Genomic DNA, 55904 nt, shown 5'->3' on the forward strand with positions numbered 1-55904 from the left:
ATTCACCTTCTTGATCAATTCAGCATCATGGGCACGGTCCTTGTTCAACCAGAACACGGCCGGTGCGCCGGTTGCCCGAGCACGCGTGACCGCCAACTTGACCCAGTCTTGAATCGGGGCATCCTTGACCTGGCAAGCACGCCAGATATCGCCCTCTTCAACCTTATGTTCGTGGAGGATCGAACCCGACGCATCCACGATGCGGATCGTACCGTTGGCCGGTGCCTTGAAGGTCTTATCATGCGACCCATACTCTTCCGCAGCCTGCGCCATCAATCCGACGTTGGGAATCGTCCCCATCGTCTTTGGGTCAAAAGCCCCTTTCTGCTTACAGAATTCCACCATCTCGTGATAGACCGGCGCGTAACTTGCGTCGGGAATCACACACTTCACATCCTGCAGCTGTCCAGCCGGATTCCACATCTTGCCGGAATCACGGATGACCGGCGGCATGGACGCGTCGATGATGATGTCACTCGGCACATGGAGATTCGTGATTCCCTTGTCACTGTTGACCATCGCCATCGGCGGGCGCTTCTGATAGACCGCCTGGATATCGGCCTCGATCGCCTTCCGCTGCTCATCCGGCAAGGCCTTGATCTTGGCATAGACGTCGCCGAGACCATTGTCAGGATCCACGCCCAACTTCTTGAATGTTTCACCATGCTTTTCAAACACATCCTTATAATAGACAATCACGCCATGGCCGAAGATCTTCGGGTCGGAGACCTTCATCATGGTGGCCTTCATATGGAGTGAAAAGAGAACGCCCTTGGCCTTGGCATCTTCGATCTGCTCTTCCAAGAACCTGCGAAGCGCCTTGACACTCATAAAAGTCGCATCCAGCACTTCACCGGCCTGCAATGTGACCTTTTCCTTCAGCACCGTAGTCTTGCCATCCGCCCCAACGAACTCGATTTTCGCCGTCGTCGCAGCGGGAATCGTGCGAGACTTTTCATTGGAGAAGAAGTCGCCCCCCTTCATGTGAGAGACGTGAGTCTTGGAGTCGGGCGACCAGGCCCCCATCTTATGGGGATGCTTCCGCGCATAGGCCTTGACGGACAACGGAGCACGGCGGTCCGAGTTGCCCTCGCGCAACACCGGATTGACCGCGCTACCCTTCACCTTATCGTAGCGGGCCTTGATGTCCTTTTCCTTGTCGTCCTTCGGATTCTCCGGATAGTCCGGCAGCTTGTACCCTTGCTTCTGTAATTCCTTGATCGTCGCAACCAGCTGCGGAATCGAGGCACTGATATTCGGCAGCTTAATGATGTTCGCTTCCGGCGTCTTGGCCATTTCTCCAAGCTCCGCCAACGCATCATGCTGCTTCTGCTCCGGTGTCAGATATTCTGGGAATACCGCGATGACACGGCCTGCGAGAGAAATATCGCGCAGTTCCACGGTGACACCCGCTGCCTTTGTGAAGGCATTGATAATCGGCAAGAAGGAATAGGTCGCCAACATCGGCGCCTCATCCGTCTTTGTATAGATGATTTTGTCTGCTTTGCTTGCCATACCGCTCCCTCTTGGTGTGACTGTTTAGTTCAACGCATTGAGCGCCGAACCCGCCTTGAACCACGCGATCTGCTGCGCCGTGATGCTGTGGTTCGCCTGGATGGTGAGCGCGTTGCCATCCGCTTTATGAATTGTTACCTGCACCGGCTTGCCAGGAGCCAGACTGTTCAGCCCCGTCACACTGATGCGGTCCTGCTGCTCGATCTTCTCGTAGTCCTTCGGATCAGCGAAGGTCAACGCCAAGATCCCCTGTTTTTTCAAATTGGTCTCATGAATGCGCGCGAAGCTCTTCGTGATGACCGCGCGCACGTTCAAGAAGCGAGGCGACATCGCCGCATGCTCCCGGCTGCTGCCCTCGCCGTAGTTTTCGTCGCCGACCACGATTGACCCGATGCCCTGTGCCTTGTAGGCTCGGGCAATCTGCGCGATCGTCAGGTTCGACTCACCGGTCAACACGTTCGTGCCCTTGCCCGGCTCGGACGAAAACGCGCTGTTGGCGCCGAGGAACATGTTGTCACTGATCTTGTCCAGGTGGCCTCGGAATTTGAGCCAGGGACCGGCCGGTGAAATATGATCGGTCGTGGTCTTGCCCTTGGTCTTGATTAAGAGCGGCAGCTTCTCGAAATCTTTGCCGTCCCACTTCGGAAATGGCTGCAAGACTTGTAACCGTTCGCTCGTCGGTGGAAGATCAACGGTGAGTCCTTCGCCGTTGTCAGCCGGTGCCACGTAACCCTCTTCACCCTTCGCAAAACCCTTGGCCGGCAACTCCTCGCCAACTGGGGCTTGGAGCTTGAATTCTTTGCCGTCAGCTCCCTTCACCGCCTGATTGACCGGATCGAAACCAAGATCGCCGGTGATCGCGTAGGCCGTCACCACTTCCGGGCTTGCGAGGAACGAAAGGGTTTCGCTGATCCCATCATTCCGTCCCGGAAAATTCCGGTTGAAAGAGCTGACGATCGAGTCGGCCTTGCCCTTCACCCCGTCCGCACGCTTCCACTGGCCGATGCAGGGGCCGCAGGAATTAGACAGCACGGTTCCGCCGAGCTTCTCGAAGGTCTCCAAGAACCCGTCACGCTTCATGGTGTGATAGATACGCTCTGATCCGGGGGAAATGAGGAACGAGGCCTTCGCCTTCAACCCAGCCTTTAAGGCCTGCTGTGCCACGTGAGCCGAACGGCTGATATCTTCGTACGAGGAATTGGTACAGCTCCCGATCAACGCCGCCTTCAGTTCAACGGGATAACCCTTTTCTTGCGCTTCGGCTTTCAGCTTGGAAATCGGCCTGGCAAGGTCTGGCGTGTGAGGTCCCACCACATGGGGCTCCAACTTGGAGAGATCGATTTCAACGATCTGATCGTAATACTTTTCCGGAGCTTGCATCACCTCTGGATCAGCCGTCAACAAGGCCTTGTTTGCCTGGGCCAACTTTGCCAGATCCGCCCGATCCGTAATGGTCATATAGTCGACCATCTTCTGATCGAATGGGAAGACCGATGTGGTCGCACCCAGTTCCGCACCCATGTTGCAAATCGTACCTTTGCCGGTGGCACTAATCGTTTCAGCGCCAGGTCCAAAGTATTCGACGATCTTGTTCGTCCCGCCCTTCACCGTCAACAAGCCGCACAGGTAGAGGATCACATCCTTTGCAGACGCCCATCCGCTCAACTTGCCTGTCAGCTTCACCCCGATCAATTTCGGATGGAGCACTTCCCACGGCAAACCGGCCATCACTTCGCCGGCATCCGCCCCACCGACGCCGATCGCCAATCCACCCAACCCACCGCCGTTCGGTGTGTGTGAATCGGTCCCGATGATCAAGCAGCCAGGGAACGCATAATTTTCCAGTACGACTTGGTGAATGATGCCAGCACCCGGCTTCCAGAATCCGATGCCGTACTTCTTCGCCGCAGAAGCCAGGAAGTTATAGACCTCCCGGTTCTCGTCCAAGGCGCGCGTCAGGTCCTTCTCGGATCCCATTTCCGCACGAATCAGATGGTCGCAATGGATCGTGCTGGGAACCGCGGCCTTCTTCTTGTTGGCCTGCATGAACTGCAGCACGGCCATCTGGGCCGTGGCATCTTGCATCGCCACGCGATCGGGACGCAGCGCCAGCATGGCCTTCCCCCGCTCCCAATTCTGGGTATCGAAGTTGTCGGCGTGTGAAACGAGAATTTTATCCGCCAGCGTCAGCGGTCGGCCGAATTGCTTTCTGGCCTTCTCGAAGACCGCCGGCATTTTTGCATAGAGATTTTTCGCGAGATCCATGGACATGGGAGTAGCTCCTTACAGTTCTGAGTGCTGGGTGCTGAGTGCCGGACGAAGACCCTACACTCAGAACTCAACACTGGTTACTCAGCACTATTTCAAGGGCGGCACTTCCCGACGCTTGGGCGCCGCATAGTTCACCAGATAGTCGAACAGTCGGATCAGGCGACTGTCCTGCCGCTTCTGATCGACCCAGTGGCCGATCAATCCGATCGTGCGCGACAAGATAAAGAAGCCGTTCAAACTGTCGACAGGGAAGCCCATGTCGACCAGAACCGCTGCCATCGTGCCGTCCACGTTTAAAATCAAGTTATCCTTCTTGACTGCCGTGACCTGCTCCACCGCCAAGGCGAAGTCGAGGCACGGCGTTTTGATATCCAAGCTCTTCACATAACCCACAAGTTCCTTGACCCGCTTGTCAGGATTGCGCAGGCTCTTCACTCGGTGACCGATTCCCGGCACTGGCCCTACGTTCTTCTTCATGTAGGCCAGAAACTCGTCGACATTCATTTTATTGTCAACGGCATACTTGAACCAACGCCCGGCGTCCGTCACTGCGCCGCCGAAGCGCGGACCGATCATGATGAGCCCGGCCGCGACTGCTTGAGACAGGCCGATTCCGGCGCAGGCTGCAAGGATCGTCGCGTACGCTCCGCTGACGCAAGGCCCGTGGTCCGCCGAAAGCATCATGATGCGCTTGATGATTTCCGCTTCCTGCTTCGAAATGAGGCGCTTATCCCAGAGCAAACCGATGACGTGAGGTATCTCGTATCCCTTGTTGATAAGCTCTGAGGCTGGATACCCGACATAGCAAGGCTCATCGCCACGGTCGTCGCTGATCGTGGTCCGGATCAACGGAGCCACCATCACTTCGTCCGCCTTCATCGCCTCTTCAACCGACTTCGGCAACCTCGGCAGCACCGCCGGCTCCACCGGCTCCTTCACCTGACCGGACTTGAGCAGTTCTTGATAGGTTTCCTTGATGGCCGGCCCCAAGGCTCCGAACGTCGGCGGGACGATGGCCCCTGATTTCTTGAGCGCGTCCGACTTGGATCGTGCTGATCCCTCGCCTTTCATCCCTTCCTTGGCACCGGCATGACCGAACTTCATGCCCTTCGGCAAGCTCTCCTGGCAGAACCCCGAAACCACGCCGATCAACTTGACACGACGCTTCTTGGCTCCATACCACTCAGCGGCCCGCTCTTCGAGGTCTCCGCCCATCTCACCGACGATGACGACCGCCTTGGTCTGCGGATCGTTTTCAAACATTTCCAGGTAGCTCACATAGTCGGTGCCGGGATAGGCATCGCCACCGATACCAATGGCCGTCGTGATGCCATCGGCGAATTGTGAGCAGATCCAGATAATTTCGTTCGAGAGGCCGCCTGACTTTGTAATCACGCCGAAAGAGCCTTCACGATACAACTTCGAGAGCACGAGGTTGTCGAACGCGCCACCGATGACGCCCAACCGGCACGCCCCTGCCGAGATGATCCCGATCGAGGATGGCCCGTTGAACACCTTACCGAGCTTGCGCGCATGCGCCCCAAGCAGTTTGGCGTCCTTTTCCGGAACACCCTCGGTGATCATGGAGACGACCTTGATGTTCGGATCATCCAACGCTTCCATCCCACCCTTCATGGCGCGATCGGCACCGATGTAGACAAGGCTGGTATTGATGGCTGGATGATTCTTCGTCGCTTCGGCGATCGTCTTGTAGATGGGGATCGCAATCAACCCGCTGCCGTACGGCACTTCATTGGTCTTGCCGGCATCGGGCGGATAGACGAACGCCTCGACCGTGAGGGGGCGTTTAATTAGATAACAGAACTCCGCCATGCGGCGTGCTGCATTGACACCGGCGGCTCCACCCTGAATCACCACGCGGGTGTCTTTATTGGCCAGAATACTCATCGAAAGTCCTCCAACAGTGAAGCCTCCAGCGGTCAGCATTCAGCCGACAGCTGATGGCTAATAGCTGATAGCTCGTTACTTCTGTAACGCTTTGTCGACGATGTCCGTCAGCGGAGTGTTGCGGTCGAAGACGTTGATGTCGAAGCCCTCGTCCTTCAGTGCGCGCATCGCATCGAGACCTTCCTTCTCACGCGGCCCGCCGCGGCGCACCCAGATCTTCACGCCCTTTAACTTGCCGTCGCCCTTCGCTTTGCGGAATCCGTTGATGATACCGCCGAAGGTCTTCTTGACGTCGGTAAAATTCGCGATCGCACCACCGACGATGATGTTCTTGATACCGGGCAACGAACAAACTTTTTCCGTCAACACTTCCACAGCCCAATCCGGCGGATCACCGGAATACTCGGCATAGTTCGCCAGCTTCCCGCCTCGTGCCACAACCGCATCAGAATAGTAGACACTTGCGCCGCCGCCTGCCGGCAGCATGGCTGTGTCACCACCCGGAATCTCGATGAACTTGACGGACCCCTTGATCTTGCTGTCGACCGCCATGACTTCCATTTCATCTTTACTGTAGGAACGGCCGAACTCAGCGGCGAATTGAAAGTTCCAATCCGGATGGCGGAACTTGGCGTCACCATCCAGCAACGTCACCGCATCGAGCGCGACCAATTCGCCATCACTCTCTCGCGTGACGACTGGATTCACTTCGAGATATTGTGCGTCCTCGCTGTCGAAACAGGTGAACATCTTGCCCGCGAAGTCAGCCATCTTTTTCGCGAGCGGGCCCGTAAAGCCGGCCTCTTTCGAAAGTTTTTCGAGTTGACCCGCCGAGGGAGTCTGCCCGACTTCCAAGCAGAGGCGTTTCACGCGGTCCCAGTTCGACTCGACCTCGATCCCACCGCAATTGGCGACAAGGATCTCGCTGCCTTCGCGGGTCGACTTCACCGCACAATAGTATTCCTCTTTATGTGGGACCATCTCCGACACAATGACCTGCGACACGGTGATGCTGCCGACTTGACGACCGATCATTTCCTTGGTCGCAGCGATTGCGCCGTTCAGATCCAAACCAACCTTGACCAGACCGAGCTTAAAGCGTGAGCCGAGCGCCTCGTGCGCTTTTGCCACTAACTTCGAGGTCTTCATCCAATCATTGGCTTGTCCGAGCTTGGTCAGTTCGTCAACGGACGTGACGACGACATAGTTGGGGACGTGAATCCCCCACTTCTTCATCAGCCCCATGCCGGGGCCTTCCAACACCTTAGCCATGCGAATTCTCCTTCGTAGTAACTCAGGCAAATAGGGGAGCGGGATTTTAGCTGAAACTGACAGGATGACTCAAGACGCCAGAGGAACTAATAGTGAGGGGGATCAAAAGACCTAGCGAAGACATTTCGCAAGATATCATCCTAACCATCGGCAATATAATAAGTTTTGTCGACTAGGGTTGTCGTTTCGACCGCATGGCCTGACAACGGGGACAAAAATATGAGCTCCGTTCGCCCCGAAGGCGTTGAATCACTCCACCACAGTGATTCGGGCAGGGTTGTCCCTCTTTTCCATAAACCAGATGCCGCCGCTTGTATTGCCCCTCGCTCCCGTCAGGAGCAAAAAAGTCTCGCACACTCGATCCCCCATGACTGATGGCCTCATCCAGGACCTCCTGCATGATCGCATAGAGCGCTACGATCTTGCGCACCGGCACCTGATGAACCTGGTGATTCGGGTGGAGGCCGGCCCGAAAGAGAATTTCGTTCGCATAGATGTTCCCGATGCCGGCAATGACTTGTTGATGCATCAAGAGGGTTTTGAGCCGCCCACGGCGCTCCTGTAAGAGTCGCACAAAGTCCTGCTGAGATGCGGCCAATGGATCCATCCCAAACCGGCGAGTGCGATAGCGATCCAGTCCGACTTTATCCAACAGCGAGAGGCGTCCAAATCTGCGGGGGTTCCAATACCGCAGTTCTGGTTCGTCACCTCCTTTGAACGACAGTCTCGCATGAACATGCTGTGGATGTTTGGTCGGTGCCGATTGGAACAGGAGAAGTCCGGTCATCCCCAACTCAGCCACGACATAGCGACACGCTCGACTGTTCACAAACCCCAAGGCGACACTTTTGCCGAACCGCTCAACGGACTGGAGGGCCGCACCGCAATACCACGACGCGGTGTCATACCCCTCTCGAACAATATCCGCTCGTCCGATCCACACATCGGTCAGCTGCGCACCTAGTAGACGTGCGCGGATTTGTCGAGCGACGACTTCAGCTTCGGGAAGTTCAGGCATTCCGTAACCGCGTTCTGAGTAAAAAATGTGCGGCATTAAGCCACGAGAGGGAGGGAAAGGCAAGATTGTGCGATGAAAGCGAGAACCGTGTTACGAACCAGCCTGGCGAGACGGATTGGAACGGCGGAGTTGACGAACCTGCTCGATGGCGACCTGTAGATTCGGCAGCGGCATGGCACCTGGATGCCGTATCATGACGAGTTTCAGCACTTCGTCGTAGGATTTCCCTTCCACACAACAGAGGTACGCCATCACGACGGAAACCGATCGCCCCATGCCGGCCCGGCAACAGACTAGTTTTCGCTCGGTCGGTGCTCGAGACTCAAGCCATTGTACCGCTTCCATCAACTTTGCAGGATCGGCCTTCGCAAACTCTCGAAAGGGAATGTGGCGGTAATCCATCCAGGGGGCAGGAGTGACGGTCAACTCTTCGGCCACCAGCAACAGAGTCCCGACGACCGCCGGCGGTTGCTGCGCATCGTCGATGTTCCCGACCAACAATTGGTCTGTAATCATGTGCATGGCATTGTGAGTATAACGTGCCCCGGAGAAGCGTCAAGCATTCTTACCGGCACTGCGGCACCAGTTGCGATTCCTTTTCCTCGCCCGTTATACTCTCCGCATGGTCACGCTCACTCAGCAGGAAGTGGAACGCCGGCTGAACACAGTTCCCTGCGCCATCTGCAAACAATCGAGTTTTGCCATCGATGAACGGTTCATGGGGGCTGACGGCGACTGGCGGGGCATCTGTAAGAAGTGTTTTTACACCTTCCCCGTCTATACCGACATGGAATTCTATCTCCGCACACAGCCTGACATCCCGTTTCGCTTAAAGGAGATTTCATGCACCGCGTGCAATCATCGGGGTGTGAACCTCGATCTTCGAGCCACCCTGTCCGTACGGGACGCCTACTACTTTGTCACCTGTCAGGGCTGTCAACGACAATTTGTCGAGAAATCCTCGCTAGAGGCATTTGAATAAGCCACCATCTTTTCTCAATATTTGGTATATACTGAAATCATGAGTGACACGCCAAAACAGCCGGACCTCTCGCCGGAAGAAAAGCCCAAGGTGAGAAAAGAAATCCCCGTATTCGCCATTCAGGACGATGATGCCATCATGGCTGAGGAAATGGCGGACCTCTTCGAGGAAGACAAGGTGTCGCACCAGCACGGCAGTTCAGAGCCGGAAGCGGATTAACGAACCCCGCACTCGACATCCAGCCATCCGACTTCTCTCAGCTTTTCAATACAGACTCCAGAAGGGCTCTGTCCGGAGAAGCCCCTCTACTCCCTGAACTTGGGCCATTGATTATAACCCACGGAAGGATTGTTTGATTTTAATGAGATGATGAATTCTACTTCTCTCTGTGCGACCTCACCTTGCGTAGCGGTACAAGACTCCCAAAGGATTTCCCTCGTGACTGTAAACCGGCGTCTCTGTTCTTTATTGAAGTCTTTGGCAATCAGTGCGCTATCAGGGCTGCCGAAATAGTTGATGTCGTCAGTTCTGTCTTGTCCCACGTAGATTTTTCCATTTGGATACGTGATCTTATAAATGATGCTCATAGATTGCCAGGCAACCTAGGGATGCTGTGGTTCATCACGCAAACACTCCATTTACTCTTCTCAGTGCACATCCGTTGAAGATGGTCGTGGACAGTCTATTGAGCACTCAAGACAGTCCCGTTTGACGGCTTTGCCGGGAACTGAGAATTGTGCGTGCGCATTGAATAGTTCCGTCATGCTATGTTCATACGTTCAATGGCACAATGCGATTGCTTTGCTCCTTCTCCTGTCTCGCCGCCGCCCACAGATTACATGTTCGCTAGGCATTCAACCAAAACTCAGGCAGGACCGTTACCAAACAGAAAGCCGCAGCGCTATTTCTGAACTCACAGCGCGCCTTTCCCGTAGCACTTCGTTCACCGTCTGATGCGACACCTCTAGTGCGCTGGCAAATCCTGATACGGTCAGCTTATAGTCCGGCAGGAAACCGTTGCGCAGCAGTTCCCCAGGGTGAGTCGGACTAACTTTCCTTAACCCCTTATTGGAAATACCTATGCTACACCTCGCCGCAATGAAACCTCAAACGAGATGAAGGAGTTGTACCTTCCCATCCCCCTCGATCCGTCCCAACGTCGACACCCTGCCCTTTCGTTCCTTATGTACGATTTTTTCAATCTGCACGATCGCGCCGCGATGCCACTGATCGAACACCTCGTTCTGAGACGTGGCGAGGCGATCTTGCCTGCCAACTTCCTGTCGGCCTTGTTCATTGCAGAGCCAGGCTCGTTTCTCCCCTTTCATGACTCGCAGTTCGCTTACCACTCGAAACACATCAGACTGTCGCTCGACGATGGTCTTGCCGTCTTTCCTTAACAGCAGATAAGAAAACTTCAATGCGTCTTTGATGAACCCAACCTCTTCGTCGATTATTTGGATGGACAGCGGTGGTTCCCATGCTCGCTCTTCGTGGCACCAGTCATCTGGCTTCACTAATGCTGGGCATGCGTTTTCATGGAGGCAGGGGCTGTAAATGGTGCAACGTTTCTCTTGGAGAAGTCGGTCACGCACGTGAAGTAACCCTCGGGACGTTTCTCGTAGGGCCGGCTCAACGACCATGACGGTACCGTGTGGGGTGAGCAATGATAAGCACTCCGTGATCAGGCCGGAACGCATCTCGACTGGGTCTTTTGCCTCTACATATATCTCGTTCAAACAATTCGCGAGAATAATAAGATCAAATGGCGCCCGTCGTTTAACCTGTTCCAACCAGAGTTGCCGCTCAAGATCTCCTTCATAGGTCTGTAAACTCGCTGCCCCAACAGTAGGCGCCTGGCAGTATCGATCCCACAACTGTCTGGCTTGGCTAAGAGCTACTTTCGAACCATCGACAGCAGTGACGGACAGGGCATACGGCAACGCCTGCTGTTGCCACCAGTCGAGGACTGCCAACGGCCCGGTACCAGGACCTGAACCAAGGTCCAACACTGAGAAACGCTCGTCCACTTCAGGCGTGCGCATCTCATTGAGCAACCGCTGTATCTTGGCAAGATTGACCGGCAGGAAATACTGAAGGTATGCCGCACCCAAGTGGCTACGATCCAGATATGAAACACTGAGGCGATCCCGTTCTATGGTGAAGATTCTCGACAGCTCGCTTACGGCCTGAGCCAACTGCTTAGCCGAACCGTTCGTTCCCTCAACGGAGGCGTGGATGGCATCAAGAAGTCTCCGTGAGACCGGAACGTTGAGGCGTTGCATAGCTGTAGTGTATGCTCAAGGCATTACGGAGGACAATCATGACCGATGATATTCTGAAGGCCTATAAAGACGTTGAATCGGCGGTGGAACGCTATATCCGACTCCTGCACGACCATGTCACCATGCTCCAAAACATCGAACCACCCGGTTCCGATAAGGTTGTGCGGTTGACGGCTGGGTCCAAAGCCATGACGGATAGTGCAGGGATCTATCTGTCCTATGCGAAATATGTGGCTTACGGGATGCCGGCCAGTGAGGAGATGGTGGAGGATGAGATTCAGGGGTAACAACGTCGCTCGTATTTCGTGAAGCGTTGTTCGTTGAATGCTTAGAAGATACGTTATCACGATTCACGCAGTGTACCAAAAGCAAAAGAGCCTGTCCGGAATGAAGTCCGGACAGGCTCTTTGTGTTTTAGCTTCTGTACGCAGTTAGATGCTTCGCATAAACTGGGCAACTTCGTCTGGATTGACGGTACCGCCCATGACCTGCGACATCGCAACGTTCGTCGACTTCTTCCCGGTCAGACCGGATTCGACTTCGTCCACGATCAACTCCACCGGCATGGACTGACCACCGTAGACGCGCGGGCCTCCGATGATCTTGGCCTTGGAGTACCCATAGATCGCAGTGGCTACTTCTTTCGCCAACCAGCCGACATAGTTGAATTCCGGGACGACGATCAATTTGGCCTTCCCGCACAATTCGCGCAACTCCTTAGTCGGGAATGGACGGAGCGAACGAACCTTGATGAGGCCGACATTAAGACCCTTGTCCTTACAGAGGCGCACGGCTTCCCGCGACTGAGCTGCAGCGCTTCCAGAAGCGATAATGATCGCATCAGCGCCTTCCACATTTTCCGCTGTCAGCAAACCACCCATGTACTTATTAATGTACTTGCGGGACCGCTCGACAGCCGCCCACACTTCCTGCTGCCAGACCGCATGGATGTTATAAGCCATGAAGTTCGACTTCTGAACCGGGGCGTCACGGGACAGACGAGCCGGAGGATTCTCGGCATCGAGTACCGGCACCGCACCACGCCAGGCTTCACGCGGCGGCAACTTGATCCCACGATCTTGCATCCGCACGTAGCCACGGGCATGCGTCACAAAGAACCCGTCGCAGCAGACCCCAACCGGCAGGGTCACGTCGTTCTTTTCACTGATCGTGAAGCCGGCCATCGTGAAATCGAACATGTCCTGTTGATTTTCGGCATGGAACACAATCATGCCGCAGTTCAGCAGGTACGCGACTTCGATATTGTCCGGCTGAATGGCAAGTGGCGCATTGACGACGCGGCAGGTAAACATCGCAACCACCGGAAGCCGGTGGCCAGGCCAGGACGCAATGCCTTCCAGCCCACGCAACGTACCGGGCCCAGCTGTGGCCGTATAGCATCGAACGCCTGCACGAGATCCACCTGCGATGGCAGCCATCACACCGACTTCTTCTTCACCACGATAGTACTCTTTCACATAGCCTTCACCGTAGAGCACCCCGACGAGCTGCATAGTTTCACTCTGCGGTGTGATCGGATAGGCGATGGCTAAATCCACGTTTGAGCGACGGATCGCTTCCTTGGCCGCTTCGCTGCCCGTGATGAACTCCTTCGTCCGCGGTGCCTCATGAAACATGTATTCAGGAGTCACGACCTTCTGACGTTTTGCTTCGCCATGCGGATCTTGCTTCTTAGCGCTCGCTGGAGCCGCCACACTGGTAATCGGGTCGCCTTGTGGATTCGTTTTCACTTCAGTCTCGCTCATAATCGCACCTCTCTATATGGGCGGTGAGCTATTCGCTCAGCCTACCCTTCTCGCTTCATCTGTTCTGCAGAATGGCCAAACATGGCTGCACTGCCTGCTCCACCAGGAGTCGGGGCAAACGCCATCGGATTGGTATGAGTCTTACCACCATGGACCTTTGACTGGGTACCGGTAAAACGGACGTTTTCTCCATTCTCCGGCAACTTGATCCCCAGTTCTTCCCGGACACGCTTAAAAATCTGCGCGACGCGCTTGATTTTCAGCGTATCGGAGTCCCGGATCGTAAGCATGGCATCTTCGTGGCCTTGCTCCGCACAGATCGCCATCGTACAGCAATTGGTTCCCGCCCGGATCATCTTGAGGGTGAGGTTGGCATAATGGCAATGCACACCGATAAAGATGCAGGCTTCGATCTTGTTGCCCCAGATCGTCAAATTCGGATGATTCGGATTGATCACTTCCTCAGGATCGATCTTCGGATACTTCGGACGATAATCCGGCATGGGAATAATCATTACTTCCGGAATCTGTGCGGCAATTTCCAATGTCGCTTTTGCTTTTTCTACTGCATGGTCGTTCCAGGCCCACAAAAGCAAGGGACCCGGGAAAATCGTCGCATTCGGGCTCGTCAGCATCTTTCGAGCCATCTCTTCAATAACAACTTCCTCATTTGGCTCAAGAAGGCCGTAGTACAATCCCTGCCCAGGATCCGGCAGGTCGACACCTAACTGAGCCGCAGACGGCGGGTGGAACCCCGCCGGACCCGGCACGATGATCCGCTCTCTCGTATCTTGTGTGATGGCCACGCCTGATTCCCTTTCCTTACCCGACGACAGGGCTTGCTAACACCGCCGTGGTGCTCTTCTCTCCGTACGTAATATTGTCCGTCAATGCCGCTTTGGGCAGTTGGTCGATCATGATCATCTTGATGGCATTATTCTTTGCCATGGTGTCGCAGACCCACACACATTGCGCACATCCTTTACATCGGTCAACAGCGACATAGGCGGATCCGTACTTGAACCCTTGATCTTTACCCATCTCGTCGCTGTAGAGGATCGTGTTGGCTTCCGGACAGTACTGCGTGCAAAGCTTACAACTCTTCGCGGCACAAATTTCGACACTGATATCGGCTACGAGGTACATGGAAACTCCTTTATAACCGGTTACGCGGTGGCTGCAGCGACAGGCTCTTCCACCCGCTTGACATCAGCCGCAGCCCAACCATGATCAACAGCGTAGTTCCACCCGGCCCGCATGACGGCAACGTTCTTTTCGATCAGTTCTTGCTTCTTTTTGAACTTCCGCTCCACGACGCTGTCAAGCGCGGCCGTACCACCAGATACCACGAAGCCCTTCCCAAGGAACCGATCCTTCACGGCTTGATCCAGCCCCGCCATGCTCGTCAACCCCGTAATGGCACCGATACAGCCCATCAACGCCATGTTGGTAGCCAGATCCATACCGGCGACTTCAAGAGAGATCTTCGTCGCAGGGAAGTAATACAGCTTCGCACGCCGTTCTTTCAGCTCAGCCGCCTGATCTCGATGGAGATTCATCGGCCCATCGTTGTTGATCAATGCAATCCCATCTTCCTTCAAGCCGAAGTAGAACGGCATCGTGTAAGACTTGCCGTGCGTAATGACTTGAGGATGGAAGATGATAATGATGTGCGGGAAGGTGATTTCGCCGATCTCATAGATCGGTTCATCCGACACGCGAACATAGCTTTCGACCGGCGCCATTCGCTTTTCCGATCCATAGAACGGCACGATCGTGCTTTCACCGCCGGCATTGATGACGGCAGTACTCAGTATGTGCGACCCAGTCACGACGCCTTGTCCGCCCACACCTGCCATTCGAATATTGAAGCGCTTTGCCATCGTGGACTCTCCTTCGTTCGCTTAGGCCTTATTAGGAATCGCAGCAGCCGGCTTGGCAAGAAACTCCTTGTAGCCATAGCGCTCAGTGAGATACTGCTTCGCTTCTTCGCTGACATACTCCGTAAACTGATACCGGTCATTTTCAACCGTCTTCGCGTCTTCCATGACCTTATCGGTCGGAATGGCGTACTCAATGTTGCAGGATGTGTAGGCTTGAATATAGGTGGACCCGACTTCGCGTGCGATCAGCACGGCTTTCTTGATGACGCTTTCCACACGACGCGGATTATTCGGCACCACGGTCGCCACATAGGCACAACCCGCGACCTTCGCCATCTGCAGCATATCCATCTTCTCGAACTTCTTCCCGAGAGGAGCCATCTTCAACACCGCACCACGGTTGGTCATCCCGCTTTCTTGACCGCCGGTATTTCCGTACACTTCGTTGTCCAACATGATGGTCGTAAATCGTTCCTTGCGGAACCATGAATGCAGCACCTGCTGGAAACCGATGTCCGCCGTTCCACCATCCCCGGCCATCACGACCACATCTTTCGGCTTGTCACCGAAACGAAGCCGAAGGCCACGTGAGAGGCCGCTCGCCACTCCATTCTGGTCTCCGTAGTTGCCATAGACAAAGGGAATGGCAGCCTGCGAAATAGCCAGACGACCACAACCGGCCGTCCCGACGGTAATCGTATCTTCTGGATTTGGGAACGCCACCATAGCCAAGCGAATGAAGAGCGTCATCGCACAACCGGCGCACATAGGGTGTTCTTCAAGCACTTCCTTGAAACTTCCAACCTGTGAAACCGAGACTTTCTTGCCAAACGGTCCGTGCTCGACCAAATCTCGATATTCTTTCGGCATAAACTTTTCAAATCCGTTGGAGAACTTGACGTAATCAAGGCTCATTAGGCACCTCCCTTATATCGTTGGCAACGGCATGCCGCTGCTCATATTTTCGTCACTCTGCCGAATCATGACTCACGAAAGAAAACTTGGGGACTTGAGGGTTTGAACGATTCAGTACACTCTAAACCGAACCACCAGACCACAGGCATCCTAGCAAAGCCGAAAAAAGACTGTCAATGTTTGTACGGCCTTTTCTCTGCGCAGATTAGGTTGCCCCACCGACTAACAGGCTGTCGAAATCTCCTGAAGATAGTATAACGTCACGAAAATCAACGCAACTTCAAAGAGGACCCACGGTTTCCAAAAGAAGGCCTAGATTCGACGGTCAGACGTAGGCCATTTGCCCCAAGCCATGGAGCTGGTTGCTGCGGAGACTGCTTGGCTTATGTATGGCAATTCATGTTTAGAGATTGCCGATCCACAACAATCTGTTTACACTGCAATGTATGTCGCTGCGAGTACTGATCCCCGGCGAAGACGAGGCCGGGACCCATGTCGGTGGAGTGCATAAACGCCCCCCGATTCCTGATAACACACTCAAGGCCGAGTGCCCAAAATTCATGGCACATGGCCCCTGTGGAGGAGTCCGGAAAGGTGGACTGTGTGAGGTATACCCGGACATGAAATGTCCATGGGTCTCCCTGTATCTCGAATTAGAGAAGATCGGTCAGACTGATTGGATGAAACAAGTGTAGTGAGGCGTGAAACGTGAAACGTGAAACGGTCGGAAGACAGCCCAAGGTCACAAGGCTAGGCTACAATGAGCGGCATGCCAAGAGTGGGATCAATGCGCCGCTGCCGGAGATCGAAACCTTTCCAAACCAGTATAAGGGCTATGAGATCACGATCGAGATTCCCGAGTACACGGCGATTTGCCCCAAGACGAATTTGCCGGATTTCGGCACCATCACGCTGCACTACATGCCCGACAAAGCCTGTCTCGAACTCAAAGCGCTCAAAATGTATATCCACGCCTACCGGAATCTCGGCATCTTTTACGAGAACTCCGTCAACCGCATCCTTCATGATGTCGTCAAGGCCTGTAGGCCTGTGTGGGCAACGGTGACCGGTACTTTCACCGCACGAGGCGGGCTCTCAAGCAAGATTGAGGCTCGCTACCCTCCACAAAAGCCGTAATCTCCTGGTGTAATATCCCGTAAGTTCCTTAACCTTACCGTTCGCCCTACGCTCTTCGACGGGCTTCAGGGTGAACTGTCAATGTCACCGTATCAATGAAGCACTCGCCGGCCGCACTCGCTGTCTGAAACAAATCAAACTGATCGACGATTCGCCTTCCCCCTACACTCATCCGCACATTCCCCGTGGAGCGAGAGCGAGCCTTGACGAAGCATAGGTGGCGTAATTCACTACTCCCCTAAAGGAGCAATATCTGGAACAACTCGATTTTTCGAGGAAAGTGTGATGAGATTTTCTCAAGAATTCAGACCGCTCACACAAAACATCGATGGGCGGACAGCGCTGTCTCCGGCAACGCAATTGCGCACCACATTTCCATCGAGCGATCGTCGTGCCCACCCACACAATGAAATCGGTCTTCCCTAATCGTTTCTGAAGTGTCTGGCATGAATCAGCCATCGGAACACACCCAGATAAAGCAGGCATTACGGGAAAGTGAAACCAAGTACCGTGAACTGTTCGAATCGTCGCGTGATGCCATCATGCTGCTGTTTCCCCCGGAATGGAAATTCACCACATGCAATCCTGCAACCGTTGCCCTGTTCGGAGCCAAGAGCATCGAGCACTTCACCACACTCGGCCCATGGGATGTATCGCCTCTTCTTCAGCCGGACGGTGAACGCTCAGCCGATAAAGCCCCAAAAGTGATTCGACAAGCCATGGAGGATGGATCGCATTTTTTTGAATGGACCCATCGCCGCATCAACGGACCGAACTTCACTGCAACCGTTTTGTTGACTCGAGTTACGTTGAAGGGACAAACGGGTTTACAGGCCACCGTACGAGACATCAGCGAACAGAAACGCGCGGAACAAGCGCTTCGTGACTTGTCTGAATTTCAGAAGGCGATCCTGGACAATGCCGGGCACGCCATCATCTCGGCGACGCCGGATGGAATCATCCGTGTGTTCAATCCTGCCGCTGAACAGCTCTTAGGTTACTCGGCTGGAGAATTGGTTGGGAAACAGACACCGGCGATTTTCCACGACCCCCAGGAAGTGGTGACACGTGCCCAGGCGTTTTCTGCAGAGCTTGGCATTGACTTAGAACCAGGTTTCAACGTCTTCGTCGAAAAGTCTCGTCGAGGACTTCCCAATGCCCATGAGTGGACCTACATCAGAAAGGATGGGAGTCGACTCACCGTCCTCCTGACTATCACAGCTTTACGCAATCCCGAAGGGGCGATCACGAGTTTTCTTGGTGTCGCATCGGACATTACGACGATCAAGTCTGTTCAACGAGAATTGACCCTCGCGAAAGATGCCGCTGAAGCGGCCAGCGTCGCAAAGTCTCAATTCTTGGCCAACATGAGTCATGAAATCCGCACTCCGATGAACGGAATCCTCGGTATGACTGAACTGCTCCTCGCGACCCCCCTCACCGAGAAACAGCAGCATATGGCCCATACCGTGCAACAATCTGCCGCCTCGTTGCTCACGATCATCAATGGCATTCTGGATTACTCTAAGATTGAGGTCGGGAAGCTCCAACTCGAGCACACCGATATGAACCTCTCCCACCTCCTTGATGATGTCATCACGTTACTTTCCGAAGTTGCTCGTCAAAAGGGGCTCTCCCTGTCCGTGCAGATATCATCGAGTATTCCCTCTACACTTCGGGGAGATCCAACACGATTGCGACAAGTCCTACTGAATCTCATTGGGAACGCCATTAAATTTACCGCCAACGGATCGATCACCGTCAGTGCGGACTGTCTCAAGCGTGACGCTGAGCAGATCCTACTTCGTGTGACAGTTCGTGATACAGGCATCGGCATTCCACCCGAATCGCAGTCCCGCATTTTCGATGCATTTGCCCAAGCCGACGAATCGACGACCCGCAAGTTTGGAGGAACTGGTCTCGGTCTCGCGATCGTCAAACAGCTTGTTCGCTTGATGGGAGGAACCGTTGATCTCGAAAGCACACCGGGTCTCGGCTCAACGTTTGGACTTACCGTTCCACTGGAGGTTCGTCCGGACAAAGAGACGGCATCGGCCATAGCACAGCCGCAACATCATCCAGCGACTCTCCACGGGAAAATCTTGCTCGCCGAAGACAACGTGGTTAATCGTGAAATCGCCGTGGCAATGCTGGAATTATTGGGATGTGCGGTAGACATTGCCGAAGACGGGCAAGAAGCGCTCACCGCAGTCGCCGCTCACTCCTACGACCTGGTCCTCATGGATTGCCAGATGCCGAACCTTGATGGCTTGAAGGCTTCTCAGTTGATTCGTGAACAGGAGAGCCAGCACTCACATCGCCGCCGTCTCCCAATCCTCGCGCTCACTGCCAATGCGATGGAAGGCGATCGAGAACAGTGTCTGGCGGCCGGAATGGACGGGTACCTCACCAAACCCTTCACTGTCGATCAACTGCACCACGCATTGGCACCCTGGTTGAAAAAAGCAGCCTAAAACGAATGGGTGCACATTGAAACACTATAATCTTACGTTGATTCGGCTTCATGGCTGACGCTGACCGGGATTGCGGAGCGAAGTGCTTGCACCATCAAACGCGGCACGGTACCCTCAAGGCTACTCATGGCCACCTACGCGATCGGAGATGTGCAGGGATGTTACGAACCTTTGCAACGTCTCATCCAGCATATTCGATTCGACCCTTCCAGAGATCGCCTCTGGTTCGTCGGCGATCTGGTCAATCGTGGCCCTGACTCGCTGAGCGTCCTTCGCTACATCAAGAAGCTTGGAAATCGGGCCGTCGCCGTCTTGGGCAACCACGATCTCTTCCTCCTTGCCGTGGCGGAACAGATCGCGACTGTTCGTCCGGAAGACACGTTGCAAGCGGTTCTCGCCGCACCGGATCGGGAGGAACTTCTGGCGTGGCTCAGACAGCAACGGCTCTTGTATCGTGAAGGGCCGTTTGCCATGGTCCATGCCGGCTTACTCCCGCAATGGTCCATCGACGAGGCGGAGATGCTGGCCCGTGAGGTCGAGGTGAGTCTGCAAGGTCCTTCTTATCGAGACACCCTTCGCGCGTTGTATCCGAGTAAACATCTCCAATGGTCTTCGAACCTGTCCGGCCCGACCAGGCTCGCCACCATCATCAAAGTATTGACCAGACTCCGCGCCTGTTCATCTGACGGTCGAATGGAATCTTCCTATAATGGTCCCCCTGAGCGAATCCCTTCCGGATACTTCCCCTGGTTTAAAATCACGAACAGGAAGCATCGCGACACAACGATTGTCTGCGGCCACTGGGCGGCGCTAGGGCTTCACTGCAAAGACCAGCTTCTCTCGATCGACAGCGGTTGCGTGTGGGGAAGAGAACTGACGGCCGTATGCCTGGAGGACCGGAAACTTTTTCAGGTTCCATGCAACGGGATGACCGGCCAAGACTGAAACCGCTCAGTGATAGCTTTCTGAATCGCTGGGAAATCTCCCCTGCTCGACTTCTTCTTTGTATCGACTCAGGGCTTGGATGGCATCGGTCTTGAGGTGCGCATAGGTCTTCACGAATTTCGGGACGAAGGTATCGAAGAGACCGAGAAGATCGTAGAGTACGAGGACTTGGCCATCGCAGTGAGGCCCTGCCCCAATCCCAATGGTGGAAATTGACAGCGCCTGAGTCACCCTTCTGGCAAGCTCTGCAGGGATCGCCTCCAACACGAGCGCAAACGCTCCGGCCGCTTCAAGCGATCTCGCATCGTCCAGCAATTTGGAGACTTGATCATCCACCTTCCCCTGGACTTTATACCCACCGAGCGCATGAACGGACTGCGGCGTCATGCCCAGATGGCCCACGACGGGAATCCCCAGACTGGTCATCGCTTTCACCCGATCAGCCATGACGGCACCGCCTTCGAGCTTGACCGCAGCAGCGCCGGCCTGGATTAATCGACCTGCGTTGCGCACCGCATCTTCAGTGCTGACCTGATACGACATAAACGGCATGTCACTGATGACCAGAGCACGTGAGGCCGCACCCGCCACAAGCTTGGTGTGATAGAGCATGTCTTCCATCGTCACAGAGAGGGTATTGGCCTTCCCCTGAACAACCACACCAAGAGAATCTCCGACCAAGATGACCCGGATACCCGCTTGCTCGACAATACCGGCAAACAATGCATCGTAGGCCGTGACGACGACGAGCTTCTTACGTTCCCGTTTATGCTGCTGAACGTCAAGGATCGTCATCAGCCCAATTCTGCCTTGGTGATGATCTCAGCCAATCGATGCGTGGCCTTGATCGCCATGAGATGAACTCCGTCACAATGGGGGCGTACTGCCTTGATTGACCGCACGGCAATGTCAACGCCGACATCCTCAGCCCGATCTCCGGCAGCCTTCAGTTCATCGATCATCTCCTTCGGCACCGCCATCCCGGGGATATTGGCGTTCATGAATTCGGCCATCTTGTGGTTCCGTAACACGAGGATCCCCGCCAATACCTTCACGTTAAACGGTCGCACCTGTTTCATGAAGCTGGCAAAAATCTCGGGATTATAGACCGCTTGGGTCTGGAAGAATTGGGCGCCGGCTTTCACTTTCACCTCAAATTTCGCCAACACCGGCCCGATGAGATCGGCCTCCGGTGTCACGGCCGCCCCGATCGTGAAGGCCGTGGACCCGTCGAGCTTGTTACCCATCATGTCCTTGCCGTTGTTCAAGCCCTGCACCAGCTGCATGACTTGGACCGAGTCCAGATCGTAGACGGGCTTGGCCTCTTTGTGATCCCCGACTGTGGGATAGTCGCCAGTGAGGCATAAAATGTTCCTGATCCCAAGCATATGGGCGCCCATCAAATCCGATTGCATCGCAATCCGATTGCGATCACGACAGGTCAGTTGCATGACAGGATCATGCCCCAGCTCGTAGAGCAGGCGGCAGACCGGAAGCGATCCTGCCCGAACTACTGCGGCGGTGTTGTCGGTGATATTCACGCCATGGACACGCCCCACCAGCTGTTTGGCATTCTCCAGCACCGCGGAGATATTCGTCCCCTTGGGGGGGTTATATTCGACGGTCACGGCGAATGTTCCGCGATTCAGAACATCGATCAAACGCTGCGGCTCTCGGCTCATTCCCGGCCTCTCATTTCATTCCTGCTGCCCGTTTCGCGGACTCGACCGTATTCTCCAGCAACATGGCAATCGTCATGGGACCCACACCGCCTGGCACCGGGCTGATCCAGCCCGCCTTCTGCTTCACCGGCTCAAAATCCACATCGCCGCATAACTTCCCCTCCGGTGTCTTGTTCGTGCCCACATCGATCACGACTGCCCCTTCGCGTACCATATCCGCGGTGACGAACTTGGCTTTCCCGATCGCAACGAGGAGCAGATCGGCCTCACGGCAGACCGCAGGAAGATCCTTGGTTTTTGAATGGCAAATTGTGACGGTCGCGTTCCGCTGCAGCAACATCAGCGCCAGCGGCTTCCCCACAATGTTGCTTCGTCCAACGACGACAGCCCGTTTACCCTCGATAGTTACCCCGGCAGATTCAATCATCTTAATCACGCCCTTGGGTGTACAGGCTTCAAACACGGGGTGCCCCTCCACCAGTCGGCCGAAGTTGTAGGGATGAAACCCGTCTGCATCCTTCAGCGGAGACACCGCTTCGAGAATCACCTTGCTATCGATATGCTTGGGTAAGGGTAGTTGAACCAGGATGCCATGAATCTTGGGATCCGTATTCTTTTTTTCGATAAGCGCTAATAAGTCGGCCTGACTCGTACTGGCTGGGAGCTTGTGGTCGTCAACATAGATGCCGGCCATTTCGCACGCCTTTTGTTTGTTCTTCACGTAGACATGCGAGGCGGGATCATCGCCGACCAGGATGGTCGCCAGGCCAGGGACTATCCCCTTTTTCGCCAATAATTCTGCCGATTCTTGTGCCAGCCGATCACGAACCTGTTGCGCCAATGCTTTGCCATCAATCAATTGTGCGGCCACGATCTTCCTCCCTCTCGCGAGTCAGTCAGTAAATTTTCTGGCAACTTAGCAGGGGAATTTTATGCAAGTCAACGCTGGACGATGATGCGTGAGCAGGCAGGGACAATTTTCAAACGATGATACTCCCGCATCGTCGTTTCTTGACAGTCAAGTTACCCCTTGGATACGATGACTACAAGACTAATTCTGGGATACCCTTCCGTTGCCTCTATCTTCCTATCAGCACCCTTTCCTTTTTGCAGCCCTGATTCTTGGTCTTTCCTTACCCTGCGAGGCAGCGCAAATTACCGGGCTGGAGACGCCCAATAGCTTTATCGGCGATGCCTCAGGAAAAGAATATTTCATCTCCAACGTCAATGGAGAGCCTGAAGCTCGTGATAATAACGGGTTCATCACGAAATTGAATACCGAGGGAAAAATTATCAACCTCAAGTTCATCCAAGGCGGGGTGTCAGAGGTCTCGCTGCACGCGCCCAAGGGAATGGCCTTAGTTGGGGCCATGCTCTACGTCGCCGACCTTGATCAACTGAAGGGCTTCGACAAGACAACCGGAAAATTGCTGATCACGGTCTCCTTCTCTCCGCCGTCACGGTCGCAGGTCTCCTTGACCGATGTTGCAGCCTCGCAAACCGGTCTCCTCTACGTATCTGATCAGAGCGCCAATTCCATCTATCGCGTCAATCCATCGGATCATTATCGGGTTGACCTCTTGATCCACGACGAGCGACTGGCAGGCCCTGCGGGGCTCGCCGTCCACCCCACGACTGACCACCTCATTGCCGTGAGCTGGGACAAAGGGAAAATCCTGGAAGTCACTCCTGACGGACAATTGACCGAACTGGAGGCGAATGGATTTTTCACCAGCCGTTTCCAGAATCTCAGCGGAGTCGATTTCGATCAGTGGGGGAACATGTATGTCTCTGACCTTACAAAAGGGAAGATTTGGCGAATGACCAGAGACCATCGTTTCCAGGTCATCGCCGAGTATCTCCTCGCTCCAGCCGACATCGGTATCGACCGCACGAACAATCTTATTTTAGTTCCCTACTACTATGTCCATGCGGCTGAAATGAACGGCTTGGAAACCCCATCATCGGCCAAATCCAAAGGCGAGAAACGCACACTTGCCGACTACGGGTTCATCCCTCCCCCCCCGAAGCTAACCCCGGAAGGACCAAAGAAATGAATGCCTGTGCGTATTGTCATGACCGCAAAGGGAAACGCCCATGTCCCGCGCTAGGCGGATCCATCTGCAGCCTCTGCTGCGGCGAACATCGAATCACTCGTATCTCCTGCCCAGCGGATTGCCTCTATCTTGACGCCGGAAGCGATTACCAACAAAAACGGCTCAGTGAGCAGTTCTTACCACTTCGCCGAGACTTCTATCGAGAGTTAGACGAGTCTGGGGGACAGAAGGCCGTTGCCCTCTTTAATCTGATTGAAGTCATTACGTTTAGTTATTTTGAAGGTCGCCGGGACGGACAGGATGCCGAGGTAATCACGGCGCTTCAAGCCCTCCGGCGCACACTCAGCCCGCTCCATATACCGGCCGCTCCTATGCCGGTATTTGCTGAACATCTCCGCAAGGAGTATGAGAGCTTCAAAAAGCAGAACCCTGCGCAGATCGCAGATCTAACGGATGCGCCTGCCGTCCTGGACAAAATCGACAAGTTCGTGTCGACGTTTTCAGGAAAGGATTTTCAGTCCAGCCGGTTTCTGGGAGGACTGATCGGCTATGTGAAGACACACCATCCGGAAATCGCCGATCATCTCAAGAGGAAGCACGAACCAGGACACATCTTTCTTCCCGGACAATCCTTACTGCCTTCACCGCCGCCGTCAGAAGGACACACGCACGGTCCTGATTGCCGGCACCATCACTAAGAGGCTGTCGGTAACGTCCGCCAGCGGCGTTCTCCGCCCTGCCGAAGCGGGGTCAAAAGCTCAAGGTTCGCCAGAGAGTACGATTCGCCTCTTCGCTTACGGCGGCCTTGGCACAATGGGGCGAGTGGGTACAAACAACCGCCTTTCGGAACAGCCTCGGGGTACACTCCTGGTATCGTTGTCGGCACGCTGAGAGTCTCGTTCGCGACCGTCTACCTGACTTGGCCTTGGCTCACTCGTGAACGCACCGGACCAACAAACTCCTCCTTCATCACCTTCCCCTCTGAGGAAGACCTCGAAGCATAATGGACACAATCCTATTCCACGATGGTCACGGTCATTTCTATACGATCCCGCGGATTATCACGTTCGTCACGTGGCAAATTCACGATTTTATCAGCTACGCCAATGCCTTTCGTCACTTCTCCAAACACCGAGTACTTGCGATCTAGGAATCGAGAATCCTCTACCACGATGAAAAACTGAGACCCCGCAGAATCCGGATCTGCTGCCCGAGCCATTGAGAGAATGCCGCGCTTGTGTGGGATGTCACTGAACTCGGCCTTCACCGTATGACCAGGACCACCCTGCCCGTAGGTGTCCTTTTTGAGCGAATCCTTCGTATTCGGATCTCCGCCCTGGATCATGAACCCAGGAATCACACGATGGAAAATTGTTCCGTTGTAGAAACCCGCCTTGGCCAACTTGACAAAGTTCTCGACGTGCTTGGGCGCCACATCCGGATAGAATTTGATTTCGATATCACCGAATTTTGTTTTGATGACGGCCCGCGCACTCTTCGGAGCGTCCGTCTTTGAATTGGACGTGTTGTCGGCTGCGGGAAGCAACCCGATTCCTGAGACCAGCAACATCAACCCGATCAGCCCCCCCGCCAGTATCCGCCATCCTGATTGCTTGAACATCACCGACCTCCCCTATTCTTCTGATCATAGTAATCCAATCTGGTAGCACCTCCCCGGCTCCAACGGGATGCTACCTCAATGCCCCATCTGCTCCAACGCTTGCTGTGCTGCCTCCTGTTCTGCTTCTTTCTTGCTGTTTCCCCGGCCAACCCCGACCACTCTCTGATTCACCTTCACTTCCACCTCAAAGAGCTTCTGATGGTCTGGTCCGGTTTCACCCACTACCAGGTACTGCGGCAACATCTCATACCGCTTTTGACACCATTCCTGAAAACGCGTTTTGTAGTCGTCACCTCCGGGTTGTTCATGAGCGGCATCAAGTTGGCGGAGCTCCTCGGCTAGAATATCGACCGTGATATCACGGCTGACATCAAACCCTCCGTCCAGATACACCGCAGCAATGACGGCTTCCAGCGCGTCAGCCAGCAGTGACGCCTTATCCCTTCCTTTGGATCGTTCCTCCCCTCGACCAAGCCTCAGATAGCGCCCAAGATCAAGCCGCCGTGCGGCATTCGCCAACGGCGCCTCGCTCACCAGCTTTGCCTTGAGCTTGGAGAGAGCTCCTTCACTCAGTTCGGGATAGTGCCTGGCCAGATAATCACTGATAATCAGCGATAAAACGGCGTCTCCCAAAAACTCAAGGCGTTCATTGTGTGTCCGCCCAGGCTCCCGACGCTCATTCACGTACGACTTGTGCGTGAGCGCCTCTTCCAAAATATTGTCATCCCTGAATCGATATTTCAAGAAAGCACGTGAGGAGTCAGCAGAAGAGGCAGGCATCATTGGGGCATGCGTGTTACGTGTCCAGTCGCTTGAAAATCAAACAAGCATTCACTCCACCGAATCCGAACGAGTTCGACAAGGCCATCTGAATCGCGACTGGCCGAGCCTTGTTGGGAATATAGTCTAAGTCACAGGCTGGGTCGGGGGCATCCAGATTGATCGTGGGCGGGAGCATCCCATGAAACAATGCCAGGATACTGAAGACCGCTTCGATTCCACCGGCCGCACCGAGTAAATGCCCCGTCATGGACTTGGTTGAGCTGACGGGAATACGATAGGCCTGCTCACCGAATACTTGCTTGATTGCTCTGGTCTCAATTGCATCGGCCATCGTCGATGTCCCATGCGCATTGATATAGCCGATCTGCTCACGGGAGATTCCCGCATCTTTCAGTGCGAGTTCCATACACCGAACAGCTCCTTCGCCTTCTTCCGGTGGAGCCGTAATGTGGTACGCATCGCTATTCATCCCGTACCCGATGATCTCCCCATATATTCTAACCCCACGCCGGATGGCGTGTTCGCGCTCCTCGATCACAATGACCCCTGCCCCTTCGCCCAACACGAATCCATCACGATCCTTGTCGAACGGACGGCTCGCTTTGGTGGGTTCATCATTCCTGAACGACAAGGCCTTCGCGGCTGCGAATCCCGCGACACCCAGCGGAGTGACCGCCGCTTCGGCGCCACCGGCCACCATGACATCGGCCTCACCTCGTTGAATCAGGCGGTACGCATCCCCGATGCAATGATTGCCCGTGGCGCAAGCCGTCACGGCACAGGAATTGGGCCCTTTGGCTCCGATCCGAATCGCCACTTGCCCAGAAGCGAGATTAATAATGGTCATCGGGATAAAAAATGGCGAGACGCGGCCCGGCCCTTTGGCTCTGAGCACATCATGATAATGTTCGATCGACCCGAGACCGCCGATTCCGGAACCGATATACACCCCGACCCGTGTGGCTTCTTCCGGCGCAACCTTTAATCCGGCATCGTCCACGGCCAACTGCGCCGCACCAACGGCGTAGTGGATGAACGTATCCATTTTTTTGATCTCTTTTTTTTCGATGAACCGGGCCGGATCGAAGTCCTTCACTTCGCCTGCAATTTGAGCGTCATAGCCGGACGGATCAAATCTTGTGATCCGCCCGATACCGGACTCACCAGCACAAATGGCATTCCACGTCTTCTCGACTCCGGTACCCAACGGAGTCACCAGCCCAAGACCGGTGACAACAACGCGCCGAGTCGGCCGATCTGATTCGCCTGCGCCCATGTTCAAGACTTTTCTTTAATGTAGTCCAACGCTTTCCCGACTGTCAGAATCTTCTCGGCATCCTCATCAGGGATTTCGATCGAAAATTCTTCTTCGAGTGCCATCACCAGCTCGACCGTATCGAGCGAATCCGCTCCCAGGTCTTCAACGAAAGAGGCCTCCGGTGTGACCTCGTCTTCTTCCACGCCCAGCTGTTCGGCAATAATTTTCTTGACTCGTTCTTCTACAGTGGCCATCGATCTGACTACCTCCTTCCCCGGTATACTCTCACTTGCACCGCCACACGGGGATCCGTGACGGCCATTCACCCAAGAAACTTGCTGTCTTTATACCATCAACATACCACCATTTACGTGCAAAACATGACCCGTGATGTAAGCGGCTTCTTCGGATACCAAGAAACGCACGGCTGCGGCAATATCGGCCGGCGTTCCCAAACGACCCAGCGGAATCTGCTTGAGTAATGTATCCTTGACATCGGCGGAAAGACCATGGGTCATCGCCGTATCGATGAAACCCGGCGCCACCGCATTCACCGTCACATTACGGCTGGCATATTCCCGCCCAACGGTCTTCGTAAACCCGATGACGGCTGCTTTCGAAGCCGAGTAATTCGCCTGCCCTGCGTTCCCAATCACCCCAACAATCGAGGCGATGTTGACGATACGACCATACCGCTGCTTGGTCATCGGCTGCAAGACCGCCTTTGTACAATTAAAGGTGCCGTTCAAATTGATCTGAAGAACCAGGTTCCAATCCTCTTCTTTCATCCGTAACAATAAGCCGTCACGAGTGATCCCGGCATTGTTGACCAGGATGTCCACCTTTCCCCAAGCCTTGAGCACTTGTTCGACCATCGACTTGGTTTCACCGGTATCGGCCACGTTGACTTTGATGTTCAACGCCTTTCTCCCGATGTGTTCCACCGCAGCCACAGTTTCCGCGGAACGGCTGGGATCGAGATCAGCGACGGCGATATCCGCCCCCGCTTGAGCCAACGCTTCGGCAATCGCACGACCAATACCCTGAGCGGCACCGGTTACAATAGCGGTTCTCCCCTGTAGTGACATCGCAGACCTTTCGGATAAGGCGTTAACAGACGACAAAGCGGTTCGTAACTTAGTGTTCCCCCGGGACAATCTCCTGTCAGCTCACCGCCTTGAGTGTCGCATCCAAGGATTTTGGGTCGTTGAGATTCAGTAACGTCGCACCAGGCAAAATTCGTTTGATCAACCCGGTCAACACGGTGCCAGGGCCGACTTCAACAAAGGTAGTCACACCCATGTTCCCCATCGCCTGCACCGTATCTTCCCACAAGACGGAAGACGGCAGCTGGCGAATCAATGATGCCTGGATCTCCCCTGCCCGGCTGATGGCCTTTGCCTCTGCGTTATTCACCAGCGGCGCACTGAGATCCGACCATCGGACAGCACCCAGGTCCTTGGCTAACCGATCAGCGGCTTGCTGCATCAATGGCGTATGAACCGGTACACTGACGGGCAACGGAATAGCTTTTTTACAGCCTTGCTCCTTCGCCAATGTGATCGCTCGCTCCACCGCCGCCTTCTCACCGGCAATCACGACCTGCCCGGGTGAGTTGAAATTCGCGGCCGCTACCACTCCGCCTGATGAGGCAGCGCGACAGACTTCTTTGACTACGTCAGCGGTCAATCCTAAAAGAGCCGCCACAAGGCCGGTTCCAGGGGCAACGGCCTCGGACATATATCGTCCACGTTTCTGAACCAAGCCAACGGCTTCACGAAAGGCAACCCCACCGACCGCAACCAATGCGGAGTATTCGCCCAAACTATGGCCTGCCACTGCGATGGGCTTGATCCCAGCCGGCTCAAGGAGTCTCCAGGCCGCGATGCTGCTGACAAGCAAGGCCGGTTGAGTAAACTCGGTCAGATTAAGCCGTTCAGCCGGTCCGGCGAAGCACAACTCCGCCACGTCATACCCCAGAACAGAGGAAGCCTCATCGTACACAGCTTTCAACGAGGGATGGGCATCATAGAGTGCCTTCCCCATCCCGACCGATTGAGACCCCTGTCCAGGGAATACCACACCAATTTTTTGCATCATGGGGCGTTAGATATCTTAGAAATCCCGTGCAAAGTCAACGGGAAAAGTTTTCACAAACCGCTCGCTTGCATCCAGAAGGAATCAATGCAACGCTCCTCTTGACTCCCGACAGAACCGACCTACCACCGGATCACGGCTGACGCCCACGTGAGGCCTGCACCAAAGGCACCCAGCATCACCAACGAACCAGCCTTCACACGCCCCTCACGAACCGCTTCATCCAGCGCAATGGGGATGGAAGCCGCCGACGTATTTCCATATCGATCCACGTTCAGGAGCACCTTCTCGACCGGAAGGCCCAACCGTTCGATCACCGCCTTGAGAATTCGTATATTGGCTTGATGCGGCACATAGAGATCGACGTCCTCCACTCGAAGATTATTGGCAGACAACGTCGTCCGAGCAATCTCTTCCAGCGTTCGGACCGCAACTTTGAACGTTTCGTTCCCTTTCATCTTGATGTACTGGAGGCGCTCCTCAACCACCTTTTCAGAAAGGGGCATACGTGAACCACCCCCTGGCACCATGATCAGCTCGCACAGTGTGCCGTCAGACCGAAGCTGTGTGGAGAGGATTCCTCGCTCCCCATCACTCGCGCTGACGACAACCGCCCCGGCTCCGTCGCCGAACAGCACACAGGTGTTACGGTCGGTCCAGTCCGTGATCGCGGACATGACTTCAGCCCCGATCACCAGAACGTGCTGCATCCCACTTTTCACATAGGCATCCGCAATAGAGAGCGCATAGACAAACCCGCAGCAGGCAGCCGAAAGATCGCACGCCGCGGCCTTCGTCGCCCCGAGTTGATGCTGGACGAGACATGCCGTGGCCGGAAGCGGGTAATCACCCGTACACGTGGCCACCAAAATCATGTCGAGATCGGTTGCCATCAGTCCTGCCGACGCCAGAGCGCGCTTCCCGGCCTGGACGGCAAGGTCAGAACAGGCCTCTCCCGTCGCTGCAAGACGTCGCTCACGGATGCCGGTCCGCTCACGAATCCATTCGTCGGACGTGGCAACCATCTGCTCAAGATCCGCATTCGTCAAAATCTTGACCGGCGCATACGAGCCAGTTCCAGAAATGCAGGCCTTCATTGCTCTGATTCCATCGCCGAATGGGAATGACTTTCCTCGATATCTCGCTGAATGAGCTCTCTCACACCGCCCTCGGCCATTCCCTTGGCTCGCCGGATCGCATTCTTGATGGCTTTCGCCGACGACCGGCCGTGACAAATCATCGTCACCCCATTGACTCCCAGCAGGGGCGCTCCGCCGAATTCGGCATAGTCGATTTTTCGTTTGAGATTGGCCAGCGGGCCGGCGATCAGGGGATACGCGAGCCGACCAAGGAAGTGTCCTGAGATTTCCTTCAGGAGCAGCCGCTTGATCATCTCGGCGACCCCTTCGGAAATCTTCAACGCAACGTTCCCGATAAACCCATCGCAGACGACAATGTCCGCGATCCCGCTATAGACATCGCGCCCTTCGACATTCCCTACGAAATTCATTGAGCTTGCCTTGAGCAGCTTAAATGCTTCCTTCGTGACCTCATTCCCCTTACTGTCCTCTTCACCGATACTCAAGAGCCCCACACGAGGATTTGGCTTACCGAGCAGATGCTTGCCATATTCGTTCCCCATCAAGGCGAATTGCTCGAGATGGTTGGCGGTACAGTCCACATTGGCTCCGACATCAAGCATAATCGCCTCGCCGGTCAATGTCGGAAGGCTCGTGGCGATCGCCGGTCGTTCAACCCCCTTAATCAGCCCTAACACGAAGAACGAAGCCACCATGCTCGCCCCCGTGTTCCCAGGGCTTACTACTGCCCCGGCTTCACCGCTCTTGACTAGCTCCGTCGCAACCCAAATCGACGAGTCCCGCTTCTTTCGAGCCACGGCAGCAGGCGACTCATGCATCTCAACGACTTGAGACGCGTGCTTGATGGACAGGCGAGGGTCATGACAGGATTGACGTTCACACTCTTGTTTCAGGATGGCTTCGTCGCCGACAAGAATAACCTCGACGTCACACTCCTTCACAGCCTGGAGTGCACCCTCCACACAAGGTGCCGGGCCATGATCCCCCCCCACGGCGTCGAGCGCGATCTTCGTGCGGCTTGCTGTACTCACGGATGGTGTTGGAAAGACAGGCTAACCACGTGTCGCCCCCTGGGATCAGATCTGACGCACTGAACCCTTCTCGCCACAGACCAGCTTAAACATGTGACAGCCCTCCACGTATAACGACGGATACAGTTTGAAACGCTGCACCATCAGATACGAAGAAAGGCCTGAACAGCTGCCGCTGTGGGGCGTCAACCATCGATTGACAGTCGGCTTAGGCTTCTTCGACTTGAATGACAGCTTTGCCCTTATAGGTTCCGCAATTCAAACAGGTGTAATGCGGAAGCTTCAACTCATGGCACTGTGGGCACACAGCCATCCCCGGCGGGGTCATTCGCAGTTTTTGGGTGCGACGCTTATCGCGTCTTGCCCGTGAATGTTTATGTTTCGGATTCGGCATGGTAACTCCTTCTTCCGCCTCGATTCGGACCGCGATTCAGTGCTGTCCGACGTCCTTCAGCTTCTCTTTCATCGTGCGAAGCACATCAAATGGGCCTCCCACAGGTACGTCACCGCAACGACAGGGCCCTGCATTCAAATCGTGTCCACAATGGGCACAGAGACCAAGACAGTCGTCGGCACACAACGGGTGCATCGGGGATACGAGGATCATCTGTTCGCGTAACATCGGCGCGAGCTCCAGGTGATCACCCGTAAAGTAATAGATATCGTCGTTCTGCTCTTCCTCCTCAACTGCCGGAGGCGTCGCCGTTTTTTTCTTTCGTACTCCGTCCCGTTTTCCGGTAGGCCCCGTGGATTTGACTTCCCGCTCATAGACGACGCGCAGGGAAAATGCCACTGGCTCGTCAAAGTCTTTCAGGCAACGGACACATTGCCGACCCGCTGTCCCTTCCACCACACCGGTCACATAGATGGTCCGTTCAATCGTACGAAGCTCCAAGCCGACCGACATTGTTCCGCGAATAGACACATCCGCGTCCGTCAGTCCTAGCTCATCGCCCGTCAGGTCTCCGGACAGCGAAAGGCCCTCGTCCGTGATATCCGCGATTTTCGGCGTTAAGATACCCATAAGTTCCCTCGGCGATATCCCACCACCCCATTTCGAGGCACCAACCGCACCGATCACGTTCGTTATCGCTCCTCAGCGAAGCTGATGATGGCGATATGCCGAGCCCGCTTGACGGCCACCGTCAGTTCACGTTGATGCCGCATGCAGTTGCCGGAAATCCGACGTGGAACGATACGTCCGCGCTCCGTTAAAAAGTTCCGAAGAAGTCCGGCATCCTTAAAGTCAATCGGTGCTTTTTCCAGACAAAACCGGCAGGGACGTCTCCGTTGGAACAGCCGTCCTCCCCCACCACCCCCACGTTCATTTTCGCTTCGATCCATCACTGCCTCCTCATACTCCTGTCATTAACCTTCATCGCCGGTCTCATAGCCTGGGTCATCGTGCATCGGAGGTTCGGCGCCTGCGCCACCATCTTGGCGCTTGGGCATAAACGTCACGGTCTGGGCGACTACTTCGTGCTTGCTGCGCTTTTGCCCATCCTCGGTCTCCCATCGGCGCTGCTGCAACCGACCCTCAACGATCACGCCGTTCCCCTTGCTGAGATATTGCCCGCAATGTTCCGCTTGTTTGCCAAAAACCACAATATCGACAAAACACACTTCTTCTTTCAAATCGTCGCCTTGCTTAAACCGGCGACTGACCGCCAAACCAAAACTGGCCACCGGCGTCCCGCTCGGCGTATACCGGAGCTCGGGATTCCGAGTGAGATTTCCCATTAAGATGACTTTATTAAATCCGGCCACCGTCTGACTCCTGCGACGCAGCTTCCACCGGACGACGCTCCACTAACGGCTTCTCATGATGAACCGTCAGAAACTTGATGATATCGTCTTCCAAGCGATAGGCCCGTTCCAGCTCACCGACGGTGTTGTTCGGCGCCTTGAAGTAAAAATAGCCGTAGGTGCCCTTTCGCTCACGACGCACTTCGTAGGCAAGTTTTTTCTTCCCTAAGTTTTCGGCTTTGATGAATTGTGCACCGGTCTTATCGGCGACTGCTTTCATCTTGTCGATGAGCGTTTTGGTGTCCTCATCAGACAGGGACGGACGAATAATAAACAGAGACTCGTAGAGCTCCATGCAGCAATCCTCCTGGACAAAGGCCCCCGAATCAGTCGGGAGCGAGGTGTAGGGTGCCTATTTGGCACAATGAACGGAGGACGGTACCATAGGCATTCTTACACTGTCAACGAATCGCGGAAGCCTCTTACTCTCTGGCTACATCAGGCTCAGCGCTAGGATGTGGTGTCGAGCCAGTCCACGAGGGCCAGCTGCGCAACCGTCGTGAGCCGGACCAGCGTGCAGCGCGCATGCTGCACGACCTTTCCGACCGTGTTGAATACCCGAAACCGTAACCGCTTCGGACGCGCTTCCGGCAAATCTCCGGGTAAAGCCAGCGTTTCAACGCGCTGAGCAGATTGTAGGTGAGCACGTTGCGCCGGCACCCAGCGGTGTTGGCACCAAATTTCCCACTCGGTAGCCCGCAGCGACCAATTCATTCTTCTGCGCATGATGGACAAGCTTGACGGTGCCCGCCTTCTCCTGATGCACGCAAATGAGCGTCAACCCATTCCCCTCCCGGTTCGTCATGATTGCGGGTACGTCACACTGTCCTCCTCCGCAAACAGTTCACCTTTGGATGACTCATCAAGCAATACGGATAGAAGGCTATAGGGTTGTTCCACTCTTCAGGCGGTCAGACGCCATCGTGGACGCTTCTAAGCCCATGCTTACAAGGTACGTCACACTCCCCCTTGTTCATATCATTCAGTATGATACAACTATCATATCAAGGAGTATGTCTATGACCTATCGAGCCACCTTTACCTTAGAAGCTGATGCGTTTGCCTTTCTGAAACAGATGGGCGGCGAGAATCGCAGCGGTTATATCAACGAGCTGCTGAAACGGGAAAAACGGCGGACGCTCGAACAAGCAATCCTTTCGGCGAACCGTGAGGAGGCAGGCGATCAGAGTTATCACGCTGAACTGGAGACATGGGATGAGACTTTAGCTGATGGACTTGACGAATGAGAGAGGGCTCGTATCGCCAATTAGAAATCAGATGGGTTGATCTCAATCCGACCCGTGGTGCGGAGACACGGAAGAAACGTCCTTGTGTCATCATCCAGTGCGACCTCGTGAACCGGCAGTCTCAGACTGTGATCGTCGCTCCGCTTCTGCCGGGTCATAAAACTTGGCCATTTGCCGTGAATATTCGGCCGAGCACCGGCAATGGCTTGGATAAGGAGCAGCATGTGAATATGAAGCAATTGCGGGCGGTGGACATCTCGCGGATTGAAAAACAGCAAGGTCAATTGGAAAAACCGTATCTTGAACCTATCAAAAAGGCATTGCGACTCATATTTGATCTTGACCAATGACACGAAGATCTCCACGATGACCACCGACAAATCCCTCATTTTCTTCGACAAGCAAACGATGCACAATACAAGATCCGCCCCCTTCTTCATTCCTACGAGACCGAAACGATTACCACAGCAGGTAGAACTATTTGCTTCACGGGAACATCTGCGCCTACCTGACCTGCCGGCTAATGAGCACGCTCGTTCTCGAAACATCAACAACGGTTAGATGTCGCATTGACAGATTACGCCGTTTTCCTTACCGTACGCCCATGGGCAATCCCTCCCACCAAGCCCGGAATAACCGAACACTCTTAATGATGCTCGGCATTGCCAGTATGCTGGCCTGGGTCGCGTTATTCTCTGCTGGCCTGCTAGTTGACTCCAAGCCCTACCGTGATGCACTGGCCAAGCAAGACGTGACGGTTCACAACCTGGTGCTCGCCGCTCTGCTCTACACCCCCACCAGCGTCGCCCTGCTCAGTATGTTGGCAGGCTTAATGGGTGGCTGCTCGAGTTTGATGTATGACCATGAGGATTTGGAGGAGCAGGTGAAGAGTGCAGAAAAAGAGGGGAACCAACAACTGGTCAGGCGATTGACCCTGCGCCTGTCTTATCTTTCTGAGTCGCCGTTTTCGTCGATGCTGCGGGGATTCCTCGTCTATCTCGCTATTATTTCAGGAATTCTGCTCGCCATTTCCAATCCGTTCGAAGTTACAAGCGCCGACCAATTCATCCGTCTTGCCGGACTCTTTTCTGTCATTGCCTTCGTCATGGGATACGACCCCACCCGCTTTGAGGATCTTATCGATACCCTCTCATCCCTCAGCCACAAGGCCGCAGGGAAAAAGTAAACACGGGCGGTGCAATCCCGCCTCCACTCGATGTCAGCTCCCACGCCATCGGCGTACAACCCACAGACTCCGACCTCAATCAACGGACCGAAGCAGGCCCTCGTTTGCAAGATGAAAGCTCGTTGAATACGCGCAGCCGTACCGGTGCCACCATAGACAGTCCATCAAGCAAGCCGTAGCATCTGCACTCCACCGTCCGTTTTTCTCGTTCAGCCACAATAAACCAGTGCTGCACGATACAAGATCCAACCCTACTTGACGGTTTCGATCTAACCCGATGTCTACCCGCATCACCAACGGGGAATAACTCAGACTTTCCTTAGCAGCGAGCCGGGATAGAACTGACCAGGAGCTACGGGTTGGTTAGTAGCGCAGGCAGCCAGAGTGAGAACGGTTACGGCGAGCAAAGCGAGGTTCTTCGGGCGCATACGAATAGATCTTCCGGGTTCGCCGATGTGCCGAGAACATTAGCGGAAATGGCTTAGCGGCTGTCTAGGCGACACCTAACAGACATCGGCTATTGTGTGTAATTCGGTGGCTTAGCCTTGCTCAATTCTTTTCTCCCTGTTTCTTCATCAACTAATTCCAGCCTTGAGGACAGCCCTTCCCCTCCAGGTGGGGTCAGATAGTTATTAGTTGCCCAATCAGGCACAAGGTGCTGAAGAACGTAATACACTTTCCCACTCTCGACGGTGACCGTAACTTGGCCTGGACCTGGAACGCAGGCTATGGCGGCTTGACCAGGATCTCGCTCCCAACTGAGAAAACCACGATGTCCAGCAATGGAGCCAATCTCCATATCACCATCATATATTGATACCAGGGCCATGTGGCTGGCAATGTTCCAAAGCCACGGGTGCCGTATGACATAGATACGACCCTTCTGCGCGTTTTCGATGAGTTTGTCCTGATCAGGGAAATGTACGCGCTGCCGATGCTGCGAAACACATGCTGAGAAGAGTGCCAATATGAGCAGCCCTACAGCGAATTTCAGAAATCTATTCATGTCGGTTGAATTATTTCCTGACCAATGCGGTGGACATGAGTCCATGCCCACCCTATCCAGCGACACGGTTACTTCATGTAGACACCGGACAATCCAGAAACGGCAAAGGAAGCCCTAGGTTCTCCTGTACCGGTGCCTTGTGTAACCGCTCAGCGGCATCCATGACAAACTTCCTAAATAGTAATTCTTTTGCACGATTGTCCCTGTCCGGGTTTTCATATCCTCCGTTTATGCCTACGACCACATCGGGATACACGATCAATGGTGTCTACACAAATAATCTTTGACGATATTAATAGAAGAAGTCCGTCCAGATTGATGGTGCTCACCGGTATGCCTTCGAACTCAATCGTTTCGGTGTTAGCCATGTGCCACCAGCGCATAAGCGCCTATCAGGAAATAGTTGACGTGATGGTGATTGAGAAAACGTAGGAGGGTTTTGAGATCCTCAAGCGTGGCGGGTCGGCTGTACTCCTCCATCACGCTCGCTTGGCGGCTAATCGTCCCATGCCCTTCGCCAAGCAATCTGCTTGCTGTTGATTTGCTTCCAGGTGCGATCGAAAACGATACACCCCTTTCGGGATAAATGTACTTTTGGCCAAATGTCCGATTGTCTCGCTAAAACGAGCCCCTTCCGCCAACAAGGTTCCATCGCCCTGCCTGGCAAGCGGTCGCTCACGTCTGTGTCCAACCGTGATCATACTCTTCACTCTACCTGAGGTGTGAACAGGGGGCAAGCTGTACCAGCCACGCTTACCTCCAGAGGCAAGCAGTCGTTACCAATATCCACATAAACATGGCTGACATGCAGTGACATTTCGTTCTGCCCGGACACTACTCTAGCCCTCCATCTTGCCTCTCTTTATCTCCACCCTTTAGGATGGCATGACACAGATTGGCTACACAGGGAATGATTTCATGGAACCAACTTTTTGGCACAACCGATGGCAAACAAGTCAGACCGGTTGGCACGAACGCGCTGTTAACTCGCTGCTGATCACCCACTTCCCTTCCCTACACGTGCCTCCAGGTGGACGTGTCTTTGTACCGCTCTGTGGGAAGTCACTCGATCTCGGCTGGCTCCTGGCTCAAGGCTATGCAGTGGCTGGGGCGGAACTGAGTGAATTGGCCGTAACGCAGCTCTTTCTCGAGCTGGGAATAGAACCGACCATATCAGAAGTCGGAAGGCACAAACACTTTCACGGAGAGAAGATCGATATTTTCGTAGGTGATCTCTTCGAGCTGTCCCGCGAGGTCCTCGGCCCCGTCGATGCAGTTTATGACCGGGCTGCGTTAGTCGCACTCCCAGAGGCCATGAGGGGCCAATACACCACCCATCTCAAATCCCTTACGGCATTGGCGCCCCAACTGGTTATTGGGTATGAGTACGATCAGACTGTCGTGCCAGGGCCTCCGTTTTCCGTTACCCCCAATGAGCTTTATCGCCATTACAGCAACAGTTACACCCTCACACCGTTGGCCCGTATCGACGTCCCGAATGGGCTCAAGGGAAAGTGCCCCGCAACGGAACATGTTTGGCGGTTGGAGAAACGACCGGTCTAAGAAAAGAAGAGGGCGGGAATATTTTCCATTACACTCCGATAGCCAAACGGACGGGATGGACGGTTTCCTGAATTCCGTACGGCCCGGCTGATTCCACCCGCTCAGGATCTACATACGTATCGAACAGCCGATCCCATACAGTAAACAGCACTCCGAAGTTTGCCCCAGCTTTTCCCATCTCTTTCAGGTGGTGCACCCGATGATAACGAGGCGTGACGAAGAGCCACTCCAGCTTCCTCGATTGCCAGGTCACATTCATATGCATCCAGTTATTGGTCAACACCATCAGGTAGGAGTAGATCGGGAAAAACAATGCGGGCACCGGCTTGAGCAGTGGGAACGCCAGCACATACGGTACATTGGCGAGGACGATTTGTGGAAAGCTCGCCCGAACACCGGCCAACCAGTACAACTCCGTTGGCGCATGGTGCCATCGATGGATCGACCACCCCCAGGACGTATGCCAAAACCGATGCATCCAATAGCCGATTCCGTCGAGAACGAACAGGAACACGATCAGCTTGAAACCGAATGGAAGTGCCTGCCAACGCCAATAGGAGTAGTGCGGAAACGGGATTTGGTTCGTCACCTGTGCGGCGAAGACGAAGAAAATCTGGTACGTGGTGAGGGCTGCCACATCCGGCAGGAATACCTGAAAATATTGGACTGGACGTGTGGCCCAACAATACTCCGCCGCGAAAAAGAGCAGGCCGATTCCCCAATAGATGGCGATCCCTTCCCACGCAAACGTATTAGCAAGCGCGTCGAGCATTATGGTGACGTCGGACATGTGACTACATAAAAGGCAAGGCAGGAGGATCGCTCATCCTGAAGGCGCTGGTCAAGTCCGTAGGGCTACATCAAAGGAGGGGACTGTTCTGGCCGCGAAAAGGATTCTCATCACTCCATGACCATGATAAGGATTGATACACGCTAGGATAGCTTGCTACTTGGAGAGCATTTGGAAGCAGAGCTGTATGGTTAGCTGACACAATTCCCTGTGCTGAGCGAAAGCACCTGGCAAATTGCCTTTACACATTAAACCGGAAATAGACAATATCTGCTTCCTTGATGACGTAATCTTTACCTTCAAGGCGGAAGAGGCCCTTCTCCTTCACCTTGGCTTCAGACCCGCAGGCCAACAAATCGTCGTAGTGGTAGACCTCGGCGCGGATGAAGCCACGCTCCATGTCGGAATGGATCTTACCCGCCGCTTGCGGGGCTTTGGTGTTTCTGGGAATCGGCCAGGCGCGAGACTCAGTGTCGCCGGCGGTGAAAAACGTTACCAAATCCAACAAGCTATAGGCTTCACGCGTCAGCCGGACGAGCCCTGATTCGGTCAATCCCATTTCACTTAGGAAGTCCGTCCGTTCGCTTTCAGGTAATGACGAGAGCTCCGCTTCAAGTTGCCCGCAGATCGTGACAACTCTGGCCCCACGCTTGGCAGCAAAGTCTCTCACCGTTTGGACCATGGCTTCGTCGGCATTTTTTCCTTCCGAAACGTTGGCCACAAACAGCACCGGTTTAGCCGAAAGCAGCTGGCATTCCGTAAGGATCGCCCGTTCCTCTGCCGGGTATTCCCGATTACCCAACCATTCGCCCTTGTCGAGCAGGCCGATGAGCTTGGTAAGAAACTCCACTTCAAAGGCCGCCTTCTTGTCACCGGCCCGGACTTTCTTTTCGGTTTTCTGTTTTCGCCGATCGAGCGTCTCCAGATCGGAGAGCATGAGCTCCGTTTCGATCACCCCAATGTCTCGGAGGGGATCAACGCCACCGCTAACATGGACCACATCGGTCCCCTGAAAACAACGGACCACATGCAATAACGCATCGACTTCGCGGATATGACCAAGAAACTGATTACCGAGTCCTTCACCTTTACTGGCCCCTTCGACCAGTCCAGCGATATCCCGAACTTCCAGGGTGCTGTAGGTGGTCTTCTTCGAAGCGAAGAGTTCAGTTAGTTTGACGAGCCGAGGATCCGGCACCAGTGCCACGCCGGTATTGGGATCCACCGTAGCGAACGGATAGTTCGCCGCAAGTGCCCCACCACCGGTGAGTGCGTTGAAAACCGTTGTTTTACCAACGTTGGGAAGCCCGATCATCCCGCAACAGAGTCCCATATTTCTCCAGTTCTAAGCTTTGAGTTCTGAGTGCTGAGTTTCCCCAACACCAATCATTCACAACTCACCACTTCTGCTTTCTTCACGAATATTGAACTGATTCATCGCGACGTCTGGCCCTCGATGGATCAGACACTCCAGCGCATCAACCGCTCGCTCCAGACATGGTTCAAAGACCGCCAGTTCATCATTTGGGACCGGTTCCAACACATAGTCCGCAGCATCCCGACCCGGTGCAGGCCGACCGACGCCAATCTTAAGTCTGATAAATTGTGGAGTGCCCAGCGCTTCGATGAGGGACTTGATCCCGTTATGCCCCCCATAGCCTCCGGAAAGTTTGATCCGCAGCCGGCCCGGCTCTAAATCGAGATCATCATGGACGACGATAAGCTCGTTGGGCGTGAGGGAATACTCTCTCAGAAGACCCTTCACGGGAGGACCGGAACAGTTCATCCAGTCGAGGAGACCGGCCAGCTCGATTAGTTCTCGTCCAAGTCGCCCGGAACCTCGCTGAGCAGTCCCGCGCGGTGAGAGCCGGATCGACCATCGAGCGGCAGCCCGCTCGATGGCCCACATTCCGACATTGTGACGGGTCTGGGCATAGGCCTTTCCCGGATTGCCCAGTCCAACAAGCAGACGCAACGTTACTTCTTCTTTTCTGCTTCTTTCTTCTCAGCCTTGGGCGCGGCAGCGGCGTCTTTCTTCTCTCCGCCCTTGGCGTCACCGGCAGGCGCTGCGGCACCAGCTTTGGCCGGCTCGCCCCCAGCTCCTTCGGCGCCCGCTTCTTTGCCTTTCGCCACGACTTCCGGCTCGCCCGCAGCACCCGCACCACTGGTCAGCAAGGCCTCCAGTTTTGCATCCGACATCGGAGCCGCGACACTCACCACCATCTGGTCAGGTTCATCTAAGAAACGGACTCCCTCGCGCACGCCAATTTCTTTCACATGGATACCGCTCCCGATGGTCAAGGCCGATGCATCCACCTCGATGTGATCAGGCAATGCCGCGGGCAAACATTCGACATGCATGTCGCGCATGTTGTGGTGCAACACGCCGCCTTCCTTCACGCCAGCGGGAATGCTGCCGATGACCTTAACCGGCACCTTGACTCGAATCGGTTTACTCATGGAAATTTCAAAGAGATCGGCATGCAACAACGCCCCCGTCACCGGATCTACTTGATAGTCTCGCAAGAGTGCGGTACGGCTCGGCTTGGACTTGGCCCCACTGACCGTCAGTGAAATCAACGCGGTACTGCCCGCGTGGGACTTCAGAATCTTGACCAAGTCGTCGGGGTTGGCGATCAGCGAGAGACATTCACCCTGGCCGTACAACACCGCCGGAATTTTTCCTGCCCGTCGCATCGACCGCGCAGCTCCCTTACCCGCTTGTTCTCGCACCGCTACTGTCAAATCGAATTTCATGATTCTCCTCCGTCTCCCCAGCTTTCAGCACAACGCCCGGCCCAGACCGGGCTAGGCAAATAGTGAACTCACCGACTCATCTTCATGAATGCGCCTGATCGCTTCGCCTAAGAGCGGCGCCACCGACAATTGATGCAACTTCGGACAGATCAACTCTTTCCCTCGCAACGGAATGGTGTTGGTGATCACCACTTGGGAAAGACACGACGACTGTAATCGTTCCAGCGCCGGCCCAGACAAGACCGCATGGGTGCAGGCGGTCATTACCTCTCGCGCACCATGATCGAGACAGGCCTGAGCCCCCTGAACGATCGTACCCGCCGTATCGATCATGTCATCAAGGAGGAGGACCCGCTTCCCCTGCACATCCCCGATGATATTCATGATCTGGGCTTGATTGGGACCTTCTCGGCGTTTATCAATGATGGCCAGGTTGGCCTGAATCCGTTTGGCTAAGGCCCTGGCTCGCTCCACCCCCCCGGCATCGGGAGAAACTACAACGAGATCGGTCATTTGTTTTTTGATGATGTAGTCCAGCAAGACCGGAAGTGCGTACAAGTGATCAACCGGCACGTTAAAGAATCCCTGGATTTGTCCGGCATGAAGATCCATCGAGAGTACACGATCGGACCCGGCCGTGGTCATCAAGTCCGCGACCAACTTGGCGGTAATGGGAACGCGGGGTTGATCCTTCCGATCCTGACGGGCATATCCAAAATACGGGATCACCGCCGTGATACGATTGGCGGATGAACGTTTCAACGCATCAATGATGATCAACAACTCCATCAAAGAATCGTTGACCGGCTGACAACAGGACTGCACCACGAAGACGTCGGCGCCCCGAACATTTTCGTCGATCTTGACACGGATCTCACCATCGCTAAATGAAGAGACCGTCGCTTCACCTAACTTTTGCCCAAGGTACGCGCATATCTCATGCGCAAGCGCAAGATTGGCGTTGCCAGAGAAAATTTTTAATTCTCTGTTCATCGAACGTTCCTAACTGATCGTCTCGTCGTTAGTCTAACGTGCTGGATTCTCTAGTGGTTCTTGTGCGGCACGCAATGCTGATCGTGATCAGCATGACAATACACGTCGCAGCACACACGACTGGGGAAACCAATCAAGGGGTGAAACTGTATAAGAAATCTCCGGTCTGTGTCAATAAACGACCCGAAGAATGTTGGAATCGGTCAACTACGAGGGAGACGAAGTCTGTGCGACAAAAACTTTGAACTGTGGCTCATTCATAAATAGAGCCTGTGCCTGACGAGCCTTGGCTTCATCACGAAACACCCCGAAAACGGTTGCCCCGCTCCCCGAGAGGAGCGCCACGTCAGCCTCGAGAGCCAGCAATCGATGCTTGATCTCCTGCAGCAGGGGGTAGGCCTTAAACACCGGTCCTTCGAAGTCATTTTCTGCCGCCTCCAGCACCTGCTCCCATCCCAGCTCAGAGGCTTGTTCCAGCATGGCATGGGATTGGGACAGTGGAACTACACCGGCTCGATTGGCAGTGAGCTGCTGGTACGCCCACTTCGTTTCCACCGGGAAACCCGGATTGACCAAAACAACCCATCGCGTTCCTTTGATCCGAATCGACGCAACCTGCTCACCACGCCCTGCCACAGTCGCGGAGGGCGCAAAGAAAAAGAACGCCACATCGCTCCCGAGCGTTTGGCCAATGTGCGCCATCTGTTCCACCGACCATCCTAGATTGAACAACTGGTTTAGGCCGATAATCGTCGCAGCCGCATCACTACTCCCACCTCCCAAGCCGGCTCCCATTGGAATCCGTTTTGCGAGAGTGATGTCCAATCCTCCTGTTTGCCCACTCTGCTCCATGACCGCCACGGCCGCACGAGAGACCAAATTGGAGCCATCCGTCTTCAACGATGGCTCGTCACAGCGCAATGTGACTCCGGAATGGGCACCAGTCAGTTCAAGAGTGATCTCGTCCTCCACCTGGACCGTCTGCATGAGCGACCAAAGATTGTGATAGCCATCCGTGCGACGATCGAGAATGCGCAACACGAGATTGATCTTGGCAGGGGCGAATACGCGAATGGAGAGAGGACGGGAGGTCGATGCGGGAGAAAGGTTAGTCACGACCTCCTTTTATAGCATACTTCTCTAACCGATACCGAAATGATCTGGTGTTCAACCGCAGCATTCGTGCCGCTTTCTTCTTGACCCACTTGGACCGCTCCAGTGCCTTGAGCAACAGATCCTTTTCGATTCCGTTGATCAGCCCCTCAAGATCCAGGCCTTCATCGGTCAAGTCCAACGGGACCCCCTGTACTGGCGGCAGCGCCGTGGGCCGATGAAGCCAGCCGCGCACATCGGCATCCGTTACCGGCCCGTCCACGGAGAATGCCACGACTCGCTCGATCAGATTTTCCAGTTCACGAACGTTGCCGCGCCATTCATGTTCTAACAGGACGTGCATCGCGTCGGAGCTGAATACCGGCTTTGGCTTCCCACTTTCTTTCGCAAATCGCTCCAGGAAGTGATTGACGAGGAGTGGAATATCACCCGTTCGCATTCGTAACGGTGGAAGCCGGATAGGGATCACGTCCAGGCGATAGTAGAGATCCTCCCGAAAAGAACCGTCCGCCACGGCTTTCTCAAGATCCTTATTGGTGGCGGCCACCACACGCACGTCGACTTTAATGTCTTGACTGCCTCCCACTCGACGAAATTCTCGCTCCTGAATCACTCGGAGCAATTTCACTTGAATGGTCGGCGTCGTGTCCCCGATTTCGTCAAGAAAGATCGTTCCGCCGTTCGCGATCTCGAACAACCCCGCTTTATTCGCGATCGCACCAGTAAATGATCCCTTCATATGGCCGAAGAGCTCGCTCTCCAGCAAGGTTTCCGGCACAGCACTGCAGTTCACCGCCACAAACGGCAAGGCGCTTCTTGCGCTGTTGTAGTGAATCGCGCGAGCGACTAATTCTTTCCCCGTTCCACTTTCTCCACAAATCAACACGTTGCTTTTCGAGTCCGCAACCTTCCGCACAACCTCAAACACTCTTTGAATCGCCTCGCTCTGACCGACCAACTGTGCGAATGACGACTGACTCGCCATTTCTCGCTTGAGTAACATGTTCTCGGTCGTCAGGCGCCGCTTTTCCAACGCATTCCGGATGATCAACTGCACTTCATCCACTTGAAAGGGTTTCGTTAGATAATCATAGGCTCCCTGCTTCATCGCTTCGACGGCGGAGTCCGCACTCGCGAAGGCGGTGATGATCAACACCACCGTTTCCGGAGAAGCCGATTTGACCGCTTTGAGGACTTCCATTCCATCAACCTTCGGCATACGCAGATCGGTGATGACCAGATCGAAGATCTCCTTCTGCAGTAACTCAACGGCATCCTCACCATCCATGGCGATGGTCACGGCATACCCGGCCCGTTTGAGCATGATGCTCAAGACCTCGCGCAAGCTTTGTTCATCATCGACGACTAAGATCTTTTCCACGGCTCTCTTCCCTCATGCCAGAGTCTGACGCCAGAATCTGCGGTACGAGGCAAACAGACCCCGAACCGCGTTCCCAGCCCTTCCTCACTCTCCACTTTGATCCACCCGCCATGAAGATCCACGATGCGATGGACCGCCGCCAATCCCAATCCGGACCCGCTCTTCTTGGTGGTAAAGAACGGCAAGAAAATCTTGTCGAGGTTCTTCTTCGGAATGCCTTCTCCCGTATCATGAAACGACACCTCAATCACATCAGCTTTCCGACCCGCCACATCCACCTTTCGGCATCCGGTTGAGACCGTCAACTGACCGCCCTTGGGCATCGCATCAAAGGCGTTCACGGCAAAATTCCAGAACACTTGTTTCATCTGATCCTGATCCACTTGTGCGGGCAGTGTGTCAGAACACGGAGCAGTCACCACAGTGATATTCGTTCTCGTTCGTGCTTCATGTTGTACCAGATCAAACGTCTCAGCAAGGACTTTGTTCAAATCACACTCGACCAAATTCAGAGCCGGAGGCCTGGCATACTGCAAGAACTCGGTAATGATGGCATTCAGCCGAGTGGCTTCCCGAACGGCAATCTCCACCAACCGTTGGCTCGTTTCGTCGGCCTGCACATCCTTCCGAAGCATCTGCATGGCACCGGCGAGGGCACCGAGCGGATTTCGAATTTCATGCGCCATGCCCGCCGACATTTCTCCAAGGCTGGCAAGCCACTCCTTCCGTCGCATTTCCTCCTCTAAATCGCGGATCTGCGTGAGATCCTTACAGACGCCCACTAGTCCTGTCGTTTCGCCTTGCTCGTGTAGGGGGCCAAGTGTCATTCCGAGAATCAGCCGATTCCCATCGGCCCGTTTACACTCGACCTCGAATCTCAGATTATGTGAAACACGTTCAGCACCCTCGCTCTCCAATCTTTCTGGCTGCCAGTTGAAGACTTCGCGCCAAGGGCGCCCATGGACTTGCTTGCTGCTATAGCCGGTCGCTTCTTCGGCGGCAGGATTGAATGACGTGATCAGGCCATGCGCATCGGTTGTGAACACCCCGCTGCTGATGCTGTTCACGATGTTCTCATGGAACGCTCGCAGACGGTGGAGCCCTTGCTCTTTTTCTCGGAGCGATTGATCCGCCGTCCGCAATTGATCCGCAAGGGCACCACTCAGGAACCCGACGACCAGAAACGCCAGCGCATACACGCCGAACGCCTGAAGCGTTTCCGCGGCGCTCAGTCGGGTATGAGGAAGCCAACCCCAGGTCTCGGTAAGACCATACAACTGTAAGTTAGTGAGAAGTCCAAACAGGATGATGCAGAGGCTTGCCGTCAACAGGCCGACTCGACGCCGTGGCACCAAGCTTGCCACGGTCACGCTGATGACGTAGAGTACGGCAAAGGGACTTTCAATTCCGCCTGTTCGTGCAATCAGCACAGACTCAACGATAAAATCTATGGCGATCTGCCCCCATGCAAACCGCACAAGTACTTCTGGACGAACGAGATGTTGCAGGATGAGGGCGTAGAGGATCGTGGCTCCATAGGTAAAGACGATCAAGGCATAGAACGTTTCGACGCGCTCGCCTTTCGTCACCTGGAATGCAAGAGACAGCCCTAACAGCAACGTAACAAGAACGACCCGCCAGCCCATCAACCAATAAATTCTGGTCTTGATCTCGTCCACGCAGTGATCACCTTCTAGTCAGGCCATTATCCTCCGTCGAGTGCAGGACTCGACGGGGACGGCCATCGCCGCTGAAAGGCCTGTGGGCGGGAAGAATACCGCTAGGATTTACCGCAATAAGGATGGACAAACGTCTGACCAGCTTGACTCACAAGGTGGGCAGAAAGAATCACCCACCTCAGTGCATGCATTACCCGATCGCAGAGGCCATGGTGAAGATCGGCAAATACATCGCCACCACGATGAAGCCGACCGTGACTCCCAGGAACACCATCATCATCGGTTCCAAGAGTGCCGTGAGATTTCCAACAGCCTCGTCGACTTCGTCTTCGTAGAAATCCGCGATCTTCCCAAGCATGGTATCCAGCGCGCCGGTTGACTCTCCGACCGAGATCATATGCGTGACCATCTTCGGGAATGTGCCGCTTTTTGCAAGCGGCTCCGAAATCGTCTTCCCACCGCTGATGCTGACTTTCGCTTCAAGCAGCGCCCCTTCGACTACCTTGTTGCCGGAGGTCTTGGCACAGATCGTCAGCGCCTCGAGCAATGGCACACCGCTTGCCAGCAAGGTCCCCAATGTCCTGGTGAACTTGGCCACCGACGCCTTACGAATCAAGTCCCCAAATACGGGCAGCTTCAGCAGGAACTTGTCGATGGCCAATCTCCCCTGTTTCGTTACATAGTACTTCTTGATCCCCACCACCAACCCGATGATCACACCCAGCATGATATACCAATTCCCTTGCGCAAAATTACTCATATCAATGACGAGCTGGGTCGGGGCCGGAAGTCCCATTTTCCCACCGGACATTTCCTTGAACATTTTCTCGAACACCGGGATGACCCAAATCATTAAGACGGTAATCACGATTGCGGCGATGCCCAAAATGGCGGCGGGATAGACCATCGCGCTCTTAATCTGCCCTTTTAACTTCATGGCCTTTTCGATATGCTTCGATAATCGTCCGAGAATGGTATCCAGTAATCCTCCCACCTCGCCGGCATGGACCATATTGACGTATAGGTCATCGAAGATTTTGGGATGTTTGCTGAGGGCGTCCGAAAACGTTGATCCACCTTCGACCCGTCCCTTGATCTCACCGACCGACTTTCTCAATACGGCATTCTCGGACTGTGTCGAGAGGATTTCGAGACATTGGATCAACGGCAATCCCGCATTGATCATCGTCCCGAATTGTCGGGTGAATACGACCAGGTCCTTTTCCTTCACCCCACTTCCCAGCTGAAAACTGAACCCCTCTTTGGCCGCCTTCTCTTCGAGACTCGTGACGACGAGGTTCTGCTTGCGTAACTGCTCCGCAGCCTCATCTCTCGACTTGGCAACCAGCTCACCCTTCTTCACTACTCCGGACTTACTGCGCCCGATGTACGCAAATGTGGCCATAGGTTCTCGACCTGTTACGGCTCCGATGCCGGTTATCGAACAATTATAGGGACTACAGAAGGAGTCTACTGGCGTCTCGAAACCCTGTCAAAAACAATTACATTATTTACCTGGTCCCCCAGGCGAATCGTGAGGTTGAACAAGGGGATCAGGTCAGTGGAGGGGCTGCATTCGCATCTCGATATCCTCGATACAGATAGTGGAATCCTGAGGCAAGCGTAAACCCAACCATTAAGACAACAAGCGGGGTAATCGTCGAGCGATCAACCCCACGCCATGTCAGCAGAATGGTTAGAAGAACATAGCTCAATTGAAACAGCGTCGTTCCTTTTCCTAGGAACGTCGGAGTGACATTGATCGGCGTACTCGTCACATGGGCAACCACCGTCCCCAGCAAGAGCATCAGATCTCGGCTCACAACCAGAATGACAAGCCACGACGGCACGAGATGGAGCACCGCGAGCGAAATAAAGCTTGATGTCAGCAGCAGCTTGTCCGCGAGCGGATCGAGCAACGTTCCCAATCGCGTTCTCTGATTAAGCTTACGTGCGAGGTAGCCATCAACCGCATCCGTAAGCCCGGCGAGAAGCAGCGTCAACAGGGCCAATCCATAGGAGCCGTAGGTCATGAAGCCGATGAATACGGGAACCAAGAGGATACGAAGAATGGTCAGACTATTGGGAATATTCATGGAGTGGAATTCGGACATGCCCCTGACTTGACGAGGCGAGGCATCATAGTAACCGATGGTGCGCTTGTCAACGAGTTGCAGGGAGGGAGGGACACCTCCTATAATCAACTCGGTGGTGTACTATCTCAACCGATGGCGAAGGGATACGGAAGTATGAGCACATTACCGCTCCTGTTCAAGAAGGAAGGATTGGTCGAAAAACATCAAGTGGAAGGGGTGGATCCGAGTGACCGCTATTTTAACCGGGCCATCCTCGTGAATCGAACCTCGGCTGGCTACTCCACCAAAGTAATGTATGAAGCGTTGATCGTTGAGAGTCGATCGCACTCAACCATTATCGCTGCCGTAAAAGAATTGGTTGAAAAACTCCAAGATTTTGGGTTTACACGTCTGCGAACACGACCTAATTTTAAGGGCACCCGGTATCTCGCCGAGAAGGAAACCTGGATCGATTATCCAGACCGTGCTTGAGGTCAGGCTAGAAATTCCTGACTGACGAGGTCATGGATCACAGGACGGAACTCCCGAATCGCTTCATTACGACTAGAAGGATGAACGCGATTGGAAATCAACACGACCTCCAAACGCTGTACAGGATCAATCCAGATTGATGTTCCGGTATAGCCCAGATGACCGAAGGACTGATCTGAGAAGCGACATCCAGCCGATGACGGCTTTGAGGGAGTATCCCACCCTAGAGCCCAGCTGGACGCCTCCCCTCTCGCTTGCCTCTTGGTAAACTCCCGGACAAGATCCCCATCGAGCATCGCGGGCTGCCCATGGTACGCCTTCAGCCACTCACCTGTGATAGTCATGATCGCGTCAACATTTCCGAATAACCCGGCGTGCCCCGCCACTCCTCCCATTGCACCTGCATTCTGATCATGCACTTCTCCGCATAGTACCCGGCCTCGCCAAGGATCGTATTCAGTCGGAGCGACACCGGTCTTTGTTTTACGCATTCGCTCAAGAAATGTATTTAGCTCCTCGGGTAGGACAAATTGAATGGATGGCTTCCCCAGCCGATGCAGGATACGATCAGAGAAAAACTGATTCAATGATCGCCCGCTGGTCCGTTCAACGATCATCCCCAGCAACATGAACCCCAGATCGCTATAAAGGCTGCGAGCACCGCGCTCATAGACTAAGGGTTCCGATCGGATTAAGTTCAACAGCTTTTGCTTCGCTGAGCTCCTCCCGTCCCTTGATGACGGAACGGTTCCATCTGGGCTGAGCCGCTCATAATAACCTCGCCATCCAGGCAATCCAGATTGATGAGTTAATAAGTCTCGAAGGGTTGTAGACCCGATTGGGTTCTCAGCGCATTCCTCAAGGTACTCAGCGAGATGAGCATCAAGCCGACACTGGCCGTTCTGAATCAACAGAACGAGAGACGTCACGGTTGCCAGAGGTTTTGTTAAGGAAGCCAGATCATAGATGGTGGAGATAAGAACGGAGTCTCCTGGCGGGTCGATCGATAACCGTCCGGCAGAAAATCGTGCGATCGGTCTGTCTCCCTGGCGCACCCCCAATACTGCTCCTGGGAAAACTCCATTCACAACAGCTCGGTCAAGTGCAATCTGAATTGCAGAAGGTTCGGGCATGGGGAGAGACTTGATGTAAACCAATCGAACGCAGCGTTACAACTAAACCATCGGCTAGACGAGGAGATTCAACGAATCATCGCAGCGGGCTGGACTCTCCTTCCATTTTTTCCTCCGGCACAATGTGATGCTCTTGGTAGACCTCACTCGCTTCAACATCCAACATTCGTTCGAACGTACTGAGCGTGGCTCGCATACGCTCCACCATCAGCAGGCGCTGCTTTTTCAGAACGGACAGATCCCGCTGGGTATTTCCAAGCTCGACCCTTGCTTGCCGAAAGAGTTCGCTGGCCTTCAATTCCGCTTCTTTCACAATCAGCTCCGCATCTCGTTGAGCGCTACGTTTGACGTCCTCAGCCAGCGACTGTGCTGAAACCAGGGTATTGGATAAAGTCGTTTCGGTCCGCTTCAGTTCTGTCACCTGTTGTTCGAGCGAATAGATTCGTTCGCGTAATGTCGCATTGTCTCGATTCAGGTACTCAACCGTCTGTGCAATCTCCTCCAGAAAGCGGTTGACCTCTTCACGATCATAGCCACGAAGTTTGACCTGAAATACCATCTGTTGAATGTCGATCGGTGTGATCTTCATGCCATCCCCCATCGGTTGCGTCAGTTCATCCGTACTGCTATGTCCTTTATGGACTGGACGACCGCAATCTGCATAAACCAAATCGCTGCAATGACAATCAACGGGGAAAGGTCTATTCCCATCCCCAAGCCGACCCGTCGCCGAATCGGAGCCAGTATCGGTTCCGTCGCACGCGTGAGAAATTGGACGATTGGATTCCACGGATCCGGATTGACCCACGAAATGAGCGCTCGTGCAATAATTATCCAGCTATAGAACGACAAGGCATAGTCTAGCACCGTTGCCAGTCCTAACAAGGTATTTCCAACCACAAACATTAGTTTCCAAGCTCCTGAGATCGTCTTGTCGCAGCCTCAACTGCGTCCATTAATACAGCCCGCAGCCCCCCTTGCTCCAACCGATGCAATCCGGCGATCGTCGTCCCTCCGGGAGAAGCGACTTGGTCCTTCAGGCGTGCAGGATGCTGACCAGACTCTAGTACCATCCGAGCCGCACCCAACACCGTCTGCGCCGCCAGCATACTTGCCGTCTCTCTAGGCAAACCCATTTTGACTCCCCCATCCGCCATCGCCTCGATAGCGAGGAAAATATAGGCAGGGCCGCTTCCGCTTAAACCAGTCACAGCATCCATAAGACGCTCCTCAAGCACAACCACTTTGCCAACCGCGTCAAAGATCTGCTGCACGCGGGCAACCGCCTCCGGTCCAACTCCTGGACCGACCGCCAATGCTGTCATCCCCGCGCCAACCATCGCCGGAGTGTTCGGCATGGCGCGAATAATTAACGTTTGAGAGCCAAGGAATTCCTGAAGCCGACCGATGGGAACTCCGGCAGCCACCGACACGACGAGCCGATGACCGATACCCGTTCCCATCCCCCTGAGCACGTCGGCAAGGACCTGCGGCTTAACGGCGAGCATGACGATATCACTTGCACGTACCACCTCATCATTCACGAGACCCACCCGAACCCCATAATATCTCTTGAGATGATCCTGCCGTGTGACGTCTGGATCTGCCACACAGATTTGTTCCGGCTCGAACAACCTGGCAGTAAGCACACCGCTGATCAACGCTTCTGCCATACGCCCACCACCGATCAACCCAAGAGTATGCATACCGACTGAGTTAGACATGTCGTGCTCCAAAAATGGCGCTGCCGACACGAACAAGCGTTGCTCCTTCTTCTATGGCGACTTCATAGTCATTCGACATACCGATGGACAACTCGTCCATTTTGACTGACGGGAGATGTTGCGCATCAATCGTCTTCGCTAACTCAGCGAGCTTTCTGAAATACGGTCGGGCCGAATCAGGATTAATAGTCGGAGGCGGTATCGCCATCAATCCCTTGATACGGATATGGGAAAGTTGCGCCAACTCTGACACGGCTTGTCGTACATCGTCCGGACAAAAGCCCGCTTTTGTGGGCTCGTTTCCGATATTGACCTCCAGCAGCACATCCTGCCGACGGCCGGCATCTCCTGCGCGGCGATCGATTTCTTGCGCCAGCTCCAGACTGTCGACTGAGTGAATCAAGTCAAATACACCGATCACGGATCGCACCTTCCTCCGCTGTAATTGCCCGATAAAATGCCACTGGACGGGACCAGGATTGAAGGCAGGAATCTTGGACAGCGCCTCTTGAACGCGATTCTCCCCCAAGATCGCCAAACCCGCCTGCACCCCTTCTGCGATCTTCTCGACAGGAACAGTCTTTGTCGCAGCCACAAGACGAACGCTGCTGGCGGGACGGCCGGCCTTTTCTGCCGCCGATCGAATTTTGGCTAGCACCGACTGAACTCTGCTTTCGATTGTATCTTGGACGGGCGATTCCATCTACCCACTCGCGAATTACAGCGCACCCTTCGGCACGCCGCCCATATTGTATCGGATTAGACTAGGAATTGGCAGAGACTGATTTAGCGTCGCTTGGGTGGCAAGCCAATGGCACTTATCATAGTCCCGTTGACTTTTCCTTCTCGCCGATAGGAAAAAAATAGATCCTCATGACAAATCGTACAAAGATTCACGGTCGTGATTGCTTGTGGCGCGGCGCCATAGGCTACTGCCTGCTCTTTAATAAGGCCCTTCAAATCCAGTTTAGCCTTTCCCTCCCCCTGAAATCGAACGACCTTCTCCCAATTGCCCCCGCCCTGACGAAGACGTTCAAGGACTGGGTCGTCTACCTCGTAACAACAAACACCAGCCGATGGACCGATACTCAGCCGTATCTGCTTAGGATTTGAACCAAAACGTGCCTCCAACAGCGCCAGTGTCTTTGGGACGATCGCCTCTACAGCTCCTCGCCATCCAGCATGGATTGCCGCCACAACTCCATGGGTGGGATCATGCATGAGAATCGGAACACAATCGGCAGTCCTCACTGCCACCATGACCCCTGGCTGATCGGTCACCAAGGCATCCCACCCTCCCTCAAAGCGGTCGGCTGCTGACAGCGCACGATCCACTACCAGAGCCTCGGTCCCATGAACCTGTTTGACAGACAGCATCCAGGCTGAAGGCGCAGCTCCCTGGACGCCCTGTAGGGGGATGCCGATTTTCAGGTCGTGCTCTACGGTGTGTTGCCTAGTTCCAAAAAAGTGGTGCGCCTGATTCACGGTATCTGTAAATGCCGGAACCGTTATCACGGATGCGCTTACCATCTCAATGCTCACCAGGTCTCATGGACCGAGAATATTGCCCAACCCGAGACTAGTCGGCCTGCTTACGAAGAAAGGTTGGGACATCCCATTCGTCCTCAGCCGTCATTGCTGCACGATCCGGTGCGTCTCGCATCTCTGTCATACGCCGTAAAAATGTGGGTCGGTCGAGATCTTTCGTCGGGCGATCCGCCGCAAGGGATGCGACCATCCCCGCCAGAATGGGCTGAATCGGCTTCGCAGGCCGATTCACTCCCCGATCCCCTGCTATGGGAGCCGCAGGCTGATCTTCTTCTCGTTCAAAGCCTGTTGCAATCACCGTAATAATGAGATCTTCACCCATATCAGGATTAATCACCTGCCCGACAATGATGTTGGCCTCCGAGTCCGCCGTCTGCTGGATAATACTAGCCGCCTCCTCAACTTCATGCAGTGATAAACTAGCCCCGCCGGTTATATTGAGGAGAACTCCTCGGGCTCCTTCCACACTACCCTCCTCAAGAAGTGGGCTGCACATAGCCTTCTGAGCGGCTTCGATCGCCCGGTTCGGGCCACGTGAGATGCCCATTCCCATGACGGCACGCCCGGTATGTGACATCACCGTGCGGACATCAGCAAAATCGACATTCACATGTCCGGTCGTCGTAATCACATCGGCAATACCTTGAATGGCCTGCCGCAGGACGTCATCGGCCACCTTGAACGCCTCTAATAGCGGAGTTGATTTATCAACGATTCCCAAGAGCCGTTGATTGGGGATGACCAACAATGTATCGACATGACGTCGCATGTCACGGATCCCCTCCTCGGCATGTTTGTTTCTCCGTTGGCCTTCATACTGAAACGGCTTCGTCACCACCCCTACCGTCAAAATCCCCATTTCTCGAGCGATGCTGGCGACAATGGGGGCGGCTCCAGTCCCGGTTCCTCCCCCCATGCCGGCCGTGACAAAGACCATATCCGCGCCCTCGAGGCATTCACGGATATGCTCCTTACTTTCAAGCGCCGCATCCCGTCCGATTTCCGGTTTCGCGCCAGCGCCTAAGCCACGAGTCCGCTCCGGCCCAAGCTGGATTTTGTACGGGGCCAGGGAGCGATCCAGTGCCTGAAGATCGGTGTTACTGGCGATAAAGTCGACACGAGCGAGTCCCGAGGTGATCATCGTATTGATTGCATTGCATCCGGCTCCGCCAATTCCAATCACCTTAATCCGGACAGGTGACAGCATATCTTCCTGAAATGAAAACATGGGAGCACCTCCTCGCATCACCCGCACACCGAGCGCCTGACGCCCGCAAGGGTTTTATAAGGTTAAAAGACCTCCAACACCCGTTTCGTCCAGCCGAACATTTTTTTTGCCCACGTCCCACCGTTTCGAAGCCCCGCGGTTTCCAATTCATCGACATGTCGTCTGGCATGAAGCAAGAGACCA

General features: G+C 54.6%; 65 protein-coding genes (2 of these 65 cut by a window edge). 15 read left to right on the plus strand and 50 right to left on the minus strand.

Features of this window, described 5'->3' with window-relative positions; genetic code table 11:
* The 6 genes from ACMTNU_RS02690 to ACMTNU_RS02715 form a co-directional block, all read right to left on the minus strand.
* Positions 1-1515 carry the 5' portion of an NADP-dependent isocitrate dehydrogenase gene (locus ACMTNU_RS02690; protein ID WP_413933659.1) on the minus strand. The gene continues 717 nt to the left of window position 1, outside the view, so only the first 1515 of its 2232 coding nucleotides appear in the window; its start codon is at positions 1513-1515; the stop codon falls past the left edge of the window.
* Positions 1516-1539: 24 nt separating this feature from the next.
* Positions 1540-3786 carry an aconitate hydratase gene (locus ACMTNU_RS02695; protein WP_413933660.1) on the minus strand — a complete coding sequence of 749 codons (2247 nt, stop codon included), beginning with the start codon at positions 3784-3786 and terminating at the stop codon, positions 1540-1542.
* A gap of 87 nt (positions 3787-3873) precedes the next feature.
* The gene (locus tag ACMTNU_RS02700) at positions 3874-5694 is read right to left on the minus strand and encodes a citrate/2-methylcitrate synthase (protein ID WP_413933661.1); all 1821 of its coding nucleotides are present in this window, start codon (positions 5692-5694) and stop codon (positions 3874-3876) included.
* A 75-nt stretch (positions 5695-5769) separates the two neighbouring features.
* Positions 5770-6966 carry an ATP citrate lyase citrate-binding domain-containing protein gene (locus tag ACMTNU_RS02705; RefSeq protein ID WP_413933662.1) on the minus strand — a complete coding sequence of 399 codons (1197 nt, stop codon included), beginning with the start codon at positions 6964-6966 and terminating at the stop codon, positions 5770-5772.
* Positions 6967-7138: 172 nt separating this feature from the next.
* Positions 7139-7984, minus strand: a complete 846-nt coding sequence (mutM, locus tag ACMTNU_RS02710; RefSeq protein ID WP_413933663.1) for a bifunctional DNA-formamidopyrimidine glycosylase/DNA-(apurinic or apyrimidinic site) lyase — start codon at positions 7982-7984, stop codon at positions 7139-7141.
* 90 nt (positions 7985-8074) lie between these two features.
* The gene (locus ACMTNU_RS02715; RefSeq protein ID WP_413933664.1) at positions 8075-8500 is read right to left on the minus strand and encodes a dual specificity protein phosphatase family protein; all 426 of its coding nucleotides are present in this window, start codon (positions 8498-8500) and stop codon (positions 8075-8077) included.
* Positions 8501-8606: 106 nt separating this feature from the next.
* Here ACMTNU_RS02715 and ACMTNU_RS02720 point away from each other — a divergent pair, with 106 nt between their 5' ends.
* Together ACMTNU_RS02720 and ACMTNU_RS02725 are read left to right on the plus strand one after the other, a co-directional pair.
* Positions 8607-8966, plus strand: a complete 360-nt coding sequence (locus ACMTNU_RS02720; RefSeq protein ID WP_413933665.1) for a hypothetical protein — start codon at positions 8607-8609, stop codon at positions 8964-8966.
* Positions 8967-9005: 39 nt separating this feature from the next.
* Positions 9006-9185 carry a hypothetical protein gene (locus ACMTNU_RS02725; RefSeq protein ID WP_413933666.1) on the plus strand — a complete coding sequence of 60 codons (180 nt, stop codon included), beginning with the start codon at positions 9006-9008 and terminating at the stop codon, positions 9183-9185.
* A gap of 659 nt (positions 9186-9844) precedes the next feature.
* Here the strand turns inward: ACMTNU_RS02725 and ACMTNU_RS02730 are convergent.
* Positions 9845-10066 carry a HigA family addiction module antitoxin gene (locus tag ACMTNU_RS02730; RefSeq protein ID WP_413933899.1) on the minus strand — a complete coding sequence of 74 codons (222 nt, stop codon included), beginning with the start codon at positions 10064-10066 and terminating at the stop codon, positions 9845-9847.
* 6 nt (positions 10067-10072) lie between these two features.
* Positions 10073-11251, minus strand: a complete 1179-nt coding sequence (locus ACMTNU_RS02735; protein WP_413933667.1) for a small ribosomal subunit Rsm22 family protein — start codon at positions 11249-11251, stop codon at positions 10073-10075.
* 38 nt (positions 11252-11289) lie between these two features.
* Between ACMTNU_RS02735 and ACMTNU_RS02740 the strand changes: the two genes are divergently transcribed.
* Positions 11290-11538 carry a hypothetical protein gene (locus ACMTNU_RS02740; protein ID WP_086425298.1) on the plus strand — a complete coding sequence of 83 codons (249 nt, stop codon included), beginning with the start codon at positions 11290-11292 and terminating at the stop codon, positions 11536-11538.
* A 144-nt stretch (positions 11539-11682) separates the two neighbouring features.
* Here ACMTNU_RS02740 and ACMTNU_RS02745 read toward each other — a convergent pair whose 3' ends face one another.
* The 5 genes from ACMTNU_RS02745 to ACMTNU_RS02765 are packed head-to-tail and all read right to left on the minus strand — an operon-like array spanning position 11683 to position 15815.
* Positions 11683-13017 (minus strand): transketolase C-terminal domain-containing protein, encoded by a 1335-nt coding sequence (locus tag ACMTNU_RS02745; protein ID WP_413933668.1) that lies wholly within the window; start codon positions 13015-13017, stop codon positions 11683-11685.
* Between the two features lie 41 nt (positions 13018-13058).
* Positions 13059-13823: a carbon monoxide dehydrogenase beta subunit family protein gene (locus ACMTNU_RS02750; RefSeq protein ID WP_413933669.1), complete on the minus strand. Its 765-nt coding sequence runs from the start codon at positions 13821-13823 to the stop codon at positions 13059-13061.
* 16 nt (positions 13824-13839) lie between these two features.
* Positions 13840-14163, minus strand: coding sequence for a pyruvate ferredoxin oxidoreductase (locus tag ACMTNU_RS02755; RefSeq protein ID WP_413933670.1), 324 nt, complete (start codon positions 14161-14163; stop codon positions 13840-13842).
* A gap of 20 nt (positions 14164-14183) precedes the next feature.
* Positions 14184-14900 (minus strand): 2-oxoacid:acceptor oxidoreductase family protein, encoded by a 717-nt coding sequence (locus ACMTNU_RS02760; protein ID WP_413933671.1) that lies wholly within the window; start codon positions 14898-14900, stop codon positions 14184-14186.
* Between the two features lie 21 nt (positions 14901-14921).
* Positions 14922-15815: a thiamine pyrophosphate-dependent enzyme gene (locus ACMTNU_RS02765; RefSeq protein WP_086425302.1), complete on the minus strand. Its 894-nt coding sequence runs from the start codon at positions 15813-15815 to the stop codon at positions 14922-14924.
* A 446-nt stretch (positions 15816-16261) separates the two neighbouring features.
* Between ACMTNU_RS02765 and ACMTNU_RS02770 the strand changes: the two genes are divergently transcribed.
* The 5 genes from ACMTNU_RS02770 to ACMTNU_RS02790 all read left to right on the plus strand — a co-directional run bounded on the left by ACMTNU_RS02770 (position 16262) and on the right by ACMTNU_RS02790 (position 20371).
* Positions 16262-16510, plus strand: coding sequence for a methylenetetrahydrofolate reductase C-terminal domain-containing protein (locus ACMTNU_RS02770; protein WP_413933672.1), 249 nt, complete (start codon positions 16262-16264; stop codon positions 16508-16510).
* Positions 16511-16523: 13 nt separating this feature from the next.
* Entirely contained in the window at positions 16524-16952 is a 429-nt protein-coding gene (gene queF / locus ACMTNU_RS02775; protein ID WP_413933673.1) for a preQ(1) synthase, read from the plus strand.
* Between the two features lie 285 nt (positions 16953-17237).
* The gene (locus ACMTNU_RS02780; protein ID WP_413933674.1) at positions 17238-17378 is read left to right on the plus strand and encodes a hypothetical protein; all 141 of its coding nucleotides are present in this window, start codon (positions 17238-17240) and stop codon (positions 17376-17378) included.
* Between the two features lie 20 nt (positions 17379-17398).
* A complete protein-coding gene (locus tag ACMTNU_RS02785; protein WP_413933675.1) occupies positions 17399-19426 on the plus strand; it encodes an ATP-binding protein in 2028 nt (675 codons plus the stop codon).
* A gap of 126 nt (positions 19427-19552) precedes the next feature.
* Complete coding sequence (locus tag ACMTNU_RS02790) at positions 19553-20371, plus strand: symmetrical bis(5'-nucleosyl)-tetraphosphatase (protein WP_413933676.1); 819 nt, start codon at positions 19553-19555, stop codon at positions 20369-20371.
* A 6-nt stretch (positions 20372-20377) separates the two neighbouring features.
* Here the strand turns inward: ACMTNU_RS02790 and panB are convergent, their stop codons facing one another.
* Genes panB through folD form a run of 3 tightly spaced genes read right to left on the minus strand, consistent with a single transcriptional unit; the run spans position 20378 to position 22924 of the window.
* On the minus strand, positions 20378-21166 hold the full coding sequence (panB, locus tag ACMTNU_RS02795) for a 3-methyl-2-oxobutanoate hydroxymethyltransferase (protein WP_413933677.1): 789 nt from the start codon (positions 21164-21166) through the stop codon (positions 20378-20380).
* Positions 21166-22053, minus strand: coding sequence for a methylenetetrahydrofolate reductase (locus tag ACMTNU_RS02800; protein ID WP_413933678.1), 888 nt, complete (start codon positions 22051-22053; stop codon positions 21166-21168). The genes panB and ACMTNU_RS02800 overlap by 1 nt, the downstream gene beginning before the upstream one ends.
* A 10-nt stretch (positions 22054-22063) precedes the next feature.
* Entirely contained in the window at positions 22064-22924 is an 861-nt protein-coding gene (gene folD / locus ACMTNU_RS02805) for a bifunctional methylenetetrahydrofolate dehydrogenase/methenyltetrahydrofolate cyclohydrolase FolD (RefSeq protein WP_413933679.1), read from the minus strand.
* A gap of 202 nt (positions 22925-23126) precedes the next feature.
* Between folD and ACMTNU_RS02810 the strand changes: the two genes are divergently transcribed.
* Positions 23127-24110: a hypothetical protein gene (locus ACMTNU_RS02810; RefSeq protein WP_413933680.1), complete on the plus strand. Its 984-nt coding sequence runs from the start codon at positions 23127-23129 to the stop codon at positions 24108-24110.
* Positions 24107-24808 carry a hypothetical protein gene (locus ACMTNU_RS02815; protein ID WP_413933681.1) on the plus strand — a complete coding sequence of 234 codons (702 nt, stop codon included), beginning with the start codon at positions 24107-24109 and terminating at the stop codon, positions 24806-24808. The genes ACMTNU_RS02810 and ACMTNU_RS02815 overlap by 4 nt, the downstream gene beginning before the upstream one ends.
* A 317-nt stretch (positions 24809-25125) precedes the next feature.
* Here the strand turns inward: ACMTNU_RS02815 and ACMTNU_RS02820 are convergent, their stop codons facing one another.
* The 14 genes from ACMTNU_RS02820 to ACMTNU_RS02885 form a co-directional block, all read right to left on the minus strand.
* Positions 25126-25689, minus strand: coding sequence for a peptidylprolyl isomerase (locus tag ACMTNU_RS02820; RefSeq protein ID WP_413933900.1), 564 nt, complete (start codon positions 25687-25689; stop codon positions 25126-25128).
* Between the two features lie 117 nt (positions 25690-25806).
* A complete protein-coding gene (gene rnc, locus ACMTNU_RS02825) occupies positions 25807-26475 on the minus strand; it encodes a ribonuclease III (RefSeq protein ID WP_413933682.1) in 669 nt (222 codons plus the stop codon).
* 52 nt (positions 26476-26527) lie between these two features.
* Positions 26528-27790 (minus strand): beta-ketoacyl-ACP synthase II, encoded by a 1263-nt coding sequence (gene fabF / locus ACMTNU_RS02830; RefSeq protein ID WP_413933901.1) that lies wholly within the window; start codon positions 27788-27790, stop codon positions 26528-26530.
* A 2-nt stretch (positions 27791-27792) separates the two neighbouring features.
* Positions 27793-28026 (minus strand): acyl carrier protein, encoded by a 234-nt coding sequence (gene acpP, locus ACMTNU_RS02835; protein ID WP_086418091.1) that lies wholly within the window; start codon positions 28024-28026, stop codon positions 27793-27795.
* 90 nt (positions 28027-28116) lie between these two features.
* Positions 28117-28860: a 3-oxoacyl-[acyl-carrier-protein] reductase gene (gene fabG / locus ACMTNU_RS02840; RefSeq protein WP_413933683.1), complete on the minus strand. Its 744-nt coding sequence runs from the start codon at positions 28858-28860 to the stop codon at positions 28117-28119.
* A 76-nt stretch (positions 28861-28936) separates the two neighbouring features.
* A complete protein-coding gene (gene fabD, locus ACMTNU_RS02845; RefSeq protein WP_413933902.1) occupies positions 28937-29869 on the minus strand; it encodes an ACP S-malonyltransferase in 933 nt (310 codons plus the stop codon).
* Between the two features lie 122 nt (positions 29870-29991).
* Complete coding sequence (locus ACMTNU_RS02850; RefSeq protein WP_413933684.1) at positions 29992-30966, minus strand: beta-ketoacyl-ACP synthase III; 975 nt, start codon at positions 30964-30966, stop codon at positions 29992-29994.
* A complete protein-coding gene (gene plsX / locus ACMTNU_RS02855; RefSeq protein ID WP_413933685.1) occupies positions 30963-32000 on the minus strand; it encodes a phosphate acyltransferase PlsX in 1038 nt (345 codons plus the stop codon). Before plsX ends, ACMTNU_RS02850 begins: the two co-directional genes overlap by 4 nt.
* A 208-nt stretch (positions 32001-32208) precedes the next feature.
* On the minus strand, positions 32209-32394 hold the full coding sequence (rpmF, locus tag ACMTNU_RS02860) for a 50S ribosomal protein L32 (protein WP_086418096.1): 186 nt from the start codon (positions 32392-32394) through the stop codon (positions 32209-32211).
* Between the two features lie 36 nt (positions 32395-32430).
* A complete protein-coding gene (locus ACMTNU_RS02865; RefSeq protein WP_413933686.1) occupies positions 32431-33024 on the minus strand; it encodes a YceD family protein in 594 nt (197 codons plus the stop codon).
* 62 nt (positions 33025-33086) lie between these two features.
* On the minus strand, positions 33087-33344 hold the full coding sequence (gene rpsR, locus ACMTNU_RS02870) for a 30S ribosomal protein S18 (RefSeq protein WP_086425318.1): 258 nt from the start codon (positions 33342-33344) through the stop codon (positions 33087-33089).
* A 24-nt stretch (positions 33345-33368) separates the two neighbouring features.
* A complete protein-coding gene (locus ACMTNU_RS02875) occupies positions 33369-33767 on the minus strand; it encodes a single-stranded DNA-binding protein (protein ID WP_413933687.1) in 399 nt (132 codons plus the stop codon).
* Entirely contained in the window at positions 33754-34101 is a 348-nt protein-coding gene (gene rpsF / locus ACMTNU_RS02880; RefSeq protein WP_090746549.1) for a 30S ribosomal protein S6, read from the minus strand. Before rpsF ends, ACMTNU_RS02875 begins: the two co-directional genes overlap by 14 nt.
* Before the next feature lie 155 nt (positions 34102-34256).
* Positions 34257-34520, minus strand: a complete 264-nt coding sequence (locus ACMTNU_RS02885) for a hypothetical protein (protein WP_413933688.1) — start codon at positions 34518-34520, stop codon at positions 34257-34259.
* A gap of 305 nt (positions 34521-34825) precedes the next feature.
* Here ACMTNU_RS02885 and ACMTNU_RS02890 point away from each other — a divergent pair, with 305 nt between their 5' ends.
* The 3 genes from ACMTNU_RS02890 to ACMTNU_RS02900 all read left to right on the plus strand — a co-directional run bounded on the left by ACMTNU_RS02890 (position 34826) and on the right by ACMTNU_RS02900 (position 36239).
* Entirely contained in the window at positions 34826-35053 is a 228-nt protein-coding gene (locus ACMTNU_RS02890) for a CopG family transcriptional regulator (RefSeq protein ID WP_413933689.1), read from the plus strand.
* Positions 35050-35403: a type II toxin-antitoxin system PemK/MazF family toxin gene (locus tag ACMTNU_RS02895; protein WP_413933690.1), complete on the plus strand. Its 354-nt coding sequence runs from the start codon at positions 35050-35052 to the stop codon at positions 35401-35403. Before ACMTNU_RS02890 ends, ACMTNU_RS02895 begins: the two co-directional genes overlap by 4 nt.
* 299 nt (positions 35404-35702) lie before the next feature.
* Entirely contained in the window at positions 35703-36239 is a 537-nt protein-coding gene (locus ACMTNU_RS02900; protein ID WP_413933691.1) for a hypothetical protein, read from the plus strand.
* A 517-nt stretch (positions 36240-36756) separates the two neighbouring features.
* On the opposite strand, the gene ACMTNU_RS02905 is transcribed toward ACMTNU_RS02900, so the two are convergent.
* Together ACMTNU_RS02905 and ACMTNU_RS02910 are read right to left on the minus strand one after the other, a co-directional pair.
* A complete protein-coding gene (locus tag ACMTNU_RS02905) occupies positions 36757-37245 on the minus strand; it encodes a hypothetical protein (RefSeq protein WP_413933692.1) in 489 nt (162 codons plus the stop codon).
* A 479-nt stretch (positions 37246-37724) separates the two neighbouring features.
* Complete coding sequence (locus ACMTNU_RS02910) at positions 37725-37946, minus strand: hypothetical protein (RefSeq protein ID WP_413933693.1); 222 nt, start codon at positions 37944-37946, stop codon at positions 37725-37727.
* Positions 37947-38163: 217 nt separating this feature from the next.
* On the opposite strand from ACMTNU_RS02910, the gene tmpT reads away from it, so the two are divergent.
* A complete protein-coding gene (tmpT, locus tag ACMTNU_RS02915; protein ID WP_413933694.1) occupies positions 38164-38808 on the plus strand; it encodes a thiopurine S-methyltransferase in 645 nt (214 codons plus the stop codon).
* A 28-nt stretch (positions 38809-38836) separates the two neighbouring features.
* On the opposite strand, the gene ACMTNU_RS02920 is transcribed toward tmpT, so the two are convergent.
* From ACMTNU_RS02920 to ACMTNU_RS02965, 10 genes are all read right to left on the minus strand, one after another.
* Positions 38837-39598 (minus strand): sterol desaturase family protein, encoded by a 762-nt coding sequence (locus ACMTNU_RS02920; RefSeq protein WP_413933695.1) that lies wholly within the window; start codon positions 39596-39598, stop codon positions 38837-38839.
* Between the two features lie 241 nt (positions 39599-39839).
* Positions 39840-40931: a redox-regulated ATPase YchF gene (ychF, locus tag ACMTNU_RS02925; RefSeq protein WP_413933696.1), complete on the minus strand. Its 1092-nt coding sequence runs from the start codon at positions 40929-40931 to the stop codon at positions 39840-39842.
* Between the two features lie 57 nt (positions 40932-40988).
* A complete protein-coding gene (pth, locus tag ACMTNU_RS02930) occupies positions 40989-41573 on the minus strand; it encodes an aminoacyl-tRNA hydrolase (RefSeq protein ID WP_413933697.1) in 585 nt (194 codons plus the stop codon).
* Positions 41574-41575: 2 nt separating this feature from the next.
* Positions 41576-42355 (minus strand): 50S ribosomal protein L25, encoded by a 780-nt coding sequence (locus ACMTNU_RS02935; protein ID WP_413933698.1) that lies wholly within the window; start codon positions 42353-42355, stop codon positions 41576-41578.
* 51 nt (positions 42356-42406) lie between these two features.
* Positions 42407-43348, minus strand: a complete 942-nt coding sequence (locus ACMTNU_RS02940) for a ribose-phosphate diphosphokinase (RefSeq protein ID WP_413933699.1) — start codon at positions 43346-43348, stop codon at positions 42407-42409.
* A gap of 207 nt (positions 43349-43555) precedes the next feature.
* Positions 43556-44464, minus strand: coding sequence for a 4-(cytidine 5'-diphospho)-2-C-methyl-D-erythritol kinase (gene ispE / locus ACMTNU_RS02945; protein ID WP_413933700.1), 909 nt, complete (start codon positions 44462-44464; stop codon positions 43556-43558).
* Entirely contained in the window at positions 44457-45842 is a 1386-nt protein-coding gene (locus tag ACMTNU_RS02950; RefSeq protein ID WP_413933701.1) for a sigma-54-dependent transcriptional regulator, read from the minus strand. Before ACMTNU_RS02950 ends, ispE begins: the two co-directional genes overlap by 8 nt.
* Positions 45827-47521 carry an ATP-binding protein gene (locus ACMTNU_RS02955; RefSeq protein WP_413933702.1) on the minus strand — a complete coding sequence of 565 codons (1695 nt, stop codon included), beginning with the start codon at positions 47519-47521 and terminating at the stop codon, positions 45827-45829. Before ACMTNU_RS02955 ends, ACMTNU_RS02950 begins: the two co-directional genes overlap by 16 nt.
* 190 nt (positions 47522-47711) lie before the next feature.
* Positions 47712-48926, minus strand: a complete 1215-nt coding sequence (locus tag ACMTNU_RS02960; protein WP_413933703.1) for a type II secretion system F family protein — start codon at positions 48924-48926, stop codon at positions 47712-47714.
* A gap of 148 nt (positions 48927-49074) precedes the next feature.
* Complete coding sequence (locus ACMTNU_RS02965) at positions 49075-49635, minus strand: CDP-alcohol phosphatidyltransferase family protein (RefSeq protein ID WP_413933704.1); 561 nt, start codon at positions 49633-49635, stop codon at positions 49075-49077.
* A gap of 135 nt (positions 49636-49770) precedes the next feature.
* Between ACMTNU_RS02965 and ACMTNU_RS02970 the strand changes: the two genes are divergently transcribed.
* Complete coding sequence (locus ACMTNU_RS02970) at positions 49771-50088, plus strand: hypothetical protein (protein ID WP_413933705.1); 318 nt, start codon at positions 49771-49773, stop codon at positions 50086-50088.
* Between the two features lie 2 nt (positions 50089-50090).
* Here ACMTNU_RS02970 and ACMTNU_RS02975 read toward each other — a convergent pair whose 3' ends face one another.
* The 8 genes from ACMTNU_RS02975 to ftsA all read right to left on the minus strand — a co-directional run.
* The gene (locus ACMTNU_RS02975; protein ID WP_413933706.1) at positions 50091-51221 is read right to left on the minus strand and encodes a serine hydrolase domain-containing protein; all 1131 of its coding nucleotides are present in this window, start codon (positions 51219-51221) and stop codon (positions 50091-50093) included.
* Between the two features lie 76 nt (positions 51222-51297).
* A complete protein-coding gene (locus ACMTNU_RS02980; RefSeq protein ID WP_413933707.1) occupies positions 51298-51810 on the minus strand; it encodes a DivIVA domain-containing protein in 513 nt (170 codons plus the stop codon).
* A gap of 20 nt (positions 51811-51830) precedes the next feature.
* On the minus strand, positions 51831-52127 hold the full coding sequence (locus tag ACMTNU_RS02985) for a YggT family protein (protein ID WP_413933708.1): 297 nt from the start codon (positions 52125-52127) through the stop codon (positions 51831-51833).
* Positions 52127-52945, minus strand: a complete 819-nt coding sequence (gene proC / locus ACMTNU_RS02990; protein WP_413933709.1) for a pyrroline-5-carboxylate reductase — start codon at positions 52943-52945, stop codon at positions 52127-52129. Before proC ends, ACMTNU_RS02985 begins: the two co-directional genes overlap by 1 nt.
* A complete protein-coding gene (locus ACMTNU_RS02995; protein WP_413933710.1) occupies positions 52938-53648 on the minus strand; it encodes a YggS family pyridoxal phosphate-dependent enzyme in 711 nt (236 codons plus the stop codon). Before ACMTNU_RS02995 ends, proC begins: the two co-directional genes overlap by 8 nt.
* A gap of 83 nt (positions 53649-53731) precedes the next feature.
* Positions 53732-54487, minus strand: a complete 756-nt coding sequence (gene pgeF, locus ACMTNU_RS03000) for a peptidoglycan editing factor PgeF (protein WP_413933711.1) — start codon at positions 54485-54487, stop codon at positions 53732-53734.
* Between the two features lie 37 nt (positions 54488-54524).
* On the minus strand, positions 54525-55721 hold the full coding sequence (gene ftsZ / locus ACMTNU_RS03005; protein WP_413933712.1) for a cell division protein FtsZ: 1197 nt from the start codon (positions 55719-55721) through the stop codon (positions 54525-54527).
* A 62-nt stretch (positions 55722-55783) separates the two neighbouring features.
* On the minus strand, positions 55784-55904 hold the 3' end of the coding sequence (gene ftsA / locus ACMTNU_RS03010) for a cell division protein FtsA (RefSeq protein ID WP_413933903.1). 1121 nt of this gene lie beyond the right edge of the window; 121 of the gene's 1242 nt are visible here — the last part of the coding sequence; its start codon lies beyond the right edge, outside the window; its stop codon occupies positions 55784-55786.

The sequence above is a fragment of the Nitrospira sp. BLG_1 genome, assembly GCF_047338595.1.
GTDB lineage: Bacteria > Nitrospirota > Nitrospiria > Nitrospirales > Nitrospiraceae > Nitrospira_D.

Excerpts from the sequence above, each read along its gene's own strand:
- ACMTNU_RS02695 (WP_413933660.1), bottom strand. The coding sequence starts at position 3,786 with ATGTCCATGGATCTCGCGAAAAATCTCTATGCAAAAATGCCGGCGGTC.
- ACMTNU_RS02700 (WP_413933661.1), bottom strand. The coding sequence starts at position 5,694 with ATGAGTATTCTGGCCAATAAAGACACCCGCGTGGTGATTCAGGGTGGA.
- ACMTNU_RS02705 (WP_413933662.1), bottom strand. The coding sequence starts at position 6,966 with ATGGCTAAGGTGTTGGAAGGCCCCGGCATGGGGCTGATGAAGAAGTGG.
- mutM (WP_413933663.1), bottom strand. The coding sequence starts at position 7,984 with ATGCCTGAACTTCCCGAAGCTGAAGTCGTCGCTCGACAAATCCGCGCA.
- ACMTNU_RS02715 (WP_413933664.1), bottom strand. The coding sequence starts at position 8,500 with ATGATTACAGACCAATTGTTGGTCGGGAACATCGACGATGCGCAGCAA.
- ACMTNU_RS02720 (WP_413933665.1), top strand. The coding sequence starts at position 8,607 with ATGGTCACGCTCACTCAGCAGGAAGTGGAACGCCGGCTGAACACAGTT.
- ACMTNU_RS02725 (WP_413933666.1), top strand. The coding sequence starts at position 9,006 with ATGAGTGACACGCCAAAACAGCCGGACCTCTCGCCGGAAGAAAAGCCC.
- ACMTNU_RS02735 (WP_413933667.1), bottom strand. The coding sequence starts at position 11,251 with ATGCAACGCCTCAACGTTCCGGTCTCACGGAGACTTCTTGATGCCATC.
- ACMTNU_RS02740 (WP_086425298.1), top strand. The coding sequence starts at position 11,290 with ATGACCGATGATATTCTGAAGGCCTATAAAGACGTTGAATCGGCGGTG.
- ACMTNU_RS02745 (WP_413933668.1), bottom strand. The coding sequence starts at position 13,017 with ATGAGCGAGACTGAAGTGAAAACGAATCCACAAGGCGACCCGATTACC.
- ACMTNU_RS02755 (WP_413933670.1), bottom strand. The coding sequence starts at position 14,163 with ATGTACCTCGTAGCCGATATCAGTGTCGAAATTTGTGCCGCGAAGAGT.
- ACMTNU_RS02760 (WP_413933671.1), bottom strand. The coding sequence starts at position 14,900 with ATGGCAAAGCGCTTCAATATTCGAATGGCAGGTGTGGGCGGACAAGGC.
- ACMTNU_RS02765 (WP_086425302.1), bottom strand. The coding sequence starts at position 15,815 with ATGAGCCTTGATTACGTCAAGTTCTCCAACGGATTTGAAAAGTTTATG.
- ACMTNU_RS02770 (WP_413933672.1), top strand. The coding sequence starts at position 16,262 with ATGTCGCTGCGAGTACTGATCCCCGGCGAAGACGAGGCCGGGACCCAT.
- ACMTNU_RS02780 (WP_413933674.1), top strand. The coding sequence starts at position 17,238 with ATGAGATTTTCTCAAGAATTCAGACCGCTCACACAAAACATCGATGGG.
- ACMTNU_RS02785 (WP_413933675.1), top strand. The coding sequence starts at position 17,399 with ATGAATCAGCCATCGGAACACACCCAGATAAAGCAGGCATTACGGGAA.
- ACMTNU_RS02790 (WP_413933676.1), top strand. The coding sequence starts at position 19,553 with ATGGCCACCTACGCGATCGGAGATGTGCAGGGATGTTACGAACCTTTG.
- panB (WP_413933677.1), bottom strand. The coding sequence starts at position 21,166 with ATGACGATCCTTGACGTTCAGCAGCATAAACGGGAACGTAAGAAGCTC.
- ACMTNU_RS02800 (WP_413933678.1), bottom strand. The coding sequence starts at position 22,053 with ATGAGCCGAGAGCCGCAGCGTTTGATCGATGTTCTGAATCGCGGAACA.
- ACMTNU_RS02815 (WP_413933681.1), top strand. The coding sequence starts at position 24,107 with ATGAATGCCTGTGCGTATTGTCATGACCGCAAAGGGAAACGCCCATGT.
- fabF (WP_413933901.1), bottom strand. The coding sequence starts at position 27,790 with ATGGGCGCAGGCGAATCAGATCGGCCGACTCGGCGCGTTGTTGTCACC.
- acpP (WP_086418091.1), bottom strand. The coding sequence starts at position 28,026 with ATGGCCACTGTAGAAGAACGAGTCAAGAAAATTATTGCCGAACAGCTG.
- fabG (WP_413933683.1), bottom strand. The coding sequence starts at position 28,860 with ATGTCACTACAGGGGAGAACCGCTATTGTAACCGGTGCCGCTCAGGGT.
- fabD (WP_413933902.1), bottom strand. The coding sequence starts at position 29,869 with ATGCAAAAAATTGGTGTGGTATTCCCTGGACAGGGGTCTCAATCGGTC.
- ACMTNU_RS02850 (WP_413933684.1), bottom strand. The coding sequence starts at position 30,966 with ATGAAGGCCTGCATTTCTGGAACTGGCTCGTATGCGCCGGTCAAGATT.
- rpmF (WP_086418096.1), bottom strand. The coding sequence starts at position 32,394 with ATGCCGAATCCGAAACATAAACATTCACGGGCAAGACGCGATAAGCGT.
- ACMTNU_RS02865 (WP_413933686.1), bottom strand. The coding sequence starts at position 33,024 with ATGGGTATCTTAACGCCGAAAATCGCGGATATCACGGACGAGGGCCTT.
- rpsR (WP_086425318.1), bottom strand. The coding sequence starts at position 33,344 with ATGGATCGAAGCGAAAATGAACGTGGGGGTGGTGGGGGAGGACGGCTG.
- rpsF (WP_090746549.1), bottom strand. The coding sequence starts at position 34,101 with ATGGAGCTCTACGAGTCTCTGTTTATTATTCGTCCGTCCCTGTCTGAT.
- ACMTNU_RS02885 (WP_413933688.1), bottom strand. The coding sequence starts at position 34,520 with ATGAATTGGTCGCTGCGGGCTACCGAGTGGGAAATTTGGTGCCAACAC.
- ACMTNU_RS02890 (WP_413933689.1), top strand. The coding sequence starts at position 34,826 with ATGACCTATCGAGCCACCTTTACCTTAGAAGCTGATGCGTTTGCCTTT.
- ACMTNU_RS02895 (WP_413933690.1), top strand. The coding sequence starts at position 35,050 with ATGAGAGAGGGCTCGTATCGCCAATTAGAAATCAGATGGGTTGATCTC.
- ACMTNU_RS02900 (WP_413933691.1), top strand. The coding sequence starts at position 35,703 with ATGATGCTCGGCATTGCCAGTATGCTGGCCTGGGTCGCGTTATTCTCT.
- ACMTNU_RS02905 (WP_413933692.1), bottom strand. The coding sequence starts at position 37,245 with ATGAATAGATTTCTGAAATTCGCTGTAGGGCTGCTCATATTGGCACTC.
- ACMTNU_RS02910 (WP_413933693.1), bottom strand. The coding sequence starts at position 37,946 with ATGATCACGGTTGGACACAGACGTGAGCGACCGCTTGCCAGGCAGGGC.
- tmpT (WP_413933694.1), top strand. The coding sequence starts at position 38,164 with ATGGAACCAACTTTTTGGCACAACCGATGGCAAACAAGTCAGACCGGT.
- ACMTNU_RS02920 (WP_413933695.1), bottom strand. The coding sequence starts at position 39,598 with ATGTCCGACGTCACCATAATGCTCGACGCGCTTGCTAATACGTTTGCG.
- ychF (WP_413933696.1), bottom strand. The coding sequence starts at position 40,931 with ATGGGACTCTGTTGCGGGATGATCGGGCTTCCCAACGTTGGTAAAACA.
- ACMTNU_RS02935 (WP_413933698.1), bottom strand. The coding sequence starts at position 42,355 with ATGAAATTCGATTTGACAGTAGCGGTGCGAGAACAAGCGGGTAAGGGA.
- ACMTNU_RS02940 (WP_413933699.1), bottom strand. The coding sequence starts at position 43,348 with ATGAACAGAGAATTAAAAATTTTCTCTGGCAACGCCAATCTTGCGCTT.
- ACMTNU_RS02960 (WP_413933703.1), bottom strand. The coding sequence starts at position 48,926 with ATGGCCACATTTGCGTACATCGGGCGCAGTAAGTCCGGAGTAGTGAAG.
- ACMTNU_RS02965 (WP_413933704.1), bottom strand. The coding sequence starts at position 49,635 with ATGTCCGAATTCCACTCCATGAATATTCCCAATAGTCTGACCATTCTT.
- ACMTNU_RS02970 (WP_413933705.1), top strand. The coding sequence starts at position 49,771 with ATGAGCACATTACCGCTCCTGTTCAAGAAGGAAGGATTGGTCGAAAAA.
- ACMTNU_RS02975 (WP_413933706.1), bottom strand. The coding sequence starts at position 51,221 with ATGCCCGAACCTTCTGCAATTCAGATTGCACTTGACCGAGCTGTTGTG.
- ACMTNU_RS02980 (WP_413933707.1), bottom strand. The coding sequence starts at position 51,810 with ATGAAGATCACACCGATCGACATTCAACAGATGGTATTTCAGGTCAAA.
- ACMTNU_RS02985 (WP_413933708.1), bottom strand. The coding sequence starts at position 52,127 with ATGTTTGTGGTTGGAAATACCTTGTTAGGACTGGCAACGGTGCTAGAC.
- proC (WP_413933709.1), bottom strand. The coding sequence starts at position 52,945 with ATGTCTAACTCAGTCGGTATGCATACTCTTGGGTTGATCGGTGGTGGG.
- ACMTNU_RS02995 (WP_413933710.1), bottom strand. The coding sequence starts at position 53,648 with ATGGAATCGCCCGTCCAAGATACAATCGAAAGCAGAGTTCAGTCGGTG.
- ftsZ (WP_413933712.1), bottom strand. The coding sequence starts at position 55,721 with ATGTTTTCATTTCAGGAAGATATGCTGTCACCTGTCCGGATTAAGGTG.